Origin of the sequence: Mesorhizobium sp. B3-1-7, assembly GCF_006439385.1 — a bacterium.
Taxonomy (GTDB): Bacteria; Pseudomonadota; Alphaproteobacteria; order Rhizobiales; family Rhizobiaceae; genus Mesorhizobium.
Genome location: NZ_VFTL01000022.1, coordinates 55,170 through 110,516, shown reverse-complemented (window position 1 = coordinate 110,516; position 55,347 = coordinate 55,170). Strand labels below are relative to the sequence as shown.

The following is a 55,347-nucleotide window of genomic DNA, read 5'->3' as shown; positions in this document are numbered from 1 at the left end:
CCGCCACCTTCTTCTGGAACTCCTTGTAGAGCTCGGTGCGGGCTGACGTATCGAGCGTCTCCGAAGCCTTGGCGATCAGCGCGTCGAGGTCGGCATTCTTGTAGCCGCCCTGGTTGGAGAAGGGCACGCCGTCCGGGATGCCGCTCTGCACCAGGATGGTGGTGGAAATCGCCGGGTCGCCGCGGAACACCGGCGGACCGACGGCAAGGTCGAAGGCATGGTCGGTATAGACCGCCTTGATATGGGCCGCCGAGTCGTTGTTGACGATCTCGGCGTCGATGCCGATTGCCGCGAGCGCCTGGCGCAGATAGTCGCCGAACTGCTTCGTCTCGTTGAAGTAGGGCGCCGGCAGCAGCTTCAGCGCAAAGCGCTTGCCGTCGTCGGCGCGCTTGTAACCGGCTTCGTCCAGCAGCGCATTGGCCTTGGCGACGTCGAAGGGGTAGGTCGGGACGTCGGCGGTGTAGAATTGCGGATCGTTCTTCGGCACCGGGCCGGTCGCGGTCGCGGCGTAGCCGAGGAAGATCGTCTTGACGACGAAATCCTTGTCGATGGCATGCGCGATCGCCTGCCGCACTTTCAGATCTGCCAGCTCCTTGCGGCGGTGGTTGATCTCGACGACGAGCTGGTAAGTCAGCCCCTCATAGCCCTTGGTGATGACCTTGAGACCCGGCACCTTGGAAATGCGGTCGAGATCGGCGAGCGGCACGGCGGAGAAGGCGGCGAGCTGGATTTCTTCCGCCTCGAGCGCAGCGGCGGCCGAAGTGCGATCGGGGAGCACCTGGTAGACGATCTCGTCGAGATAGGGTTCGTCCTTGCCCCAATAGGCGTCGTTCCTGGCCAGACGGTAATATTGCCCGGCCTTGTATTCGGCGAACTTGAACGGGCCGGTGCCGATCGGCGCGTTGTTGGCCGGATTGTCCTCGATCTTGCCCACCTCATAAAGGTGCTTCGGCACGACGCTCGACAGCGCCGGCAGCGCGTTGCGGATCAGCTGGAACGGCGTCGGCTTGGCGAATTTGAAGATCGCGGTGAGATCGTCCGGCGTGTCGACCGCCTCCAGGTCCTTGAACACCGTGCGGCCGAGATTCTGCAGCGGCTTCCAGATCTGCAGCGCCGAGAAGGCGACGTCGGCGGAGGTGAACGGCTTGCCGTCATGCCATTTGACGCCATCGCGCAACTTGAAGGTCACCGACAGGCCGTCGGCGGCACCTTCCCAAGAAAGCGCCAAGCGCGGTTCGAGCCCGTCCTTGCCGTCGAAGGAGGCTTCGGCCAGCGTCTCGACGATCTTGCTCGAGATGAAGAAGACACCGTTGGAGGCGACGATCGCGGGATTGAGGTTGCGCGGCTCGGAATCGGCGGCGAGGATCAGCCGGCCGCCCTTCTTTGGCGTCTGCGCGAAGCCGATCGTCGGCAATGCGGTCGAGGCCAGAAGCAGCGCCGAGCCGGCCAGCAGGCCGCGGCGTGAAATCGTCAATTCGGACATCGCTCAAACTCCCCTCTTCGCGCCGTGGCAGGCGCGGCAATCCGGTGATTATGGCCCTTGGCAAAGGTTTCGCCAGAGACGGATTTGGCGCATCATGGCTTGGCTTTGAAATTTCCGTCCGCTGGACCAGCCGGCCGAAAGAGGCTCTCATGCTCTATCTGGTAGGACCACATTATAGAGAAGCAGGATCAGGATTCGGGCAGAAACCGCCTTTAGCGCGAAAGTGATCAATTCTGGCTGGACCAGAGTGGTCAAAATGATGCAGATTTGGCCGACAGCCATAAATCATGACGTTCGGCGCTCCTGCGGCCGATGAAAAACAGGGAGAGGCAGATGAACATCGCTCCGGGCAAAACCGAGGTCAGCAGCGTTCCGTTCGACCAGGCGCGTGTGGACCGGCTGATGGACGAGGCCGGCATCGACGTGCTCTTTGCCACCTCCAAGCACAACACCCAATATCTGCTCGGCGGCTACAAGTTCATCTTCTTCGCGGCGATGGATGCGATCGGCCACAGCCGCTATTTGCCGATCGTCCTTTACGAGAAGGGCGGGCCGGAACATGCCGCCTATATCGGCAACAAGATGGAAGGCGGCGAGCACCAGAACCATCCGTTCTGGACGCCGACCTTGCACGCGGCCTGCTGGGGCACGCTCGATGCCGCCAATCTGGCGGTGGAGCATCTGCGCCAGATCGGCAAGTCGGCGGCCCGCATCGGCATCGAACCGGGTTTCCTGCCCTCCGACGCCTATATGCTGATCCGCAAGGCGTTGCCGGATGCCAAGCTGGTCGATGCGACCGACATGTTGGAACGCATGCGCGCCATCAAGACCGAGGCGGAGCTGGAGCAACTGCGCATCGCCTCCGAGCTGATCACCGACTCCATGCTGGCAACGATTGCCTGGGCGCGGGAAGGCACGAGCAAGACCGACATCATCGAGCGGCTCAGGCGCGAGGAAACCAATCGCGGCGCGCATTTCGAATATTGCCTGCTGACGCTGGGCTCCAGCCACAACCGCGCCGCGTCCAGCCAGGCGTGGAAGAAGGGTGAGGTGATGTCGATCGATTCCGGCGGCAACTATCACGGCTATATCGGCGACCTGTGCCGCATGGGCGTGCTCGGCGAGCCGGATGCCGAGCTGGAGGATCTTCTGGCCGAAGTCGAAGCGGTGCAGCAGGCGGCCTTTTCCAAGGTCAAGGCGGGTATATTGGGCGGCGAGATGATCGCGCATGCGGAGAGCGTGCTGAAGGCCTCCAAGGTCGCGGCCTACACGGATTTCTTCGCCCACGGCATGGGGCTGATCACGCATGAGGCGCCGTTCCTGATGACCAATCATCCGGTCGCTTATGAAGGCACCTATGCGGCGAAGCCGCTTGAAAAGAACATGGTGCTGTCGGTCGAGACCACCATGCTCCATCCGTCGCGCGGCTTCATCAAGCTGGAGGATACGGTCGCCGTCACCGACGCCGGCTATGTGATGTTCGGCGACCGCGGGCGCGGATGGAACCGGGGCGGGGCTTCGTAGCCAAAGATCGGCGCTGCCCCTCATCCGCCCTTCGGGCACCTTCTCCCCGTGGAACGGGGAGAAGGAAAGTTCGTCACTCCCCCGCCGGCAGCAGCCTGAAATCAGGCAGGTCGCGCAGCGCCAGCTCGGGCCCCGCGGGCGAATAGACGACGAAGAGCTGCATCGGCTGGTCGCCGGTGTTGAGTGTCGAATGGAAGCGGCTTTCCGGCACGTAGATGGTGCAGCCGGGGCCGACTTTGGCTACCACCGGATTGCCGTTCTCGTCCTCGACCATCTGCTCGCCATTGCCGGAGATGACGAAGATGATTTCTTCGGCGCCTGGATGGTTGTGCCGGGTGTGACCCTTGCCCGGCGGCAGGTCGACGACGCCGCCGGAAAAGCGGGCGGCGCCGTTCACTTCCGGCGCCACGGTCAGCGACAGCTTGCCCCAGTCGAAGCCGAAGGCGCTGACATCCTTCGGGTAGACGAACACCTTGCTCTTATCGGCCATTGCCTCATCCCTTCCTTTTCGTTTTTGTCGGGGCATCGGATTTCCCCAAAACCGGCTTCCACTTTTGGGTCCGATGCCCCAGCGCGACCGCCTTGAAGTCCGCCGTCTGCCTGGCGATTGCTGCCTCGGCGGGCAGCCGCTCCATCGAGCTTGCGCCATAGAAGCCGTGCAGCCCCCCGCAGCGCTCGAGGATGTAGCGCGCGTCGTCGGGCATCGAGATCGGCCCGCCATGGCAAAGCAGGATGACGTCCTTGCGCACCGAGCGCGCGGCGTCGGCGATGGCGTCGATCTCCTTGACGCAGGCGTCGAGCGTTTTCGCCGAGGTGGCGCCGATCGAGCCGCCGGTCGTGACGCCCATATGGGCGACGACGATGTCGGCGCCGGCCCGCGTCATGGCGCGCGCTTCGTCCGGATTGAAAACGTAGGGCGTGGTCAGGAGATCGAGCTTGTGCGCCTCGGCGATCATGTCGACCTCGAGGCCGAAGCCCATGCCGGTCTCCTCGAAGCTTTGGCGCATGGTGCCGTCGAACAGGCCTACGGTCGGAAAATTCTGCACGCCGGAAAAACCCATCGTCTTCAGTTCGACCAAAAGCAGCGGCATGATGACGAAGGGGTCGGTGCCGTTGACTCCGGCCAGCACCGGCGTCTTCTTCACCACCGGCAGCACTTCATAGGCCATCTCCTTGACGATCTCGTTGGCGTTACCATAGGCAAGCAGGCCGGCGGCCGAGCCGCGCCCGGCCATGCGGTAGCGACCGGAATTGTAGATGATGATAAGGTCGATGCCGCCGGCTTCCTCGGCCTTGGCCGACAGGCCGGTGCCGGCGCCGCCTCCGACGATCGGCACGCCGTCGGCGATCATGTTGCGGAATTTTTCCAGGATCGTTTTGCGGGGAATGGCGGCCATGCTTGTCGTCTCTCAGTTTTGGGCGATGTCGAGGAACGCCTCGGCGGCGGCCTTGGCGAATGCGGGGTCATTGATGTGCAGCGGCAGGCGCGTCACGGTGCGGCCCGTGGTCGGCCGGATCGTGCGCTCGATGGCGTCGAACAGTGCCGCGTCGGCGTCCGGATCGAAGAAGGCGCCGCCTTCTGTATCCAGCGCCGACACGCCCTTTTCCGGGATCAGGAAACGGACCGGGCCTTCGCACCGGGCGAGGCGGCCGCCGATCCATTCACCGATCCTGCGGCATTCCTCGGCCGTGGTGCGCATCAGGGTGACGTTGGGGTTGTGCTCGTAAAACAAGCGTCCGCGATAACGATCGGGGATCGTGGCCGGCGCCCAGAAATTCACCATGTCGAGGGCGCCGACCGAGCCGACATAGGGCAGCTTCGCGCGGGCAATCGCGCCGAAGCGATCCTCGGTCGCGGGCAGCACGCCGCCGAACAGGAAGTCGCAGACTTCGGTCGTGGTGATGTCGAGGACGCCGGCCAGCAGACCGCTGTCGGCGAGCTTCTCCATCGAGCGGCCGCCGGTGCCGGTGGCGTGGAAGACCATGCAGTCATAGTCGGCGCGCAATCGGTCGACGATCGCGGTCACGCAGGGCGTGGTGACGCCGAACATGGTGAGCCCCAGCGCCGGCTTGCCGGCGGCGGCCGGGGCGGGCTTCGCGGCCATGCCGGCGATAGCCTGGGCGGCATTGTGCAGCACCGTGCGGGAGAGCCTGTTCAGTCCCGCCATGTCGGTCACCGACGGCATCATGACGATGTCGGAGACGTCGACGTAAGGCGCGGTATCGCCGGAGGCCAGCGTCGAAACCATGAGCTTCGGCAGGCCGAGCGGCAGCGCGCGCATGCCGGCGGTGACGATCGACGTGCCGCCGCCGCCGCCGATGCCGATGATGCCGGTGATGTCGTTGCGCGACCGGATGAAATTGACGAAGGCGGCGCCCATGCCGGCGACGGCGGCGCCGCGGTCATCGAGGCCGAGAACCGCATCGGCTCCCTTGGCATGATGCGCGGCGACCTCGCTTGCGGGGATGTCGACCGGGACAGTTGCGCCGCGCGTGCCGATATCGACACGCATGACCGCGCCGCCGGCCTTGGCGACGGCATCGGCCAGGAAGGCGAGTTCCTCACCCTTGGTGTCGGCGGTGCCGACCACATAGATGCGCCCCATCGGTGGTTCCCCGTCATCCGGCATGTCCGGGCATCGCCGTCCGCCTTCTTTTGCCCCACCCTTAAGCTCCTCGGCAAAAGCCTCGTCGCTGGTGGGGACCCCATTATCGCCTGGCGTTGCGCCATTGCAAATTTTTGAGACGCGCGTATCGTATTGATATGGATGTCTCACGTCAACAAGCCGCCGCCAACGATGATGCCGCCCAGGCGCCGGCCGTCGAGAAGGGGCCGCGCGCCCGCACAAGGCGACTGATGCTGGAGACGGCGACGAGGCTGATGCAGTCCGGCATGACCCCGTCGGTCAGCGAGGTCGCGGAGGCGGCGGAGGTGTCGCGCGCGACCGCCTACCGCTATTTCCCGAGCCAGGCGGCGCTGGTGCAGGCCGTGGTCGACGAAGGGCTCGGCCCGATCCTGACCTGGAAGTCGGCGTCCGACGATGCCGAGCGGCGCGTGGCGGATCTCTTCGCCACCGCGATGCCGCGCATCGAAGCCTTCGAGGCGACCTTCAAGGCGGCGCTGAAACTGTCCCTCGATCAATGGGCGCGGCGCGAGGCGGGCACGCTCGGATCGGAACCGGCCTTGAAGCGCGGCCATCGCGTCGACTTGCTGAAGGATGCGATCGCGCCGCTCAAGGGGCGCTTGAAGCCGCGCCAGCTCAAGCGCCTTGCCCAGGCGCTGTCGCTGGTGTTCGGCGTCGAGGTGATCACGGTGTTGAAGGATATATGGGGGCTGGACAGCGCCGAGATGATGTCGGTCGCGCAATGGGCGGCGGGCGCGCTGGTGCGTGCCGCGATGGCGGAATCGGAGGCGAAATCGGCGATGTCCAAGGCAACAACGGCCTAAATCTGGTTCGACCAGATTAAGGGGACAGTTTGGAATGTTAATTGTGATGGGCAGCCTATCGCAAGGGCTCTGCATATCAAGGAGTAGGAAAAGCAAAGGAAAACAGGCGGATATCGTAATGTTTCGCTTTTTCGGCTACTGCTGGCCGCTCAAGAAAGCGCTTGACGCCAAGCCGGAATTGGTAATACCAGATCAAGACAGATAAAGCGGATCAAAAAGTGAAGGCTGCGATCCATTTCCGGCAGGGCGACGAGGCCTGGAACCGGACAGGCGCCATCACAGGAGGAACTACCAGGGCAGGCTTTCGCTGCCAGCCCGCATGAGACGGTAGAATGCGCACAAGGGAGGAAAACTATGCGCAAGTTAGTGACCAGCGTGCTTGCTGGTGTCGGCCTGGCGCTTGCCTGCGGGACATCCGTGCACGCGCAGGAAAAGTCGCTCACCATCTTCTGGGCGGAATGGGATCCGGCCAACTACCTGCAGGAACTCGGCAACGAGTATGAGAAGGAAACCGGCGTCAAGATCACGGTCGAAACCACGCCGTGGTCCGACTTCCAGACCAAGGCATTCACCGAGTTCAACGCCCATGGCGACGCCTATGACCTCGTGGTGGGCGACTCGCAGTGGCTCGGCGCGGGCTCGACCGGCGGCCACTATGTCGACCTGACCGACTTCTTCAACAAGTACAACCTCAAAGAAGTCATGGCGCCGGCGACGGTCAAATACTACGCTGAATATCCCGGCAACAGCGGCAAGTACTGGGCAATCCCGCTCGAGGGCGACGCCGTCGGCTGGTCCTACCGCAAGGACTGGTTCGAGGACCCGAAGGAAAAGGAAGCCTTCAAGGCCAAGTATGGCTACGACCTCGACGTGCCGAAGGATTTCAAGGCGCTGCGCGACATCGCTGAATTCTTCTACCGGCCGGACCAGAAGAAATACGGCATCGCCATCTACACCGACAATTCCTATGACGCGATGGCGATGGGCTTCGAGAACGCCCTGTTCTCCTACGGCGGCGAGCTCGGCGACTACTCTACGTACAAGGTCGACGGTATCGTCAACTCCGACAAGGCCGTCGCGGCACTGGATGCCTACAAGGAACTCTACAAGTTCACGCCTCCGGGCTGGGCCAAGTCGTTCTTCGTCGAGGACAACCAGGCGATCACCGAGAACCTCGCGGCGATGAGCATGAACTACTTCGCCTTCTTCCCCTCGCTGATCAACGAGTCGTCAAACCCGAACGCCAAAAACACCGGTTTCTTCGCCAATCCTCCGGGACCGAATGGCGACCAGTTCGCGGCTCTCGGCGGCCAGGGCATCTCCATCGTCTCCTATTCGCAGAAGCAGGACGAGGCGATGAAGTTCCTGGAATGGTTCATCAAGGACGACACCCAAAAGAAATGGGCGGCTCTCGGCGGCTATACCTGCAGCGCCGCGGTGCTGAAATCGCCGGAATTCCAGAGTGCAACGCCGTACAACAAGGCCTTCTACGAGACCATGTTCAAGGTGAAGGACTTCTGGGCCGTGCCGGAATATGCCGAACTGCTGCAGCAGCTCAACCAGCGCGTCTATCCCTACATGATCGGCGGCTCGGGCACGGCCAAGGAAACGCTGGACGCGCTTGCCGCCGACTGGAACGCGACCTTCAAGAAATACGGCCGCGTGAAGTAACCGACATGCCTCACGGAGGAGGCTTCTCATGCCTCCTCCGTTTGCTTTTTTGAGAATCCGGAGCAGGGTTTTGGCGAGCACGATGATCACTACGCTGGACAGGTCCTCGCGGGCCGCAGCGCGCGGCCTCAGCGACATTTCGATCCGCAATCTCTTCATCATCCCGACGATCCTGTTCCTGATCGTCTTCAACATCTTTCCGTTGATCTATTCGCTCGGCTATTCCTTCACCGATTTCCGCGCGTCGACCAACGCGCCGGCTAATTTCGTCGGGCTGCAGAACTATCGCGATCTGCTCAACGACCCCTATGTCTGGTCGAACTTCGCCATCACCGCGAAATACGTGATTGTCTCGGTCGTCGGACAACTGCTTGTCGGCTTTGGCGTGGCGATGCTGCTCAACCGGGATATTCCGCTCAAGGGCCTTATCACTACGCTGCTGTTACTGCCGATGATGCTGTCGATGGCCGTCGTCGGCCTGTTCTGGAAACTGCTTTACGACCCTTCATGGGGCGTCATCAACTATGCGCTCGGGCTCGGCAATTTCGAGTGGCTGGCAGATCCGAAGATGGCGCTCTATGCAGTCGCCTTGACCGATATCTGGATGTGGTCGCCCTTCGTCATGCTGCTGTCGCTGGCCGGCCTCTCGGCGGTGCCGAAACATCTCTACGAGGCCGCGGCGATCGACCGCGCCGGCCCGTTCTACACCTTCTTCCGCATCACTCTGCCGCTGGTCGCGCCGATCCTGATGATCGCGGTCATTTTCCGCACCATGGAAGCGTTCAAGACCTTCGATCTCGCCTACATCCTGACCAGCCAGCCGACGGCCGAACTTATCTCGATCCGGCTCTACAAGATGGCTTTCCAGGAATGGCAGACGGGGCGCTCCTGCGCCATGGCCTACATCGTGCTGATCATGGTGCTGGCGATCACCAACATCTACGTCAAATACCTCAACAAAGTGAAGGAGCGCTGACAGATGGCCGCCGTCCGCACTTCTTCAGAAATCACCTTCAACCGCATCGCCATCGTCATCGTTCTGCTGGTGACGATCATTTTCCTGGCGCCAATCTACTGGATCGCCTCGACGGCATTCAAGCCGCGCGCCCTCGCCACCACCATCCCGCCGACGGTCATCTTCCAGCCGGAGATATCGCCGTTCGTGAAGCTGTTCACCAAGCGGTCCCAGATGCGCAATCCGCCGACGCCGGAAGAATATGCGGCCGCCCCATGGTGGGAGCGCGTCGTCTTCGACGGCGGCGAAAAGATCGTGCGCGACGGCAAGGGTGAGGTGCAGTGGTCGGGCTATCCGAGCCGCTTCCTGAACTCGCTGATCGTGGCGATCACCTCGACCGTGCTCGCAGTCGGCATGGGCACGTTCACAGCCTACGGCTTCTCGCGCTTCAAGGTGAAGGGAGAGGCGGACCTGCTCTTCTTCATCTTGTCGACGCGCATGCTGCCGCCGGTGGTGGTCGCGATCCCGATGTTCCTGATGTACCGGGCCGTGGGGCTGAACGATTCCCATCTCGGGCTGATCATCCTCTACACCGCCTTCAACCTGTCCTTCTCGGTCTGGCTGATGAAGGGGTTCATCGACGAGATCCCGAAGGAATATGAGGAGGCAGCGCTCGTCGACGGCTACACGCGCATGGAAGCCTTCTTCAAGATCGTGCTGCCGGAGGCCGCCACCGGCATCGCCGCAACCGCCGTGTTCTGCTTCATCACGGCGTGGAACGAGTATGCCTTCGCGCTGATCATGACCAACCGCCGCGCGCAGACCGCGCCGCCCTTCATCCCGAGCCAGGTCGGCTCCGGCCTGCCCGACTGGACGGTGATCGCCGCCGGCACGTTCCTGTTCCTGCTGCCGGTCGCGATCTTCACCTTCCTGCTCCGCAACCATCTGTTGCGCGGCATGTCCTTCGGAGCGATCCGCAAATGAGCTTTCGCGCGATCAACGAGAAGTATCTGGAGCCTGGATCGCAGATCCTGATGGTGCTGGGCATCGTCGCGCTGTGCCAGCCCTGGAACATGCCGCTCCACACTTACGGCGTGACGATCATCCTGATCGGCCTTATAGGCTTCAACGTCACCTCCAAGATCCCGCGCGAGGAGCAGGCCGGCACCGGACACGGAGCCGACCAGCAGGCGCGCAACGCGGGGGCACAGCATTGACCCAGATCGAGCTTCGCGGCGTCCAAAAATTCTTCGGCGCCGTCCAGGTCATCAAGGACCTGAACCTCAAGATCAACGACAACGAGTTCATCGTGCTGCTCGGACAGTCGGGCTGCGGCAAGACGACGACGCTGCGCGCCATCGCCGGGCTGGAGACAATCGACCAGGGCGACATATTGATCGACGGCAAGCCGGTGCAGCACCTCAAGGCTGCCGACCGCGACATCGCCATGGTGTTCCAATCGTTCTCGCTCTATCCGCATATGAACGTCTACGAGAACATCGCCTTTCCGCTGCGCGCGACGCGCAAGAGCAGGAGCGAGATCGACACCGAGGTGCGCTCGGTGGCCAAGACGCTCCAGATCAGCGATCTTCTCAACAAGAAGCCCTCGGCGCTGTCGGGCGGCGACATGCAGCGCGTGGCCATCGGCCGGGCACTGGTGCGGCGCCCGAAGGCGATGCTGATGGACGAGCCGATCGGCGCGCTCGATGCCAAGCTGCGCGAGGAAATGCGCGCCGAGATCAAGCGGCTGCATATCAAGCAAGGCTCGACCAGCATCTATGTCACGCACGACCAGATCGAGGCGATGAGCCTCGCCGACCGCATCGTCATCATGCATGAGGGCGTGCTGCAGCAGGTCGGCACGCCGGACGAGGTCTATTCGCATCCGGCCAATCTGTTCGTCGCGCAGTTCGTCGGCAGCCCGGTGATGAACGTGGCTGAGGCGACGGTCGCCGAGAATGCGTCGGCAGCTTCCGTCTCCGTCGGCGGCGCGGCCACCGGCTTCGAGTTTCCGCGCGCGCTGCTTTCCAAGCTCAACGGCCATGCCGGCGGCCAACTGACGCTCGGCATCCGGCCGGAAGGCGTGCTGGTGCGCCGCGAGGCGACGGACGGCTTCCTGCCAGTCGAAACGCAGATCGTCGAGCCGCTGGGATCCTTCGATATCGTCGATCTCAAGGTCGGCTCCAAGATGCTGCGCGCCCGCACCAAGAGCGGCTTCATCGGCGGTGCGGGCGAAAAGGTCTATGCGCGGATCGATCCTTCGCAGGCGCATTTCTTCGACGCCGCGAGCGGCAAGTCGCTCGGAGTGAGATTGTAATGGCCCATATCCAGCTGAAGAACATCTCCAAGACGTTCGGCACCCACACGGCTCTGTCCAATCTCGATCTCGACATCGCCGACGGCGAATTCTTCGTGCTGCTCGGCGAGACGGGCGCCGGCAAGACGACGACGCTGAGGATGGTCGCGGGCCTTGAGAAGCCGACCGAGGGCCAGGTCTTCATCGACGGCGTCGACGTCGCCGACTGGGGCGCTGCCGAACGCGACGTGGCGCTGGTGCTGCAGCAATATTCGCTCTATCCGCGCTACACCGTGCGGCAGAACCTCGAATTTCCGCTAAAGCCGAAGATCCGCCGGCTGCCGGATGCCGAGATCAAGGACCGCGTGGCGCGCGCGGCCCGCACGCTCAGGATCGAGCATCTTCTCGACCGCAAGACGGACCGGCTTTCCGGCGGCGAGATGCAGCGCGTCTCGATCGGCCGGGCGATCGTGCGCAAGCCGCGCGTGTTCCTGATGGACGAGCCGCTGTCGGCGCTCGACGCCAAGCTGCGCGAGGCGCTGCGCACGGAATTGAAGAACCTGCAGATGCAGCTCGGCGCCACATTCCTGTTCGTCACGCATGACCAGATCGAAGCCATGTCGATGGGCGACAAGGTCGGCGTGCTCAACCATGGCCGCATCGTCCAGACGGGCACGCCGCATGAGATCTACAACAATCCGCGCGACACCTATGTCGCGAGCTTCGTCGGTTCGCCGCCGATGAACCTCATCGACGGCAGACTGGTCAACGACCGCGCCGTGATGGCGCCGATGAATTTCGAGCTGCCGCTGACAGTTGGGGCCAAGACTTTTGGCGGGGGCAGGACGAGTGGCGCGACCGACGGTCGGCCACTCGTCTTCGGCATCCGTCCGGAGGACGTCTACCTGGAGAGCGGCGCGCCGGTCGAGGCGCACGTCCACGACGTCGAGAACCACGGTGTGGAGAAGATCCTGACGCTCAGGATCGGCGAAACGATGCTGCGGGCAACCGTGCCGGCCAGGACCGATGTCGCGATCGAACAGCCGGTGCGCTTTGCCTGGAACCCGGACAAGGTGGTGCTGTTCGACAAGGGCAGCGGCGTCAGCCTGCGGCACGCCGGCTGACGAGGCCGCCGGATTTCGCCAACCGAGGCTTGCGCTATTTCGGCAGATAGCGCGAAAGCCGGGCTTGGCAGGATGGCAAGTGCCGCAAGCGCAAGCGATGCAAGATGATTGGGCATGGTGGTTTCCTCCGCCAGCCAGCTTATGCCGCCTCGGCCGGCGGGGAATGACGCGGTGTCCAAAAGACTTGGCAATTCCTCCAGCCTGGCAACCGGCTGCTTGCGATCAGGATTGTTCGTCGGCGCCGGTGTGACGGAAATGACTTGGCGCCACGCCCATCACCCGCTTGAAGGCGCGGCTGAAGGAGGCTTCCGAATCGTAGCCCAGCCTCGACGCCGCCACCGAAACCCGCATGCCGTCGCGGGTGAGCCATTGCCGCGCCTGGTGCATGCGCACGCGCAGCACATATTTGGCCGGCGTCTCGCCGACCACGGTGGCGAAGCGCTGCGCAAAGGCGGAGCGTGAGGCGCCCATCATCCTGGCCAGCGCCTCGACCGTCCAGTCGCGCTCCGGCTGCAGGTGGATGGCGGCGAGCACCTTGCCGACATCCGGGTTGCGCACGGCGGCGATCCATCCGGTGGCGTCGCCGCAGCCATTCTCCACCCAGGAGCGGATGATGGTGGCCGCGAGCACGTCGGCCAGGCGGGCGAGGATGCCGCCCGAGCCGACGCGGTCCATCGTCACCTCGCCCGCCATCGCGTCGAGCAGATGCTGGATGCCGGGCGCGTTGGCCATCAGCTTATGCGCCTGCATCAGGTCGGGCATCATCTCCAGCAGCGGATGCGAGCCGTCGAGGTTGAAATGCATGCTGCCGCAAAACAGCAAGGTCTTGCAGCCGTCGCAGCCGTTCGAGACGTCGTAGATGTTCTCGCACACCGGCTCGATCGTGTAGCGGCCGATCGGCACCGGCGGCACGCCGGGCGCGCTCGCCAGCACATGCTCGTCGCCGCGCGGGATCAGCAGCGCGTCGCCCACCGAGAGCTTTATCCATTCCTTGGCCGGCGAGAACAGCCAGCAGCCTCGCTGGCCGATGAAATGGAAGCGCGCCGCCTTCTGCGCGGGGAAGGAAACGGCCCACGGTTCGCCAAGCACGCAGCGGCCGTAATCGACGCCGTCAAGGCGCAGGCCGCGCAACATGTCGGTCAGCGGGTCGCCGGAAGCCTGCAGAATGGTTTTGGACGAATTGTAATTCATTTCGGCGTTTCTAGCATGGAAACTCCAGCCAGTCACTCCCTATGTTGCGCTGCAGCCAAATGTTGCGCCGCAACCAAATCGAACTGACAGAGCCGCCCGCCGGCATGTAACGGGCGGAGTCCGATCTGGTCATCTCTTGCGTGGCGCCGCAAACAGATCGGAGATTTTGCCATGACCGAACCCGCAACGGGCGCCGTCGACGCCACTATTCTCGACGCGAGCGAGCCGGACGAACGAACCGAACCGGCCTGGGCGGCGGTGGTCTCGTTGGCGCTCGGCGTTTTCGGCCTGGTGACCGCCGAATTCCTGCCCGCCAGCCTGTTGACGCGGCTGGCGCAGGACCTCGGCGTCAGCGAAGGCGCCGCCGGCCAGGCGGTGACGGCGACGGCCGTCGTCGGCGCGATCGCGGCGCCGACCATGGCGATCGTCACCAAGCGGCTCGACCGCCGGCTGGTCATGTGGATCCTCTCCGCCCTTTTGATCGTCTCCAACCTCGTCGCCGCCTTCGCGTCCTCGCTCGCCATGCTGCTTCTTGCCCGCGTCGTGCTGGGCGTTGCGCTTGGCGGTTTCTGGTCGATGTCGGCGGCCATGGCGCTTCGGCTTGTGCCGATGCGGCTGATGCCGCGCGCCATGTCGATCATCCTGACCGGCGTCTCGGTCGCCACGGTCACGGCGGCTCCGGTCGGCGCCTATGTCGGCGATATCTGGGGCTGGCGCACCGCCTTCATGATCGCGGCGGTCGTCGGCGGGCTGGCGCTGCTGGTGCAACTCGCCACCCTGCCAAGCCTGCCGCCGACGGCGGTCGCGAGCTTCCGCACGCTGGCCGAGGTGCTGAAGCGGCCGATGATCCGCATCGCGCTGCTGGTCGTTCTCCTGGTCGCGTCCGGGCAGTTTGCCGGCTTCACCTATGTGCGGCCGTTCCTGGAGACGGTGCCGGCGATGCCGATCGAAACCATCTCGCTGGTGCTGCTCGCCTATGGCATCGGCGGCTTCTTCGGCAATTTCGCCGGCGCCTTCCTGGCCGAGCGCAACCTGAAGATGGCGGTCGGCCTGGCGCCGCTGCTGATCGCCTTGTCGGCGGCGGCGCTGCTCGTGCTCGGCGCCTCGCCGATAACGGCGGCGGTCGCGGTCACCGCCTGGGGCTTTGCCTTCGGCGCCGTTCCGGTCGGCCTGCAGACCTGGCTGGTGCGCGCCGCGCCTGACCAGGCCGAGAGCGGCGGCGGTCTGATGGTCGCGACCTTCCAGGTGGCGATCGCGCTTGGCGCCGTCGTCGGCGGTCTTCTGGTCGATCATGCCGGTGTCGCCACAGCCTTCGCCTATAGCGGCGTGGCGACCTTGCTCGCGGCGCTGGTGGCCTTCCTGATGGGACCGAAGCAGGCTGCCGAGTAGCTAAGACTGCTTGCCTTCTCAGGCATCGGCCCGGCGGCTCTCACGAGCGCCGGGCCGATAATTTCCAGCTTCAAGCCGAGCGACCGTCGAACTCGAACACTTCGATGGTCGCCAGGCCGACGTCTTCCAGGCAGTTGATGTTGACATAGGCGGATCGTTCGTTGCTCTCGCTGACATCCTCGGCAAACGGATGGATGCCGCAGGTGCGGCAGAAGCGGTGCGCGATCGCGCCCTTGCCGAATGTGTAGCGGCCGAGGTCGTCGCCCCAGGCGACCAGATTGAGCTTCTCATGCGGCACGGCCCACAACAGCGCGCCCTTGCGCCGGCAGATCGAGCAATTGCAGCGCACGGCCATGCCAAGCTCGCCCTCGACCTCGAACGCCACCTTGCCGCAGTGGCAGCTGCCTTTGTACAGCATCAGCATCTTCCCATCGCTGGCAGGGTGCAAAGGCACGCTTGCCGGGTTATCTCTTGGCTGGCCCAACATCAGGCCGTGCCTAAAAGACGTTGCAACTTTGCAGGGCCCGACATCGAAAATGCAATCCATCCGCGACCGTCTTGAAATCATCCTGTCACGTCTTGCCAATCGCGCGGCCGACGAGAAGGTCTATACGAAGCTCTACGCCGAGGCGGCGCGTGCAGCCGCCGATGCGGCCCATGCCCGCCGCAAGGCCGGTGTGAGCCTCGGACCGCTCGACGGGCGCATCGTCTCGATCAAGGACCTGTTCGATGTCGCAGGAGAGCCGACGACGGCCGGGTCGCTGATCCATGCCGAGGCGTCAGCCGCTGCGCGAGATGCGGCGATCGTGCGGAGGCTGCGCCAGGCGGGAGCCGTCATCCTCGGCAAGACCAACATGACCGAGTTCGCCTTCACCGCGATCGGCGACAATCCGCGTTACGGCACGCCGGGCAATGCCGCCGATGCAAGCCTGATCCCGGGCGGGTCGTCATCGGGGGCGGGCGTTGCGGTAGGCGAGGGCACGAGCGACATCTCGATCGGTTCGGACACCGGCGGCTCGGTGCGCATCCCGGCCTCGCTCAATGGCGTTGTCGGCTTCAAACCGACGGCGGGGCGCGTGCCATTGACCGGCGCCTTTCCGCTGTCGATGACGCTGGATTCGATCGGCCCGCTTGCCGGCAACGTCGCCGATTGCGCGATCACCGATGCGATCATGGCGGGACAAGAGCCAACGGCGCTTCGGCCGGTCCCACTCGCCGGCCTGCGCATCGGCATCCCGCGCGGCGTCTTGTTCGGCGAGATGCAAGCGGAGGTCGCCGAAGCTTTCGAGGCCTGCATCGACAGGATCGGACGAGCCGGCGCCCGCGCCGCCGATTTGTCCATCGACGATCTTATCGCCGAGATGCGCGCAGCAACCAGGCGCGGGACGATCGCGTCCATGGAAGGCGCGGAGGTGCATGCCGATTGGCTGGCGGGCGGCGCCTCTGTGCCGGTCGATCCGCATGTCACCGGGCCATTGGCGCGCGCGCTGGCTGTCCCTGCCTCGGCCTACATCCGGACGATCCGCCGGCGCGCCGAGCTTGTGGCGGTAATGGCGGAACGGCTGGAGACGGTCGATGTTCTGGCATTGCCGACCGTGCCGATGGTCGCGCCGTCCATCTCCGCCATGGCCGGCGACGAAGCTCTGCGCGACAAGACGGAAGGGCTGCTCCTGCGCAACACGCAGGTCGCCAACCAGTTTGACCTCTGCGCGATCTCGCTGCCCATGCCCGGCATGAAGCTGCCGGCTGGTTTGATGTTGGTGGGCAAGCACGGGCACGACAGTCATCTGCTGCGCATTGCCGCCGCGGTCGAGACTTTGCTTGGCCGTTGATAGGGCGCGGCGAACCGACGCAAATTCGGCGCCCGGGAATTCGCTGTCCCGCTGTCATCTCTGGCTGCATCGTCGCGATGGTCGCCGGGAACTAACCGTCGGCTGCAAAGCGCCGCCGGTAGTGCTCGACGACGTCCGGATTGCGCAGATTGACCGGCAATTTGCCGGCGAGCACCAGCAACGCCTCGCCGGCGGCGCCGACCCCCATGCGCATCATCGATTCCTCGGTGATGCCGGCCATATGCGGGGTGACAATGACATTGTCGAAGCCGAAATAAGAATGGTTGGGCGGCAGCGGCTGCGTGGAAAAAACGTCCAGCGCGGCGCCGCCGATGCGGCCCGCTCGCAACGCTTCGATCAGCGCCTCGTCGTCGACTACCGGGCCGCGCGAGACATTGATCAGCAGCGCGTTGGGCTTCATGCGGGCGATGCGCTCGCGGCTGATCAGGCCGCGCGTCTCCTCCGTCAGCGGGCAGCAGAGCACGATGATATCGCTCTGCTCGACCAGCGCGTCGATCGACAGGAAGCCGACACGTTCGGGCGCCGGACGCAGGCTTCGTGTGGTCGCCACGACATTGAGGTCGAAGCCATGCGCGGCGATATGGCCGACGGCCTGGCCGACCGCGCCGAGGCCGACGATGCCGATGGTCTTGCCGGCAAGCTCGCTGGTCGAATTGGCATGTTCGCGCCCAGCAAGCCAGCCCTTGGCGCGCAGGTCGCGGTCCATCGTTCGGAAGCGCCGCAGCAGCGCAAGGGCCACGAACATCACATGCTCGGCGACCGAGCGGGCATTGACGGCGGGCACATTCGCCACCAGCACGCCGGCGGCGGTCGCGGCCTCGACGGGGATCATGTCCAGCCCGGCGCCGTGGCGGATCGCGGCGCGCAGGTTCGAAGCACCCGCAAACAGCTCCGGCGGCAGCGGCGCGCGCACGATGACGATGTCGGCGTCGCTCGCTTCGGCGGTCAGAGTTTTGGGATCGAGCGCGGAAGCGACGGCCAGCCGCCCGGCGCCCGCCAGCATGGCCGTGGCGCGAGGATGCAGCGGATGCGTCGACAGGATCTTGCGCATGAGGTTTTGTTTTTCTCCGCATTTCTGCGAGGCCAAGCGATAACGCTTGGCTGCAAAATGCTCTAGGCCTTTTCGAGCACCGCGCTTTCTGGCTCCATTCCGCGGCCTTCGATGATCCCCTTCCAGTAGCTTTCGGCGCCCTGCAAATGGGCATTCATCAGGGCCTGGGCGAGGTTGCCGTCGCGGCGCAACAGCGCCTCGTAGATCTGGATGTGCTCGGCATGTGAGCGCACGCTGCGTTCGGGATCGTTGAAATAGATCGGCAGGCGCTGCTCGCCCATCAGGTAATAGACGCTGCAGATGTTGTGAAAGACGCTGTTCTTGGTCGCGCGCACGATCTCGAGGTGGAACTCGCGGTCCTCCTTGGCGAGGCCCTCGCCGGCGGCGATGCGCTCTTCCGAGGCCTTCAGGATCTCGCGCAGGCGTTCGAAGTTTTCTTCCGTTGCGCGCGAGCAGGCAAGCTCGGCCGCCTTGATCTCGTGGATCTTGCGCAACTCGACGGTCTCGTAGATCTGCACCGGATCGAGCGGCAGGCCGGCGCGGGCGAAAAGCGCCAGCGCTTCCACGCTCGCCTGCTTGGTGTCGATATAGATGCCGGACTTGGCGCGTCGCTCGACGATGCGCATGGCTTCCAGGATGGCCAGCGCTTCGCGGATCTGGCCGCGGCTGACGCCGAAATGTTCCGCCAGCTCGCGCTCCGAGGGCGTGCGGCCGGACTCCTTGTCCGAGTTGGCGAAGAGGTAGGCGGCAAGTTCCGCGAGAAGGTTCTTTTCTTTCATCGTCAAATACGTTGCGCGTGCGCCTCCAGGAATCGCTCGGAGATGGTGAAACCCAATCCAGGCTTTTCAGGGATCGCTACCATACCGTCCTTCGCTTCGACAGTCTCCTCGACAAGGTCGTGGATCATCGGGTTGGCGCCGAGCGAATATTCGATGATGAAGCTGGCGGGCGAGGCGGCACAGACATGCAGCCCGGCAAAGAAGCAGGGCGCGCCGGCCCACAGGTGCGGCGCGAAACGCAGGTTGAAGGCGCTGGCGATGGTGCCGATCTTCATCGCCTCGCTGATGCCGCCGCAAAACGCCGGATCCGGCTGGAAGATGTCGGCCGATCTCAGCACCGCCAGATCGCGGAAGGCGTAGCGCGTCGCCTCGCTTTCGCCTGTCGCGATCGGCGTCGCGCCCGAGGCGCGCACTTCGGCCATGCCCGGCTTGTCGTCGGCGATCACCGGTTCCTCGAACCAGGCAAGGTCGAGATCGGCGGTGAGCTTGATGAAGCGCTTGGCCTCGGCGACGGTGTAAGTGCCATGCGCGTCGACCATCAGATCGACATCGGGCCCGATCGCCTGCCTTGCGGCGCGCACGCGCGCGGCCGAGACATGCGGGGCGCCGTCCATGGCGCCGACGCGCATCTTCAGCGCCTTGAAGCCGCCCTTGGCGATATAGGATTTCAACTGCTCGCCGATGGCGTCGGCGGAGGCCCAGCCGCCCGAGGCATAGGCCTGCATCCGCTCGACCTTGCGACCGCCAAGCAGCCGCCATACCGGCTGCCCCAGCGATTTGCCGAGAATGTCCCAGAGCGCGATGTCGACGGCGCTGATCGCCGCGACGCTCATGCCGCGCCGCGCCAGCTGCGGCATGGCATGGCCGGCATGCGCCGCTGTCTCGTACCGCACACCGTTGTAGAGCATTTCCCAGATGATGCCGATGTCGGCCGGATCGCGGCCGATGAGCTGCGGGCCGATCTCGTGGTTGAGCATATGGACGAGCGCGCCATAGCTGCCGGCGCTGCCGGCGGCGTTCTTGCCCTCGCCCCAGCCGACCAGGCCGTCATCGGTCTCGATGCGCAAAATGGCGGCGTCGAACGTCGTCACCTGACCGAAGTCGCTGCGATGCTGCTTCGCGACTTCGATCGGGATACGAACCCACCAGGCCTGGACGCGTTTGATGCGCATGTTTTCCCTTCGGCCCCTCCGCCCGCCGGGTGGAAGGGATAGGTTTCAATCGGAGGCCTACTTGATCAGCGGCAGCAGCGTTTCGGCGGTGATGCGCATCTGGTCGGTGTAGAATTTTTCCGTGAGCACGCTGGAGCCGTGATCCTGGATGAACTTGAGCTGCTCGGGCGAGATGTCGACCGGATTGCGCTCGACCATCTCCGGATAGGGCGCCGCCGGCGTGCGGTCGACGGGCGCGACGAACTCGTTGGTCAGCGCGCCGTCATAGCCGACTTCCTTCAGCGTGCGCACGATCTTCGGCCAGTCGATCTGGCCAAGGCCGGCGGCGAAGCGGTTGTTGTCGGCGACATGGAAATCGAACAGGCGTTTGCCGACCTGGCGGATCGCGTCATAGACGTTAAATTCCTCCATATGGATATGGTAGGCGTCGAGGCAGACGCCGCATTCGGGACTCACCGCATCGGCGAGCGCCAGCGCCTGGGCGCCGCGGTTGAAGAGATAGGTCTCGAAGCGGTTGAGCGGCTCGACGGCGATCCTGACGCCGACCTTCTTGGCATGGGTGAAACACTCGCGCGTGGCGTCGACCACCCAGCCCCATTCCTCCGCCTCGGTGCCGTCCGGCACGACCTTGCCGACAGTCGCGGGCACCAGCGTGATGATCTCGCCGTCGAGCTCGCTCACCATGGTGAGCACGTCCTTGACATATTGGACCGAGCGCTCGCGCTGGCCCTGGTCCTTGGCGGCGAGGTTGCGCTCGCCTAGCATCAGCGTCACCGAACCCCAGCAGCGGATGCCGTGCTCCTTGAGAAGCGCACGCGTCTCCTTGGTCTTGTACTGCTCGGGCTCGCCGGAAATCTCGATCGATTCGTAGCCGAATTTCTTGATGCGCTTGAGCGTCACCTCCAGCGGCTCCGCCCGCATCCAATTGTGCGTCGAAAGATGCATGGTCTATCCTTCCCAGAATTCGCCTGTCACGTTTTACCCCGCGACGGCTCCGATAGAAGCGGTCGCACGTTTCCTCCCCAAGGCGTTGCCAGCATTTTTCCTGAAACTGGTTCGACCAATTGGGCCTTCCATGACCTCTACAGCAAATTTTCATGCACGGCAAGAAGTGGGTGGATGACACCAAATCAATCAGTCAATGGTCTGATTTTATAAGGTAATTTCGCTCATTTGTTCGAAATCCCGAGCTGTCCTCGTCGATTTGGACCGCTTGACCGAATTACGGGATTTGGTAATACCAGAATGGCGCGACGCATAGACGCCGACAGTATTGACCAAACAGGCTGGCCCTCACTTCAATCGGCGCTATGCTTGGTCGCGAAAACAATGAGGGAGGATGCCGATGCCGACGACGATGAAGGGCCCCGGCCTGTTTCTGGCGCAGTTCGCGGGCGATGCCGCGCCGTTCAATTCGCTGGCTTCGATCACCAAATGGGCGGCCGGGCTCGGCTACAAGGGCGTGCAGATCCCGACCTGGGACGGGCGCCTGTTCGACCTCAAGAAGGCGGCGTCGTCGAAGGCCTATTGTGACGAGGTGAAAGGCATCTGCGCCGATGCCGGCGTCGAGATCACGGAATTGTCGACGCATCTGCAGGGCCAACTGGTCGCCGTTCATCCAGCCTATGACGCGCAGTTCGACGGCTTTGCGCCGGCCGAGGTGCACAACAACCCCAAGGCGCGCCAAAAATGGGCGGTCGAGCAGATGAAGTTCGGCGCCAAGGCATCGAGGAATCTCGGGCTGAATGCTTCGGTGTCGTTCACCGGCTCGCTGGCTTTCCCCTACCTTTATCCGTTCCCGCAGCGGCCGGCCGGGCTGATCGAGGAGGCCTTCTCCGAACTCGGCAAGCGCTGGAAGCCGATCCTCGATGTCTACGAGGACAATGGCGTCGATGTCGGTTATGAAATCCACCCTTCCGAGGACGTGTTCGACGGCGCCACCTTCGAGATGTTCCTCGACGCGGTCGGCGGCCACAAGCGCTGCAACATCAATTACGATCCGTCGCATTTCCTGCTGCAGCAGCTCGATTATCTCGAGTTCATCGACATCTACCACGAGCGGATCAAGGCGTTCCACGTCAAGGACGCCGAGTTCAATCCGACCGGGCGGCAAGGCGTCTATTCCGGCTACCAGGGCTGGGTGAACCGGGCGGGCCGCTTCCGTTCGCTGGGAGACGGGCAGGTGGATTTCGGCGGCATCTTCTCGAAGCTTACCCAGTACAACTACGATTCCTGGGCGGTGCTGGAGTGGGAATGCTGCCTGAAACATCCCGAGGACGGGGCGGCCGAAGGCGCGCCCTTCATCCGGCATCACATCATCCGGGTCACGGAGAAAGCTTTCGACGATTTCGCCGGCGGCACCAGCGACAAGAAGCTGTTGCGGGCGATGATGGGGATTTGACCTACGAACTCTGCTTGAGGAGATTCGGCCACAGGTCCGGGTGGGTTGAATCCCAAGTCGCAGCGGACTCTATACCCCAACCCCGACGCTGCGCGTCGACCCTTCCCGCAAGGGGGAAGGGTGAGGAGCTAAAGAGAGGACAAGAAATGGTCGGCGCATCGAAGTCGGAAGCGGGAGGCGGCCCGATCCGCTATGGCATGGTTGGCGGCGGGCAGGGTGCCTTCATCGGCGCGGTGCATCGCATCGCGGCGCGCATGGACAACGACTTCGTACTGGTGGCCGGCGCGCTGTCGTCGGATCCGGTGCGGGCGAAGGCATCGGCCGAAGAACTCGGACTCGATCCCGCGCGCAGCTACAGCTCCTACGCCGAGATGGCGAAGGCCGAGGCCAAGCGCCCCGACGGCATCGAGGCGGTGGCGATCGTGACGCCCAACAATGTCCATGTGCCGGCGGCCAAGGCCTTCCTCGAGGCCGGCATCCATGTCATCTGTGACAAGCCGCTGGCGACCTCTCTGGCCGAGGCGAAGAAGCTTGCCGCCCTGGTCGAGAAGACCGGCAAGGTGTTCGTGCTCACGCACAACTACACCGCCTACCCGATGATCCGGCAGGCGCGCGAGATGGTGGCCAAGGGCCAACTCGGCGACATCCGCATCGTGCAGTCGGAATATCCGCAGGACTGGCTGACCGAGGACCTCGCCGCCACAGGCCAGAAGCAGGCCTCGTGGCGCTCCGACCCCAAGCAGGCAGGCGCCGGCGGCGCGCTGGGCGACATCGGCACGCATGCCTACAATCTCGCCCGCTTCGTGTCCGGGCTGGAGCTAGATTCACTTTCGGCCGATCTCGATGCGTTCGTGCCGGGGCGCCAGCTCGACGACAACGTCAACGTCATGCTGCGCTTCAAGCCGGTCGGCAACAAGCATCCGGCCAAGGGCATGATCTGGGCAAGCCAGGTGGCGCCCGGCCATGAGAATGGGCTGAAGCTGCGCATCTATGGCTCCAAGGGTGGGCTGGAATGGGTGCAGGCCGACCCGAACTATCTCTGGTACACGCCGTTCGGCCAGCCGAAGCAGTTGCTCACCCGGGCCGGCGCCGGCGCGATGCCGGTCGCGGCCCGCGTCAGCCGCGTGCCGTCCGGCCATCCGGAGGGCTATCTCGAAGGTTTTGCCAATATCTACCAGGAAGCGGCCCGCGCCATCCGTGCGGCACGCCGGAAGGGCGGCAAGCCAGGCAAGGACGTCGTCTTCCCGACGATCGCGGACGGCGTCGAAGGCATGGCCTTCATCGAGGCCTGCGTGAAGTCGTCGAAGAAGAATGGGGCGTGGACGAAGCTCTAGGGACGGCCGCGTCGTCCAAGGGAGTCCCCCTCACCCGGATTGCCAGCCGAATTACGAAGAGCAATTCGGGGCAATCCGACCTCTCCCCGAGGGGAGAGGAGACAAGCGACGCCGGCGCTGACCTCTTCTCCCCCTCGGGAGAAGGTGGCCGCGAAGCGGCCGGATGAGGGGGAGTGTGGCCGGCCAACGCAAAGGGTTGGCCGCAAGCGGGGAGGGGGCGTCGATGAAGATCGGCATGTGCATGTTCTTGTGGACGACCAGCGTCTCGAAGAAGCACGAGGCGCTGCTCAAGGACATCAAGGCGACCGGCTTCGACGGCGTCGAGATACCGGTCTTCGTCGGGGCGCCCGACGACTACAAGAAACTCGGCGAAATGCTCGACCGCATCGGCCTTGAGCGCACCGCGGTCTCGGCGATGGGCGATCCGGCGATGAACCTGATCTCGCCGGATGCCGCGACCCGCAAAGCTGGCATCGACTACATGAAATGGGCGGTCGACTGCAGCGCCGCGCTCGGAGCGGACACCCTCAGCGGGCCGCTGCATTCGACGCTGGGCGCCTTTTCCGGCAGCGGGCCGACCGCAGCCGAGAAGAAGCGCTCGGTCGCCTCGCAGCGCGCCATTGGCGACCATGCCGGCAAGAAGGGCGTGACCATCGGGCTCGAAGCGCTCAACCGCTTCGAATGCTACCTCGTCAACACCATGGCCGACCTGTCGGAGCATATCGACGCGATCGACCGGCCGCACATCAAGGCGATGTACGACACCTTTCATGCCAATATCGAGGAGGCCGACCCGATCGGCGCCTATACGAAGCATCGCCGAAACGTCGTCCATATCCACATTTCGGAGAATGACCGCGGCGTGCCTGGGCGCGGCAACATCCCCTGGAAGGAGACTTTCGCGGCGATCCGCCGGACCGGATACGACGACTGGCTGACCATCGAGTCGTTCGGACGCTCGCTGAAGGACCTGGCGGCGGCGACGAAGGTGTGGCGCGATTTCGCCGAGAGCCCGGAGGCGGTTTATCGCGAGGGGTATAAGCATATCAGGGACGGGTGGAAGAAGGCGGGCTAGGCGGTCTGATCGGGCGATCGTGATGCCTTGCCCATGCGTTCGCGACGATTGTGAGGTGGTTCCCCCACTCCGTCGCTGCTCCGCAGCGCCACCTCTCCCCCCTCCGGAGGGAGAGGAAAGGAGCCAAGGCTGGCGAGCTCGCGCCTTTCCTCTCCCCCGTCGATCGGGGGAGAGGTGTCGAGCGAAGCTCGACGGAGTGGGGGGTCGACCCTTGGCGCGGCACTATACGATGCCCGCGCTTCCGCGCCACAAGGCTACCCCCGCTCGGCCTGCAGCCTGTTGTAATCGTGCAGCGTGCGGCTCAGCCTTCGGCGCAGGAAATTCGAGATGTTGTCGAAGATGAAGACCACGAGCAGCGTCAGCAGCACCATGTAGAAGACGTTGGCCCAGTTCGAGTTGGTGCGCATCGCTTCCCATAGTTTCAGGCCGATGCCGCCGGCGCCGACGGCGCCGATGATGGTGGCGCCGCGGGTGTTGGATTCCCACTGGTAGAGCGTCTGGCTGATGAAGACCGGCACCACTTCCGGCATCACGCCGTAGCGCTGCACGAGCAGGCCGTTGGCGCCGGTCGAGAGCACGCCTTCGCGCGGCTTGTCGTCGATGTTCTCAAGCGCTTCGGAATAGGTTTTGCCCAATGTGCCGATCTCGGTGAAGAAGATCGCGGCACTGCCGGCCAGCGGTCCGGGGCCGAAGGCGCGGGTGAAGAACAGTGCCCAGATCAGCATGTCGACCGAGCGCATGAAGTCGAAGAAGCGTTTCAGCACCTGGCTGAGCAGGCCGCTCGGCGTGATGTTGCGGGCGGCGAAGAAGGCGAGCGGGAAGGCGACGATACCGCCGAGCAGCGTGCCGAGGAACGCCATGACGATGGTCTGCAGGAGTTTCGTCCAGACATCGCCGTGCTGCCACTGCGCGTTGTTCCAGATGTTGTCGGCGGCCAAGGCGAGGTTCGACGTGCCGGGCTGAAGCTCAGGCCCGGAGACGATCAGCGAGATGACCTCGCCGGCCGATTTGCCGAAGAAGGGCGAACGCGTGTCGAAGACGAAATTGGCCCAGCCGAGGAAGCGCTTGCGAACCTTGACGCGGTCGACGGTGACGCGCACCTCGCCGGCGAAGCCCATCTTGGCAACGATCTCGTCGTCATGGACGGTCACCCAGTCAGGTACCGAGCCAGTCACGACCGGCTTGCCGCCGGTCAGCGCTATCGGCACGGTCACGCCATTGGCCGTGATCGTCGCCCTGGTCTTGTCGAAGGCAACGGATTTCGCATCGCCGTCGATCCGGACCGTGAAGGTGCCGTCGGGGTTCCTGACCACCCAATCGGGATTGGGGTTCTCGCCGAGTGCCGAAAAGCGCGGATATTTCGGCGTGATCTGCGGCTGGTCGAGACGGAATTCCGGCTGCAAATCGTAGCTGATCCATTGCGACAGGAAGAGCGGCAGGCGTTCCCAGTGCGACTCGCGCAGCACCTGCGGCAGGCTGAAGAACCAGAGGGCATAGGCAAGATAGAATACCGTGCCGGCGATCAGCAGCAACGGCCAGAAACGCTTGTAGGCCGGACGATGGAACACCTGCGGGTAGCGGCTTTCGATGGCGCTTAGTTCGTCGGCGGTCATAGCCATATCAACCGCTCATCAGGAAAGCCTGCTCGCCGACAAGCTTGCGGCGCAGCCAGGCGGAGAACTGGTCGACGAGGAAGATGGTGATGAAGAGCAGGAGCACCAGCGCCAGCGTCTTGGCGCCGAAGCCGCGCGAGATCGAGAGCTTCAATTCCTCGCCGATACCGCCGCCGCCGACCGCGCCCATGATGGTCGAGATGCGCACGTTGATCTCGATCCTGAGCAGCGTGTAGGACATGAAGTTGGGCAGAACCTGCGGCAGGTCGGCGAAGCGCACGCGCTCGAACCAGTTGGCGCCGACGGCGCGCAGGCCCTCCTCCGGGCGCATGTCGATGTTCTCGTTGATCTCGTAGAACAGCTTGCCCAGCGCGCCGATCGAATGCAGGCCGATGGCGATGATGGCGGCGACCGGGCCGATCGAGACGATGGCCGCGAACAGGCCGGCAATGACGATCTCGGGGAAGGCACGCAGCAGTTCCATGAAGCGCTTGACGACGAGCCGCAGGATCGGGTTCGGCGTCAGGTTGCGCGCGGCGATGAAGGAGAAGGGAACGGCGAAGACGAAGCCGATGAAGGTCGAGACCAGCGCCACGTTCACCGTGGTCAGCATCAGCTCGAAATATTCGGGGATGTAGAAACCGCCCCAGACATAGACGCGACCGAGCGGGAAGTTGAATTCCTGCGTGCCCTTGTCGTTGGGCGAGGCGATGTCGAACAACGCCCGCCAGACGTCGTTCCAGTCCTTCGGGACCAGCCAGCTCAGGAAATCGAGGATATGCGGCAGCCGGTCGAAGAAGTGGCCGGCATTGGCCTCGTCGGCGAACCACATGGTGGCGCACATGGCGACAAGCAGCAGCCCCACGCCAAGCGCGGTGTAGAAGCGGCGCAACGAGGTCTGGCGCCGCCAGGCGTCGGCCTGCTGGCGGGTGGCGTCGGAATGGAGTGTCGCTGATGTCATGATCGGGACATGCAAAAAGGGCGGTGCTGGAGGCACACCGCCCTCTCTGATCTTGCCATTAGCCGCCGATGGCGGCTTTGCGGGCTTCGACGATGACGTTGTAGAATTCCGGCTTTACAGGCACGTAGCCGGTGAAGTCGCCACCCTCGACGCCTTCGAAGCAGGCCTTGTCCTTGGCCGGCAGGGCGGTGAAGAAGGCGGTGAGCTTGGCGGTCATGTCGTCGCCCAGCGCGGTGCGCACGACCAGCGGACCGTTCGGGATCAGACCCGAGCGCCACACTTCGACGAAGTCGTTCGGGTCGACGGCGCCCTTGGAGACTTCCTTGTGGAAGGTGCCGGAGGTGTAGCCGTTCTTGAAGTCGCCGATACCCGAGGAATCGTCCACCGCCACATCGACCTTGCCATCGCGCACGGCCAGCACGTTGTTCTCGTGGCCGCCGTTGAACTGGGTCGAGGCGAAGTAGGTCTCGTTGGAAGCGCCGGTGTCCTTCGGAATCTGGGTCAGCGGGATCAGGTAGCCCGAGGTCGAATCCGGATCGGCGTAGCCGAGCTTCTTGCCCTTTGCCGACTTGATGTCGGTGATGCCGGAAGTCTTGAGCGCCAGGCCGATCGAATAATAACCGGTGGACCCGTCGGTCTGCTTGGTCGTGAGGATCGGGGTGACAGCCTTCGGATCCTTGAGATAGACGCTGGCATAACCGGACGCGCCGAGTTCGGCGAAGTCGAGCGTGCCGCCGAGCAGGCCCTGGATGACGCCGTCATAGTCGGCGGCGGGGAACAGCGAGACCTTCTCGAAGCCGAATTCCGACTTCAGGTGGTCGGCGAGGCATTGGTAATTGCGCAGGCGGTCGGTCTCGTTCTCGCCGCCGAGGATGCCGACGCGGAATTCCTTGATATCAGCGGCATGCGCGGCGCTTGCCGCCATGGCAAGCAGCGAAACCGCCCCAAAAACCATCTTCCTGAACATTTCGATCTCTCTCCTGTTGTTCCGGCTGCGCCGGCTGCGTTCTGATTTTTCAAGTCTTGCCTTTGACGCTGGCGGGCGATCCGGGTTGCTCTGCTGAAATCCACGATTTGCCCGCACCGGCTGGGCCCGGGACGGTGGACTCAGTAGCCAGGGAAGGCTGGTTCGAGCGGTCCGGCGGATGCGGTCATCTTCGGCTTGATGGTCACGCTGGTCGACGTGATGGCTTCGGAGATCTCGGCGCCGCTGGCGTCGGCGCCATAGACCATGCGCACGGCGTCGCGGTCCAGGTCTTCCGGGGCGCCGTCGAAGACGACCTTGCCGGCGGCCATGCCGATGATGCGGGTGCAATAGGCGCGCGCGGTGTCCAGCGTGTGCAGGTTGGTGACGACGGTGATGCCTTCGCGCAGATTGATGTCGCGCAGCGAGTCCATCACCACCTTGGCGTTGAGCGGATCGAGCGAGGCGATCGGCTCGTCAGCCAGCAGCACTTTCGGCTGCTGCATCATGGCGCGGGCGATCGCGACACGCTGCTGCTGGCCGCCGGACAGCGTGCCGGCCGGCTGCAGCGCGGTGCGGGCGATGTCGAGGCGCTCGAGCGCGGCGACCGCCTCGGCGCATTCGGTGCGCGTGAACATGCCAAGCAGATTGGAAACCGTCGAGCGATGGTTGAGGCGGCCGAGCAGCACATTGGTCAAGACGTCCAGGCGCGGCACGAGGTTGAATTGCTGGAAGATCATGGCGCAGTCGCGCTGCCAGCGGCGCAACGGCGGACCCTGCAGGCTGGAGACCTCGGCGCCGTCAAAAAAAATCGACCCCCGGCTGGGATCGATGAGACGGTTGATCATGCGCAAAAGCGTCGACTTGCCGGCGCCCGAACGGCCGATAATGCCAACCATCTGGCCGCGCGGGATCGAGATGTTGATGTCGCTGACAGCGGTGTTCTTGCCAAATCGTCGGGTTACGCCGCGGATTTCAAGCGTGGCCGATGATGCTGACATACCAAAACTCCAGTCCGTCGCGCTTTTGCAGGTCTGTTAACCTTCGCTAGCGCAGGCCGATGAAGCTGGGGTGTCGGATTGATGTCAGTTTTGTTACGTCCCACAGGCTTGGAGATTCAACCAAGCACCAGCAATTCCTCGAAATGCTTCATGTCCTTGAAGCTGCAGAAGGCCGGGGGCCTGAGCTCGATCACCGGAGCCTCGCGCTCGAGGAATGACAGGCAGTCATAGAGCAATTCCTGCCAGGCAGCGGCTCGCTCATCGGCGAGGCGGCGGATCTGGTAGGCGAAGGTGATGTGGAAGGCATAAGTCTCGTGGTCCGGATGGCGGTAGCCGAACGGCACTGAAAGGGCATCGCGCCACGCTTTCAGGACGCGGCGGTCTTCCTCGGTGGCGCCGGCGACGGTGAGGCCGGTCGGCACGACTTCGACAATCTTGACCTTGAAGGGGCCGTGGCCCTCGAAGCCTTGCAGGCGACCGAGATAGAGCCGGGTCATGTCGTCGATGCCGGTGTCGAGCGCCACGTCCGATGGCCAGTAGGGAAGGCGGCGCCGGTATTCGATGATGCCCTGAAAGAGCGTCATGTGAAGGCTGGAGATCGGCGTGAAGGCGAGCCGATCGGCGTCGGGCATGGCCAGCATGCGCTTGCGCACCTCGATGATTGCAGCTTCGGAAGTAGAGCCGCCGACGAGGTGACTGACGACGGTGTTGCCGGGCTCGAGGAGGAAGTTGCCCGACGTGTCGTAACGAGTGCCGAGATGCACTGGCGCTATCGGATTGGTGCCTTCGAAAAATCCGGCGAGCGAAGGTCTGACTGTGGCGAGCATCGCGATCTCCTTGGGGGAGATGGCGTCCTGTCCGAGTCATGTGTCAACGGTGTGAATGGTGAAGAGAATTTCCCTGGCCGGGACCTTGTCTTCCGCCATTCGCCATTCACCGCACCTAGCCGCCATATTTCTCCAGGAACGCCTCGGCCTCCAGCTCGCGGAAATCGCCGAGCGCGGCGCGTAGCCTTGCGTGGTCCCAATCCCACCAGGCTAAAGCCTGGTAGCGCTCGGCGGTGCGGCGGTCGAAGCGCTCGCGGATCGGCTTTGCCGGTACGCCGCCGACAATGGTGTAGGGCGCGACATCTTTCGAGACGACGGCGCCGGCGCCGACTGCCGCGCCGTCGCCGACGGTCACGCCGGGCAGGACGGTCGAGCCATGGCCGAGCCAGGTGTCGTGGCCGATGGTGACGCGTCTGGCGCGGCGCTCGGCGAAGAACTCGCTCTCATGCTCGGCATCGTCCCAATAGTCCGAGGCGCGATAGGTGAAGTGATGCAGCGTCGGCCGCCATGTCGGATGATTGGTGGCGTTGAGGCGGACGCTCGCCGCGATGTTGGAGAACTTGCCGATGGTCGCGCACCACACGGCGCAGTCCTGCATCATGTAGGAATAGTCGCCGAGCTCGCATTCGGCGACGCGGCTGCGCTCGGCGATCTCGGTCCAGCGGCCGAGCGTCGAGTTTTCGACCTGCGCTGTCGGGTGGATCAGTGGCGTCTCCGAAAGCTTCATGCGGCGATCTTTCCGGCGGCGAAAGCGGTGACGTCGATGACGCGATCGGCCACCGCGTCGCGCACGTCGAGGTCGTGGAAGATGCCAAGCAGGGCAACGCCCGCCGCCTTCTTGGCGGCGATGAGCTCGACCACGACATCGCGGTTCTTCGCGTCGAGCGAGGCGGTGGGCTCGTCGAGCAGCAGGATCGGATGCTCGGTGATGAAGCCGCGCGCGATGTTGACGCGCTGCTGCTCGCCGCCGGAGAAGGTCGCCGGCGGCAGTGCCCAGAGCTTTTCCGGCAGGTTGAGCTGCGCCAACAGGGCGCGCGCTCTCGTCCGCGCGCTTTCCCTATCCTCGCCGCGCTCGACCAGCGGTTCGGCGACGACATCGAGCGCGGAGACGCGCGGCACGGTGCGCAGGAACTGGCTGACATAACCTATGGTGTGGCGGCGCACGGAAAGCACGGTGCGCGGGCTGGCGGAGGCGAGGTCGATCAAGCCGCCGCCATGCTGGACGATGATCTGGCCTTCATCCACGGCGTAGTTGCCATAGAGCATCTTCAGGATCGAGCTTTTTCCGGCACCGGAAGGGCCGCCGAGCACGGCGCATTCGCCGGCGCGGATCGAGAAGGAGACGCCTGCCACCACCGGCAGCGTGACGCCGTCGCGCAGATGCATGGTGAAGCTTTTTGCGACATCGGAAACAACGAGGGGCGTCGGCATCATCACACCTGCAGGATGGAAGAAACGAGAAGCTGGGTATACGGCGCGCGCGGGTCGTCGAGCACGCGGTCGGTGAGGCCGCTTTCGACCACGCGGCCGTCCTTCATCACCATCATGCGCTGCGACAGAAGCCGCGCCACGGCAAGGTCATGGGTGACGACGATGGCCGCCAGGCCGAGGTCGGTGACCAGTCCGCGCAACAGGTCGAGCAGGCGCGCCTGCACCGAGACGTCGAGGCCGCCGGTCGGCTCGTCCATGAAGACGAGCCGCGGCCCGGTGACCAGATTGCGGGCAATCTGCAGGCGCTGGCGCATGCCGCCGGAAAAGGCGCGCGGCTCATCGTCGATGCGGTCCTCGTCGATCTCGACGCGCGACAGCCAGTCGACGGCGGTGGCGCGGATCTTGCCGTAGTGGCGGTCGCCGACCGCCATCAGCCGCTCGCCGACATTGGCGCCGGCCGACACGGTCATGCGCAGCCCATCGGCCGGGTTCTGATGGACGAAACCCCAGTCGGTGCGCATCAGGAAGCGGCGCTCGGCCTCACTCATGCGGTAGAGCTCGCGCCATTGGCCATCGCGCATGCGGTAGCTCGCGGTGCCGGAAGAGGGCAGCAGCCTGGTCGACAGGCAGTTGAGCAGCGTCGTCTTGCCGGAGCCGGACTCGCCGACCACCGCCAGGACCTCGCCCGGCCAAAGGTCGAAGGTGACGTTCTCGCAGCCGACGCGCGAGCCGTAGAATTTGGACAGCGCCGAGACGCGCAGCAGCGGTTCGTCGGTCATTCTGCCGGCTCCGTTTTCTTTGAGACAAGATGTGTTTCGGCGGCAAGGTGGCCGTGATGACCATCGGCGCGGCGCTTCTCGCAGTGGTCGGTGTCCGAGCAGACGAACATGTGGCCGCCATGGTCATCGAGGATGACCTCGTCGAGATAGACATTCTCGGCGCCGCAGAGCGCGCAGGGCTGGTCGAAAGTCTGCACCTCGAAGGGATGGTCCTCGAAGTCCAGGCTGACGACTCCGGTGAAGGGCGGCACCGCATAGATGCGCTTCTCGCGGCCGGCGCCGAACAACTGCAGGGCTGGCGAGCGGTGCATCTTCGGATTGTCGAATTTGGGCGTCGGCGAGGGGTCCATCACATAACGGCCCTCGACCTTGACCGGGTACGCATAGGTGGTGGCGATGCGGCCGTGCTTGGCGATGTCCTCGTAGAGCTTCACATGCATGAGGCCGTATTCCTCCAGCGCATGCATTTTTCGCGTTTCGGTCTCGCGCGGCTCGAGGAAGCGCAGCGGCTCGGGGATCGGCACCTGGAAGACCAGCACCTGGCCGGCCGTCAGCGGCTGCTCGGGAATGCGGTGGCGGGTCTGGATGATGCTGGCCTCGGCCGTCTCGGTGGTGACGGCGACCTTGGCGACCTTCTTGAAGAAGGCGCGGATCGAAACGGCGTTGGTGGTGTCGTCGGCGCCCTGGTCGATGACCTTCAACACGTCATCCGGGCCGATGATCGAGGCGGTGACCTGCACGCCGCCGGTGCCCCAGCCATAAGGCATCGGCATCTCGCGCGAGGCGAAGGGCACCTGGTAACCGGGAATGGCGATGCCCTTCAAAATGGCGCGGCGGATCATCCGCTTGGTCTGCTCGTCGAGATAGGCGAAGTTGTAGGTGGCGATGTCGGTCATGGCGATCACATCCGCTTCGTGCTATGGATTTGACGCTCAAGACGCGGAAGCAGATCCACATGGACTCTACCGGTTGGATGCATCTTGGCGTGCTGTTGCTGGTCTTCGCCGGCGTTGCGGCTTTTGCGCTTCGGAAGATGTTTCTCCCCGCGCCAAAGGAGCCCCCGCACGGCGAGACCGTTGCCGGCGCCAGTGGCTACGGCTCGGGCGGCGGCTCGTTCGATGGCGGCGGACATTCCGGTAGCGGGCACTGAACTCATTCCGCCGCCTCCCGCTTTTCCTCGGCGGCCTTGTCCTCGTTTTCCCGCGCCTCGTATTCGGCGCGCATGCGGCGAACCAGGCCGAGCTCGGCCTGGAAGTCGACATAATGCGGCAGCTTCAGGTGCTCGACGAAGCCTGTGGCCTGCACATTGTCGGAATGTGAGATGACGAATTCCTCGTCCTGCGCGGCGGCGACGACGTCCTCGCCAAGCTCGCTCGCGCGCAGCGCCCGGTCGCACAGCGCCATGGCCATCGCCTTGCGCTCGCTCTGGCCGAAGACCAGGCCGTAGCCGCGGGTGAACTGCGGCGGCGCCTTGGCCGAGCCCTTGAACTGGTTGACCATCTGGCATTCGGTGACGCGGATGGAGCCGAGCGGCACGGCAAAGGGCAGTTCCGGCACGTTGAGTTCAAGCTCGACCTCGCCGATGCGCACCTCGCCCACGAAGGGATGGTTGCGGGCGTAGCCGCGCTGCGTCGAATAGCCGAGCGCCAGGAGAAAACCCTCGTCGCCGCGTGACAGTGCCTGCAAGCGGATGTCGCGCGCCATCGGGAATTGCAGCGGCTCGCGCGTGATATCGCCAGGCACGTGGTCAAGCGGCATGTCGCCATCGGCCTCGATCAGGCCTTCATGGGCGAGGATCGCCGAAACGCGCGGCATGGCCTCCGGCTCGACCGGACGCTGCGCCGGCGTCTCGACCTCGGCGCCGGCGGCAAGCTCGGGATCGAGCAGGCGGTGGGTGTAGTCGAAAGTCGGACCAAGCACCTGGCCGCCGGGCAGGTCCTTGTAGGTTGCCGACACGCGCCGCTCGAGCTGCATCGTGCCGGTATCGACGGGGTTGGTGTAGCCGAAGCGCGGCAGCGTGGTGCGATAGGCGCGCACCAGGAAGATCGCCTCGATCATATCGCCGCGCGCCTGGACTACGGCGAGAGCCGCCAGCTCGCGATCATAGAGCGAGCCTTCGCTCATCACCCGGTCGACGCCGAGCGCCAGCTGCTCGACGATCTGGTCGAGGCGCAGCGCCGGCACCGAGCGGTCGCCGCGGCGGCGGTCGGCCAGCAGCCGATGGGCGTTGGCAATTGCGGCCTCGCCGCCTTTCACCGCGACATACATGTCATGCCTCCATCGACTTGATGCGGTTGGTGCGCGGCAGGCAGGCGAGGCTGCCGGGCGCCGCCAGGATGATGTCGACGCCGCGCGGGAAACGCTGGTTGTTCTGCTTCCACTGCTCGACGAAATGGCGCGGCATGCCCGGAGGCGCGATCATCGACGTCTTTTCGATCCCAGGACCGTCGAGCAGCAGCGAAGGGCCCGAAGCGAGGTCGTCGACCATGAGGATCAGCGTCGTCGAGCGATCGGGATATTCTTGCGTGCCCTGCGCAAAACCGTCGAGCGCCGCCATCTCCCTGGGATTGGCGATCAAGGCGAAATGCGCGTCGGCCGGGGTGTTGGCCAAGGGCGCGCCGGTGTGGAAGCCGAGCCAGGCCTTGACCGAGGCGTGCGCCTGCAGCGGCGGATCGAGCCAGACTGGCGTGTCGTTGTCGCAGAGCGCCAGCGCGACCGCGCCTGCCGTCGCCGACAATGGCGCTGGCGGGCGGGCGAGTTGCGGCAGGTCCTGGACGGTGCCGGGGCGCGCCATCGCGTCCATGATGGCGCGGAAGACGGTCTGCGCGTCGAAAACCGGCTCGGTGAAGCCGCCGTCGATCGATTGCGTGGCGATGTCCATCAGTCCTCTCCGCGCACCATGGTGAAGAAATCCACTTTCGTTGCCGCCGTCTCGACGCGCCGCGTCTCGCGCGCCGCATCGAGCGCCGCGCGCAAGGGCGCGACCAGCTTCGTCTCGACCGCCTCGCGATGCGCCGGGTCCTGCCAGAGCGCGTCGGCGATCGCCGCGAGCTTTGCCTTGCCCTTGTCGCGGCCGAGCGCATAGGAGTGGCCAACCTTGCCGGATGGCAGCCGCACCGTGGCGCGGGTGACCGTCGCCTCGCCGACATTGAACGGCGCGCCGCCGCCGCCGATCCGCCCGCGCACCGTCACCAATCCGGTCTCCGGGCCGCGCAAAAGCTCTGCCTCGGAAGGCAGGCCCGCTTCATTCCACAGACGGGAGATCTCATCGGCCGCGGCATGCGCCAGCGTCGCCATCAAGGCCTTCCGCCCGGCCTGCTCGCGCGCTTCCTGTCCTCGCATGGCATCGATCCTTACATGCATAAAATTTGTCTATTGATATAGACAACTATACAAATTATACTCATCTCGTAACGAGAGTCCATGACGGGTGGATGACAACCCGGGAAAAATGCTTGGGGGCGATGGGTGACTGGACTGGCGGCTAGTATCGAAAGGCGTAATGGCGTGTCGCTGTGGCGGCAGATCGCCGATCGGATCCTGCAGGCGATCGCCAATGGCGATTTCGCGGAGAACGCGGCGCTGCCGCCCGAAGTCGCGCTGGCGGAACGTTACGGCGTCAACCGCCACACAGTGCGCAGCGCCATTGCCGCACTTGTGCAGGAAGGCGTGCTGAAGGCCGAGCAGGGACGCGGCACCTTCGTCTTGTCGCGCAAACGGCTGTCCTATCCGATCGGCGCGCGCACGCGCTTCTCGACCGGACTGCAAGGGCAGACGAGCGAGCGGCATATCGCGCTGTTGTCGTCATCGACGGAGCCGGCCAGCCGGCGCATCGCCGAGGCGCTAGGTCTCGCCAAGGGTGCTGCCGTTATCCGCCTTGAGACGCGCGGCGAGGCCGACGGTCATCCGGTGTCGCGCGCGACGACCTGGTTCGACGCCAAGCGCTTCGCTGGCATCGAGGCCTCTATGGCGGAAACGGGGTCGATCACTGCCTCGCTGAAGCGTTTCGGCATCAACGATTATCTGCGGCACTCGACAGTGCTGTCAGCGCGGCACGCCGACGCCGACGACCTTGCAGCACTCGATTTGCAGCCCGGCGCCATCGTACTGGTCACCGTCGCGGTGAACGTCACGCTCGATGGCCAGCCGATCCAGTTCGCGGAGTCGCGCTTTCCGGCGGAGCGGGTGGAGCTGAGGCTCTCGGCATCGTAGGAGATGCTGGCCTTGTCTCAGACCCGTGATTGATCTGCCTCACGCTGATGTCAGCCCAGCTCGGCCGCTTAATTGTCAGAGTCTTCGCGTTTGAGGAGCGCCTTCCCCCACTCCGTCGCCGCTTCGCGGCGCCACCTCTCCCCCCTCCGGAGGGAGAGGAAGGGAGCCAGCCGGCATAAGCTCGCACCTTTCCTCTTCCCCCGTCGATCGGGGGAGAGGTGTCGAGCGAAGCTCGACGGAGCGGGGGTCGACCTACGCGGCGGCGTCAATTCGGGTCAGGTTCACCGGCTGCCGTTTATGACCCGACCTCGATGACCGCCTTGATCAGCCCTGATTTCTCATGCGTCCATCGCGCCAGATCGCGCGGCGTCCTGGCAAGCGTGGTGCGATGGGTGACGAGCTTGTTCAGCGGCACGGCGCCGTTGCGGATCGAGGCCGCAACATGGTCGAAGTCGGCCTTCAGCGCATTGCGGCTGCCGACCAGCGTCATCTCGCGCTTGTGGAATTCGGGATCGGAGAAGGCGATGTCGTCCTTGACGACGCTGACCAGCACCAGCGTGCCGCCATGCGCGACATGGGCGAAGGCGGACTGCACCGACGGCGTGTTGCCCGTCGCGTCGAATACGAGGTCGAAACCCTCGCCGGAGGTTGCTTGCCGGACCAGTTCGGCAGCCGTCGCCTTCGAGCCGTCCAGCGGGGTAAAGCCGAGTTCCTTTTCGGCGAAGCCGAGGCGCTCGGCGCTCATGTCGAGCAAGCTGACATCCAGCCCGGCGATGCGCGCGAAGATCGCCGCGCCGAGGCCGATCGGCCCGGCGCCGATAACCAGCGTGCGCGCGCCGGGAGGCCCGAGCGAACGGCGCACCGCATGCGCGCCGATGGCCAGGAATTCCACCGCCGCGGCGTCGGCCAGCGACAGGCCGTTTGCCGGGTAGAGGTTCTCAACCGGCACCAGGATCTCGTCGCACATGGCGCCGTCGCGGTGGACGCCGAGCACTTCGATCTTCACGCAGCAATTCGGTTTGCCGTGCCGGCAGGCGATGCATTTGCCGCATGAAAGATAGGGGTTGATGACGACCGGCTCGCCGACGGCGAGATCGACGCCTTCGCCCTTTTCGACGATGGTGCCGGAGACCTCATGGCCCATGATGCGCGGATAGGCCAGAAACGGGTGCTTGCCTTCGAAGATGTGGTAGTCGGTGCCGCAGATGCCGACATGGCTGACGGCAACCCGCGCCCAACCGGGCGGGGGCGCGCCAGGGTCGGCGCGGTCTTCGAGGACAAGCTCGCCGGGTGAGCGGCAGACAACGGCTTTCATTTCGCAAATCCAATATTCAAAAAAGAACGCCGGCCTCGTACGAACGAGGCCGGCGGAAGTCAGGGAGGATTCATTTGCCGCGACGGCGCAGGCCGTCGAAGTAGACGATGACGATGATCAGCACGCCGGTGATGATGCGCTGCCAGAACGAGTTGACGTTGAGCAGATTGGCGCCGTTGTTGATGGTGGCGAGGATGAAGGCGCCAAGCAGCGGTCCGTGCACCGAGCCGACCGCCCCGAACAACGAGGTGCCGCCGATGACGGAAGAGGCGATCGCCTGCAGTTCCCAGCCTTCGGCCTGGGTCGGATTGCCGATGCCGATGCGGGCGGCAAGCAGCACGCCGACGAAGGCCGCGCACAGGCCGGACAGCGTGTAGGCCATGTAGATGGTGCGCTGGACGTTGACGCCGGACAGGCGCGAGGCCTCGGCATTGGAGCCGACGGAGAAGAGGTAGCGGCCCCAGCGGCTGTGGTGCAGGAAGATGTAGGCGGGCACGCCGACAAGGATCACCATCCAGAACAGATTGGGAATGCCGATAAAGGAATTTCTGGAGAAGGCGGTGAAGCTGTCGCTGTTGATGTTGATCGAATTGCCGTTGGTCATCAGCAGGCCGATGCCGCGCAGCGAGGTCAGCGTCGCCAGCGTGATGATGAAGGGCGGCAGGCCCATCCTGACGATGCCGAAGCCATGAAACATGCCGATGGCGACACCGACCAGCAAGGTGGCCAGAATGGCCAGCCAGATCGGGACGCCGGCGTTGATCAGCATGGCGACGACCACTGTGCCGAAGCCGACCACGGCGCCAACGGAAAGGTCGATGCCGCCGGTGATGATGACGAAGGTCTGGCCGACCGCCATGATGGCGATCATGGAACCCTGGCGCAGCAGATTGGCGATGTTGTTGCCCGAAGCGAAGCTCGGCGTCGCCACCGACAGGACGATCCAGAGCAGCACCAGCAGCGCCAGCAGCGTCAGGCCGAACAGGACATTGTAGTTGCGCTTCGGCTTTTCGGCGGAGATCGCCTCGGTGCTCATGTCTGTCCTCCCAATTTCTCTTGTTTCTCGGCGAGCGCCTGGGTGAGAATGTCCTCGTGATCGGCGGTGCGGAAGCCATGCGTGGCGACCAGCTTGCCGCGCCGGAACACATGCAGCGTGTCGGCCAGCTCGTAGACCTCAGGCAGGTAGGACGAGATCAGGATGATGCCCGCGCCCTTGGACAGCAGCTCGCCGAACAGGCGGTAGATCTCGGCCTTGGTGCCGACATCGACACCGACGGTCGGCTCGTCGAAGATGAACAGCTTGGCGCCGTGCGCCAGCCATTTGCCGATGACGATCTTCTGCTGATTGCCGCCCGACAGGCTGGAGGCCAGCGCGCCGCGCGTCGGCGTCTTGATCCTGAGGCCGGCTATCTGGCGATCAGCCTCGGCCTTCTCCTTGGCGCCGGAAATCAAAAGGTTGCTGGAGATGCGTTTGTAGATCGGCAGGTTGAGGTTCATGCCGACCGGCAAATTGAGGCAGAGGCCCTGATCGCGGCGGCTTTCCGGCGCCAGCGCCATGCCGAGCCGGATCGCGTCGTGCTCGGAATTGACCTGGACCTCCTTGCCCTCCCACAGGATCTGGCCGGCCGACTTCCTGTGGCGGCCGTACAGCGTGGTGACGAACTCGCTGCGGCCGGCGCCGATCAGGCCGTAGAGGCCGACGATCTCGCCGGCGCGTACGGTCATCGAGATATTCTCGAAGCCCTTGCCGGACAGGTTCCATGCTTCGACGATGGTCGCGCCCGGCGTGAAATGCTCCTTGTGGTAAACCTGCTCAATCGAGCGATTGATCATCATCTTGACCAGTTCGGCGTCGTTGGTCTCGGCGATGTTGCGGGTGCCGACCAGCGTGCCGTCGCGCAGCACCGAGACGCGGTCGGCGAGCTCGAACACTTCCTCCATGCGATGGCTGATGTAGATGATGGTGACGCCTTCGCCCTTCAGCCGTCGGATCAGCGTGAACAACTGGTCGGCTTCCTTGCGGGTGAGGTAGGCGGTGGGTTCGTCGAAGATCAGGAATTTGGTGCCGCGCACGGTGGCGCGGGCGGCGGCGATCAATTGCTGCTGACCAATGGTGAGGTCGCCGAGCACGACATGCGCCGGCAGGTCGAAGCCGAGATCGTCGATGATCTTCTGCGCTTCCCTGACCATGGCGCGCTGCTGGAGGATGCCGAAGCGCGAATCCTCTTCGCCAAGGAACATGTTGGCGGCGACCGTCAGGTGACGGCAAAGCACGACCTCCTGGTGCACGGCGTTGATGCCGAGCGCCATCGCCTCATGCGGGGTCGCCAGGGCTGCCGGTTTGCCTTCCCAGATGACATCGCCCGAGGTGCGCGGCATGACGCCGGTGAGAAGCTTTATGAGGGTCGACTTGCCGGCGCCGTTCTCGCCGACGATGGCGTGGATCTCGCCCGCCTTGAACGCGAGATGCACGGGCTTCAGCGCATGCGTGCCGGGATAGCGCTTCTCCAGGCCGTGGAGCTCGAGGATCGTCCGGCCCGGCGCCAGCGTGGGGGCGGGGTGCAGGTCCTGCGCCGTCGACGTCATGACAATCCTCCCAGATTGATCCTAACCGTTGGATACACAGCGATGCGTCTGGCGCGCATCTTGAGGACTGAGCCTAAAGCAAGCCGGCGAATTGCCAAGCCGCTGTCACGGCTGTTTCCGGGGCGCCGAGGCCCCGGAAACGTCTGCAAGCGACGTTGCTCAGTTGAGCTTCGGGTTGAGCAGCGCGTCGATCTTGGGATCCTTCATGTTGGCCTTGGTCACCAGATTGGCGCCGGTGTCGACATTGGCCTCGACCTTCTCGCCCTTGGAAGCGGCCAAAGCGGTCTTGATGCCGTCATAGCCCATCCGGTACGGATCCTGGACGACCAGCGCGGAAATGACGCCGTCATTGAGGAACTTGATCAGCTTCTCGTCGCTGTCGAAGCCGACCAACGCCAGCTTGCCGCCAAGGTTGTTCTCGGCGACAGCCTGACCGACGCCCTGCGCCATTATCAGGTTGGACGCGAAGATGCCCTTGAGGTTCGGATTGGCGGTTATCAGGTCGGTGGCGATGTTGAGGCCGGTGGTGGCCTGGCCGTCGGCGTATTTGTCGGCGACCAGCTTCAGGCCCGGATATTTTGCCTTGAGCTGTTCGGTGAAGCCCTGCTTGCGCTGTTCGAGCGAACCGGCGCCGGGGGCGTTGGTGATCAGCGCGACGTCGCCCTCGATCTTGCCGCCATTGGCGGCGGCGATGGCGGCGGCGAGACCGTCCGCGGCGACGCGGCCGCCCTGGACGTTGTCGGTGGTCAGGAAGGAGGTGAAGGCCTTGGAGTCGGCGCCCGAGTCGATGCCGATGATCTTGACCTTGGAGGCAGCTTCATCGATCGGCTTGCCAAGCGCCTTGAATTCGGTCGGGGCGATCACGATTGCCGCCGGGTTGCTGGCGACGGCGTTCTCGAGGATCGAGACCTGGCCGTTGACGTCGGTTTCAGCCTGGGCGCCGAGCTCCGGCACGTTGATGCCGAGGTCCTTGCCGGCCTTGCGCGCACCGGCCAGCACGATCTGCCAGTAGAAGGAAGTGGTGTCCTTGACGATGATCGGAATGGTCACGTCGGCCGCCGAGGCGGGCGCGGAATGCATCGCGCCGGCAAGCATCGACGCGGCGGCCAAGGCCACGAAAGCACGGCGGTTGAGAAGGCTGGTCACGAATTTCATTAGGTTCCTCCCTAAGGTCGCCTGGTGAAGGTTGCGGAAGCTCCGTCTGGATAGGCGCGGCCCGAACAGAACTTTATCAATAAAAAACAGATGCCTTTTTTTGATAATGCATCGCCATGGTCGATGCAAGCGGTGTCTGGTGCCGTTTGTGCGATGCCGGGTGAGCATTGTCCGGCCCCTCCCTGGCAGCACATGGGCGCTTCCGTTCCTCCCTGTGGATATGGAACGATAATTTCACGGTGCTGTCAATGTGGAATATTCATTCCATCGTGAGGTCGCGCGATTGTGAAGGCCGACTTCCTTGCTGGCAGCGCTTCCTTAAAGCGTCGCGCCGAGATGCCAGGGCACGAATTCGTTGTCGCCGTAGCCGAACGCCTCGCTCTTGGTCTTGCGGCCGGACGCCGTCTCGATGATCATCTCGAAGATCTCGCGGCCCATGCCGGCGATTGTCTTCTCGCCCGAGGCGATGACGCCGCAATTGACGTCCATGTCCTCTTCCATCTGGTGATACATGGTCGAATTGGTGGCGACCTTGATCGACGGCGTCGGCCGGCAGCCGAAGCAGGAGCCGCGGCCGGTGGTGAAGACGATGACATTGGCGCCGCCCGCGACTTGGCCGGTGGCCGAGACCGGGTCGTAGCCGGGCGTGTCCATGAACATCAGGCCGCTGCCCGAAACCTTCTCGGCATAGCCGAAGACGCCGTTGAGCGGTGTCTGACCACCCTTGGCGACGGCGCCCAGCGATTTCTCGAGGATCGTGGTCAAGCCGCCGCGCTTGTTGCCGGGGGAGGGGTTGTTGTCGATCGAGGCGCCGTGCTTGGCGGTATGGTCCTCCCACCATTTCACATAGCCGTCGAGCTTGGCGGCGATCTCGGGCGAGGCGGCGCGATAGGCAAGCAGATGCTCGGCGCCGTAGATTTCGGTCGTCTCCGACAGGATGCCGATGCCGCCGCAACCGGCCAGGATATCGACGGCGGCGCCCAGCGCTGGATTTGCCGTGATGCCGGACATGCCGTCCGAGCCGCCGCATTGCAGGCCGACGACGATCTCCGAGACCGGGATCGGCTCGCGCTGCAAGTGGCCGATCTCATCGGCGATCTCGGCCAGCACGCCCATCGCCCTTTCGACCGATTTACGGGAACCGCCGGCTTCCTGGATGTTGAAATGGCGCTTTCCGGCGGCCACGCCCTTCTGGCCGTAAAGCGTGAGCTGGTTGACCTCGCAGCCCAGCCCCACCATCAGGATGCCGCCGAAATTCGGGTGGCGCGCATAGCCGGCCAAAGTGCGGTGCAGGACCATCATGCCGTCGCCGGTAGCGCTCATGCCGCAGCCCTGGCCGTGGACGATCGGCACGAAGCCGTCGATGCCGGGATATTTCGGCAGAAGCGTGCGATTGGCCTCGTCGGCGATGGCGTGGCAGACGGTCGACGAGCAATTGACGCTGGCGATGATGCCGATGAAGTTGCGCGTGCCGGCTCGCCCGTCGGCGCGGCGGTAGCCCATGAAGGTGCGCTTACGGTCGGCCTCGGTGGCGTGCTCGGCCTCGCTCGGCGGCACCACCGGCAAGCGGCCGCTCTCGAAGACCAGATTGTGCGAGTGGACATGCTCGCCAGCCGCGATGGCTTGCGTGGCGCGGCCGATCGCCTGCGCGTATTTCACCACCGCTTCGCCCGCGGCGATCGGCTTGATCGCCACCTTGTGGCCGGGCTCGATCACGGCGGTCGCGGCGGCGCCGCCCGGCAATGGCGTTCCGATTTCGATGCGTCCGTTGGCGACGGCGACATTATCGGAGGGCGAGAGAAGGATGGTGTTTGCAATGGTCACGTGCGGCTGTCCTGGGTGATCCTGGGAATGCGGGCGGATTGACTTGCGCCCGTTTAAAGGTAATGTCTTTTATCGGGAAAAAACAATTCTGCGTCAATTGTTTTCTCACCCTGGGTGGCGCGCGTCTTTTGGACGCCCGCGCCACCCGTTTGGCAAGCCGGCGAAAAACGTTCCGCTTTTCGGAGGCTTGCGCTAGAGCCGGATGGTTTCAGGTCCGTTTGGTCTGAAAATCTGAATCCGGCTCTAAATCAAAGAGATAGAGCATGATGTCGCCCGAAAACCGCTTCACACTTTTCGGCATCATGCTCTAGAGCAGTTCCAGGAAAAGTGCGTAGCGGTTTTCCGTCCGGAATTGCGCAGAAACAAGGATTTAGAGCAGTTCGGCGATTACGGGAAACGCTGAACTGCTCTAGGAACACCCATCATATCGCGCTTCCGGCAGGCCGCGGCAAGCGTTGGGGGATACGGGGCATGTCGAAGAGCAACAATGTCTACAAGGACGCCTTCAACCGCTGCCTCAGGCTGCTCGACGAGACCAAGAGCCTGCCGTCGGAGCCTGAGCTCGGCACGCTGCTCGGCGTCAGCCGCACCACGGTGCGCAGCATTCTTGCGCGCATGGAAGAAACCGGGCTGATCGCCTGGAACAAACGCAACAAGACGGTGCTCAGGGCGCCGCGGCCGGAGGATTTCTTCCCCGAGGAAGAGACCGATTCGCTCGCCGAGATCATCGAGCGCTCCTTCATGCGGCGCCTGCTTGCGGAAGGCGCGGAAGCCGGCATGCAGATCAACGAGCTGGAGCTGGCGCGCGAGATCGGCGTCGGCACCACCAGCGTGCGCGAATTCCTGATCCGCTTCTCGCGCTTCGGGCTGATCGAGAAGCGGCGCAACAGCCATTGGGTGCTGAAGGGTTTCACGCGCGCCTTCGCGCTGGAGCTGACCGAGATCCGCGAGATGTTCGAGTTGCGTTCGGCGGCGGCTTTCGCCGCGCTGCCAGAGGATAGCGCGGTCTGGGCCGATCTCGATCGGCTGGAGGTCGAGCATCGCCAGCTCGCCAGCGAGATCGCCACGCGCTTCAACGAATTCTCCGAACTCGACGAGCGCTTCCACCGGCTGATCCACCGCGCGTCGCACAACCGCTTCATCGTCGACTTCTACGATGTCATCGCGATGATCTTCCACTACCACTATCAGTGGAACAAGGCCGAGGAGCGCCAGCGCAACGAGGTCGCGGTCCAGGAGCATCTTGCCTATATCGCGGCGCTGAAATCGCGTGATCCCGGCAAGGTAGACGCCGCCTGCCGCAAGCACCTGAAGTCGGCGCGCCAGACGCTGCTGAGCTCGATTCCCGAAGGACGCCAGGCGCAGCCCGCCTAGGGTCTGTCGATATTCAGGTGATGCCGTCCTGGCCTGGAATCTCAACAGACCCTAATGCATGTCGCCCAGAAGCGCGCAGCGGTTTTGGGATAACGACAATGCATAAAAACAAGCGCGTCGCGCCGCGTTGCCGCAGCGCGGTTTTGCCGATTTTCCAGCCGCATCCTCCGTGTTATTTCCTTATTGGTCGCAATCCCGGACGGAAAACCGTTTCACACTTTTCCTGGAATTGCTCTAGTGTCGATCAAGTTTCCGGGAGAGGCTTTCCGTTGGATATCCGGCTGAAACGATGGAGCATGCCGGCCGCGTTCGTCGCGGCGCTGCTCCTGTTGCTTCAGTCCTCTCTCGGCGCTTTCGCGTTCGGCGCGCCTTCGCAGCTCGACGTCTTCGGCAACGTCATCTGCACGCATGAAGGCGCGGTAAAGCTCCCCGGCGGCGATCCGCACCAGCAGCGTATGCCGGCCTGCTGCTCGCTCGGCTGCAGCATGGTTTCGCCGGCGCATCTGCCGCCGCCGGAAGCAGGCGCGCTTCACAGGGCGACGGCGTTCGAGACGGTCGCTTTTGCGGTTCCGGCCTTCCAGCATCTCGACTTTGCCCGCGATCGCTCGCCGGCCAATCCACGCGCGCCGCCGGCAATGGTCTGATCCGCGGAAACTTTTCGCGGGCCTATTCATCCAATGATCAGACTGTTCGCGGCCGCAAAGCGGCGCGATCCTCACATTCATGGAGCAACCATGTCCAATCTTCTTCCCAGGGCTCGGACCTATGCCCTTCGCGGCGCGCCGCCGTTCCACCTCCAGCAGCGCGTTGGCCTTGCCGTGCTCAGCCTTCTTCTTCTCTTGGCCTGCATTCCCGCAGCCCTCGCGCATGAATTCAAGGTCGGCGATCTCGAGATCGAGCACCCCTGGTCGCGAGCGACGCCGCCCGGCGCCAAGGTGGCCGGCGGCTACTTCACCGTGATCAACAAGGGCAGTGCGCCGGACCGGCTGCTGTCGATTTCCTCCGACATCTCCGACAAGGCCGAACTGCATGAGATGGGCGTCAAGGACGGCGTCATGACCATGCGGCCGGTCGAGGGCGGGCTGGAGATCCCGGCCGGCGGCAAGGTCGCGTTGAAGCCGGGCGCCTACCACCTGATGTTCACCGGGCTGAAGCGGCAGCCGAAGCAGGGCGAGAAATTCCCGGCGACGCTGACCTTCGAGAAGGCCGGCAGCGTCAATGTCGAGTTTGCCGTCGAAGGCATGGGCGAGACGGGCAGTGGCGATATGGACATGGATCACGCCGAGTAATCCGCCAATTCGAAATCAGAGGGACAATTCATGAAGACATATCTTTTTGCCGGCGCGCTGTTCGCGCTCGGGACCAATGCCGCGCTCGCCCACATCACGCTCGAAACGCAGGAAGCGGCTGTCGGCTCCACCTACAAGGCGGTCTTGCGGGTGCCGCATGGCTGCGAGGGCAAGGCGACGACCGCCGTGCGCGTGCAGATCCCCGAAGGCGTCATTGCGGTGAAGCCGATGCCCAAGCCCGGCTGGACGCTGCAGACCAAGAAGGGCAAGTACGAGAAATCCTACCAGCTCTATGGCGAGACGCTGACCACCGGCGTCAAGGAAGTGGACTGGAGCGGCGGCAATTTGCCCGACGAGTTCTATGACGAGTTCGTTTTCCGCGCCTCGCTGGCGGCCGATCTGCCGGCCGGCCAGATGCTCTATTTCCCGGTGGTGCAGGAATGCGGCGACGCCACCAACCGCTGGATCGAGATCCCCGCGGCGGGCCAGGATGAGGACGCCTTGGAAACTCCGGCGCCCGGCATCAAACTGCTGCCGAAGAAATGATCCCTGTTGGCGCGCGCCATCGGGGCGCGCCACCATTTCCTGTTATGACGGCATGAGCGCAGCACAGCCTTCCTCGACGAACCGCATGCATACCGGCCCGCTTGCCTGGTTGGCTGCGGCGCTCATGGCGATGGCGGTGTTGGCGCTGCCCAGTCGTGCCTTCGCGCATGCGGCGTTGGTTGCGACCGATCCGTCCGACGGCGCCGTGCTGACGCAAAGCCCCGCGCAATTTTCGCTGAGCTTCAGCGAGCCCGTCTCGCCACTGGTTCTGACGCTTGTGCGGCCGGACGGCTCGCAGCTTGCACTGACATCCTTCCGTCTCAACGACCAGACGGTCGAGATCGACAATCCCGAAACGCTCAAACCCGGCACGCATGTGCTGAGTTGGCGGGTGGTGTCGGTCGACGGTCATCCTGTCGGTGGCTCGGCGCTGTTTTCCATAGGCGCGCCAAGCGCCGCGCCGGTGGCGGGCGAAGCCGTCGACTGGACGCTGCGCGCGGCGATCTGGGCGGCCAGGCTGTTTGTCTATGTCGGCCTCTTTCTCGGCGTCGGCGGCGCGTTCGCGCTCGCCTGGCTGGCCGAGGACCGGCGCCGCGGCCAACGCTTTGTCGCCTCGGCACTGCTTTTCGGCCTGGTCGGCGCGCCGTTGTCGCTCGGCCTGCAGGGATTGGATGGGCTTGGCGCCCCACTCGCCCGGTTTGCGACACCAGCCGTCTGGAAGACCGCGCTGGGGACGAGCTTCGTCTGGACGGTGCTGATCGGCTTGATCGCGCTTGGTCTCGCGCTGCTTTCGCTTTCCGGACCTTCGGCTCTTCGCAAGCTGTCGGCAGGCGCGGCGCTGCTCTGCGTCGGCGGCGCCCTTGCCGCGAGCGGCCACGCAAGTGCGGCCGAACCGCAATGGCTGACGCGGCCGCTGGTGTTCCTGCATGGCGCGGCTATCGCGTTCTGGGCCGGTTCGCTGACGCCGCTCGGCCTGGCATTGCGGCGGCAGCCGGCGGAAGCGAAAGTCTTTCTGCGCCGCTTCTCCCGCGCGATCCTGCCGGTCGTCATCCTGCTTGCCGCAAGCGGTATCGTGCTGGCGATCATCCAGGTGCAGCAGCCGGCAGCATTGATCGACACGTCCTATGGCCGGCTGCTGCTCTTGAAGCTGGCTCTGCTGCTCTTCCTGTTCACGCTTGCAGCGGTCAATCGCTGGACGCTGACGGCGCCCGCCGAGGCCGGCGACACTGAGGTGCAGCGGCGGTTGGCGCGCTCCATCCGCATCGAGGTGGTCATCGTGCTTGCCATCTTCGGCGTCGCCGCCGGCTGGCGCTTCACCCCACCGCCGCGCGCGCTGGCGATCGCCGCCGCGCAGCCGGTGTCGATCCACATCCACACGCCGAAGGCAATGGCCGATCTCAGCATCACGCCCGGCCATGCCGGCGAGGTCGCCGCTTCGATGATGATCATGACCGGCGATCTCGGACCGCTGGACGCCAAGGCGGTGACGCTGGTGCTGTCGAAGCCGGATTCCGGTATCGAGCCGATCAAGCGACCGGCGACCAAGCCGGGCGACGGCACCTGGCGTATCGACAATCTCGTCATCCCGCTGTCCGGTCGCTGGAATGCGCGGCTCGACATCCTCGTGTCGGACTTCGAGGTGGTGAAGATCGAGGCTCCCATAGAGATCAGGGCGCAATAGCCAACCCAAAGACACAATTCGGCGAGACGGTTGACGCCGCCGCCAAGGCCCGTCATTCATCTGGCAAAGGCGTTCTCCAGGACGCAGCCTTCAACAAGCATCCGAACGCAGGGAAGAAACGATGGAAAAAGCCGAAATCGGCCTGATCGGCCTTGGCACGATGGGCTCCAACCTGGCGCTCAACATCGCCGAGCACGGGCACCGCATCGCCGTCTTCAACCGCACGCCGTCGCGCACCGACGCCTTTATCGAGAGCGCCGGTTCGCTGAAGGACATGGTCGTTCCCTGCTACAGCCTGGAGGAACTCGCCGCGGCGATCCGGCCGCCGCGGCCAATCATCATCATGGTGCTGGCGGGCAAGCCGGTCGACGAGCAGATCGCGGCGCTGCGCGGCGTGCTGTCGGCCAACGACATCGTGATCGATGCCGGCAACGCCAATTTCCGCGACACGATGCGCCGCTTCTCGGAATTGTCCGGCTCGGGCCTGACCTTCATCGGCATGGGCGTTTCGGGCGGCGAGGAGGGCGCGCGCCACGGACCGTCGATCATGGTCGGCGGCACCGAGGAGTCCTGGAAACGCGTCGAGAAGGTGCTGACCGCGATCTCGGCCAAGTTCAAGGACGAGCCCTGCGCAGCCTGGCTCGGCACCGACGGCGCCGGCCATTTCGTGAAAACCATCCACAACGGCATCGAATATGCCGACATGCAGATGATCGCCGAGATCTACGGCATCCTGCGCGACGGGCTCGACATGGCGCCCAAGGAGATCGGCAAGGTCTTCGACGGCTGGAACAAGGGTCGGCTCAACTCCTACCTGATCGAGATCACCGCCAAGGTGCTGGCCGCCGACGACCCCAAGACCGGCAAGCCGGTGGTCGATATCATCCTCGATCGCGCCGGACAGAAGGGCACCGGCAAATGGTCGGTCATCGAAGCGCAGCAACTCGGCATTCCGGCGACGGCGATCGAGGCGGCGGTCGCAGCGCGTGTTCTGTCGTCGATCAAGGATGAGCGGCAGGCAGCCGAGAAGGCCTATGGCGATATCGGTGTCGAGAAGATTGCCGGCGACAAGGCGGGGTTGCTCAAGGATCTCGAGCTGGCGCTGTTCGCCGGCAAGATCGCGGCTTACGCGCAAGGCTTCGCGGTGATGAGCGGCGCCTCGAAGGAATTCAACTGGAACCTGCCGATGCCGACCATCGCCAAGATCTGGCGCGCCGGCTGCATCATCCGCTCGCAGATGCTGGACACGATGGCCGAGGCGTTCGGTTCGGGCAGCGCTTCCACCAACCTGCTGATGGCGCCGGCCTTCATCGCCTTGATGAAGGAGGCGCATCCGTCGCTCAGGCGCATCGTGGCGCGTGCCTCCGAGGCCGGGTCGCCGGTGCCGGCACTGTCGTCGGCGCTTGCCTATTTCGACAGCTACCGGCAGGGGCGCGGCACGTCGAACCTGATCCAGGCGCAGCGCGATTTCTTCGGCGCGCACGGCTTCGAGCGTATCGGCGAGCAGGGGGCGTTTCATGGCCCGTGGGGCAGCGGCGCGGGGCATTAACCCCGATAGGGCAGAACCTCGCTCGGGGTACTGAGTGACTGCAACGAGCCGGGGTCGGCGCCGCCGATCCAGCCGAGCACCGCGCGGGCGAGCTCGGAGCCGGCCAGCCGGAAGTTTTCGTTGACGACCAGCAGTTCGTGCCGGAACAGATGCAGCAGCTCCGACGACTGTTTCGACACCACGTCGACGTCGCGGCCGAGTTTCAGCCCGGCGTCCTCGATGCCGGCCACGATGGCGAGCGTCGCTGCGGCGGCGCTGCTGACGAAGCCGTCCGGCCGGTCCTTGCGACGCATCAATTGCGCTGTGCGCATCCTGATCTGTTCGATCGACTGGTCGATGGAGACGGTGTTGAACGGCACCTCGCTAACGCCCACCTCGCTCAGCGCATCGGCAAAGCCGTTCACCGTATGGCCGTAATAGGTGAGGCCGACCGGCGGCGTCACAAGGGCAAGCCGGTTGCGGCCCCGGCCGGCGAGATAGCGCACGGCTTCGCCGGCAAAGGCGTAATTGTCGAAGTCGTGATAGGGATGCACCAGCCCCATGTCGGTGCGGCCATGCGTGGCGAAGGGAATGCCGCGCTCCAGCATGTAGCGCGCCCGCGGATCGTTGGGCTGGGTGCGCGAGATGATGACGCCGTCGGCAGAGCCCGTCTCGACCAGATAGCGCACCGGATCCAGCGGATCCTGCGAGCGCGAATAGGGCGTGACGATCAGGTGGTAGGGCGTGTCGGCGATCACCTCGGTGACGCCGTAGATGATGTCGGAGACGAAGCTCATCAGCTCGTGCTCGGTGTTCAGCACAAGCGAGATGACGTTGGTCTTGCCTGTTCTCAGCCTGACGCCGGCGCGGTTCGGGCGGTAGCCGATCTGCTTGGCGACGAGCTGGACGCGACGCCTGGTCTCGGCGCCGATCTCGGGTGCATCCTTCAGCGCGCGCGAGACCGTCGTGACGCCGAGCCCGGTCATGAAGGCAAGCGTCTTCAGCGTCGGCCGTTCCTTGCCCGACGCGGCGTCGTCGCCCTTCTTCGTTATCCGTCTATCCATTCGTCCCGCCCGTCAGGCGCATAGCAGCCGCAGGGCCGACCGGCAATCGTGCGGCGGTGACATTTGCGCGACCTTCAGCTTGTGGCTCGGTTCAATATACTGAAACGTTACAGATTGCCAATCTTCGTGATCGACCGGCAAGGTCGTGCCACTTTGCGTCGCGGGTGCGGCGATGAACCGAAAGTCGCTGGAATCACAAGGAAATATCGATCCAGGCCTACTTTTGCCACCAATCGACTGTTCCGGCGCCGGCATTGCCGCTTCGGAAGAAAGATTTTGTTCGTGCCTCGAAAAAATCCTGGTTGGCTTCAAGGCGAGGGGTTGCCTATGCGGATCATTTGCCGTATCGAAAATCTGTAACGTTTCAGATTCTGGGAGGAAGCCGAAATGCGATACAAATTCCTGACTGCCGCCTTTGCCGCGACGGTTGCGCTCAACTTCGCCGGTCCGGCGGCCGCGACCGACCTGGAAGTCACCCATTGGTGGACTTCCGGCGGCGAGGCGGCGGCGGTGGCCGAGCTTGCCAAGGCGTTCGACGCGACAGGCAATCACTGGGTCGACGGCGCCATTGCAGGCTCCGGCGGCACGGCCCGGCCGATCATGATCAGCCGCATCACCGGCGGCGACCCGATGGGCGCCACCCAGTTCAACCACGGCCGCCAGGCGGAAGAGCTGGTGCAGGCCGGGCTGATGCGCGACCTCACCGATATCGCCACCAAGGACAAGTGGACGGAAATCGTGCGGCCGAAGAGCCTGCTCGATAGCTGCACCATCGACGGCAAGATCTATTGCGTGCCGGTCAACATCCATTCCTGGCAGTGGCTGTGGCTGTCCAACGAGGCCTTCCAGAAGGCCGGCCTGCCGCTGCCGAAGGACTGGAATGAATTCGTGGCGGATGCGCCGGCGCTGGAAAAGGCCGGCATCATTCCGCTCGCGGTCGGCGGACAGGCCTGGCAGGCCTCCGGCGCCTTCGACGTGCTGATGGCCGCTGTCGGCGGCACCGACACGTTCCTCAAGGTCTACAAGGACAAGGACGCCACCTTCGCGGCCGGCCCGGAGATCGCCAAGGTGTTCAAGGCGGCGGACGACGCCCGCAAGATGGCCAAGAACACCAATGTGCAGGACTGGAACCAGGCGACCAATCTGGTCATCACCGGCAAGGCCGGCGGCCAGATCATGGGCGACTGGGCGCAGGGCGAGTTCCAGGTCGCCGGCAAGACCGCCGGCAAGGACTATACCTGCCTGCCTGGCCTCGGCCTGAACGAAGTCATCGCCACCGGCGGCGACGCCTTCTACTTCCCGCTGCTCAAGGACGAGGCAAAGGCGAAGGCGCAGGTGGTGCTTGCCGAGACCTTGCTCGATCCGAAGACCCAGGTCGCCTTCAACCTCAAGAAGGGTTCGCTGCCGGTGCGCGGCGACGTCGATCTCAATACGGCGAACGACTGCATGAAGAAGGGCCTCGCCATCCTCGCCAAGGGCGCCGTCATGCCGTGGACGGACCAGCTGCTTTCGCAGGACACCCAGAAGCAGAAGGAGGACCTGTTCTCCGAGTTCTTCGCCAAGCCCGACATGACAATCGAAGAGGCGCAGAAGCGCTTCGCCGAGATCATCGGTTCGGCGGACTGACGACCGGCGCCCCCGCCGGCTTCCGACCCCAGCCTATCGGGGTCGGGAGCTCGATGTCCTCATTGCCCGGCCGGCCGAGATGAGCAGCAGCGAACGCCCGAGTAAGCTTTTCCGCAACCTGAACGCCAAGGTCGCATCGATCCCGATGGTGCTCACCGCGCTAGTGGTGTTCGTCGGCGGCACGGCGTGGACGGTGCTCTACTCCTTCACCAATTCGAAGCTGTTGCCGCGGCTCAATTTCGTCGGGCTCGACCAGTATCACCGGCTTTGGTCGACTTCGCGCTGGCTGGTGTCGATCGAGAACCTTTTGATCTACGGCGTGATCTCGTTGGTGTTCTCGCTGGTCATCGGCTTCCTGCTTGCCGCCCTTCTCGACCAGAAGATCCGCTTCGAGGACACGTTCCGCACCATCTTCCTCTATCCCTTCGCGCTGTCCTTCATCGTCACCGGGCTGGTATGGCAGTGGCTGCTCAATCCGGATTTCGGCGTCCAACGCGTCGTGCGCGACCTCGGCTGGACGAGTTTCAGCTTCGATCCGCTCTACAATTCCAGCATCGTCATCTACGGCATTTCGATCGCGGCGCTCTGGCAAGGCACGGGCTTGATCATGTGCCTGATGCTCGCCGGACTGCGCGGCATCGACGAGGACATCTGGAAGGCGGCGAGGGTGGACGGCATTCCGGCCTGGAAGACCTATCTCTTCATCGTCATCCCGATGATGCGGCCGGTCTTCATCACCACGCTGGTGATCATCGCCGCCGGCATCGTCAAGGTCTATGACCTGGTCGTGGCGCAGACCAGCGGCGGCCCCGGCATCGCCTCCGAAGTGCCGGCGAAATATGTCTACGACTACATGTTCTTCGCCCAGAATCTCGGCCAGGGTTTCGCCGCCTCGACCATGATGCTGTTGTCGGTGGTGATCGTCATCGTGCCATGGGCCTATCTCGAATTCGGAGGCAAGAAGCGTGGCTGACGTCGCCTCCCCGTCCACCGGTGCCGAAGCGCTCGGGCGCAATGCCACCGGCCCGAGCGGGCCCAAGCCGCGGCACGTGCTATCGCGCCGCAATATCTTCCTTTACGGCACGCTGATCGTCGTGGCGCTCTATTACCTTTTGCCGCTCTACGTGATGATCGTCACGTCGCTGAAGGGCATGCCGGAAATCCGCCTCGGCAACATCTTCTCGCCGCCGGTGGAAATCACCTTCGAACCCTGGGTGAAAGCCTGGGCGACAGCGTGCACCGGGCTCAACTGCGACGGGCTTTCGCGCGGTTTCTGGAATTCGGTGCGCATCACCGTGCCGTCGGTGATCCTGTCGATCGCGATCGCCTCGGTGAACGGCTATGCCCTGGCCAACTGGCGCTTCAAGGGCGCCGACACCTTCTTCATCATCCTGATCGTCGGCGCCTTCATCCCCTACCAGGTGATGATCTATCCGATCGTCATCATCCTGCGCGAGATCGGCATCTACGGCACGCTGACCGGCCTGGTGATCGTGCATTCGATCTTCGGCATGCCGATCCTGACGCTGCTTTTCCGCAACTATTTCACCTCGATGCCGGAGGAGCTGTTCCGCGCCGCGCGTGTCGACGGCGCCGGTTTCTGGGGCATCTACCTGCGCATCATGCTGCCGATGTCGCTGCCGATCTTCGTCGTCGCCATCATCCTGCAGGTGACCGGCATCTGGAACGACTTCCTGTTCGGCGTCGTCTACACGCGCCCGGACACCTATCCGATGACGGTGCAGCTCAACAACATCGTCAACTCGGTGCAGGGCGTGAAGGAATACAACGTCAACATGGCAGCGACCATCCTGACCGGTCTGGTTCCGCTCGTCGTCTACTTCATTTCCGGCAAGCTCTTCGTGCGCGGCATCGCCGCCGGCGCGGTGAAAGGATGATGATGGCCGCTGAAATCGCCAGTCCCAGCGTTTCGATCCAGGACCTTTCGCTCAATTTCGGCGCCGTCTCGGTGCTGCAGACGCTCAACCTGGATGTCGCCGACGGCGAATTCATCGTGCTGCTCGGGCCGTCCGGCTGCGGCAAGTCGACCTTGCTCAACTGCATCGCCGGGCTGCTCGACATCTCGGACGGGCGCATCTTCATCAAGGGCAAGAACGTCACATGGGAAGAGCCGAAGGACCGCGGCATCGGCATGGTGTTCCAGTCCTACGCGCTCTATCCGCAGATGACCGTTGAGAGGAACCTTTCCTTCGGCCTGCGCGTCGCCGGCGTGGCGAAGGACGAGATCGCCAAGCGCATCGCGCGCGCCGCCGAGATCCTGCAGATCGAGCCGCTGCTGCAGCGCAAGCCTTCGGCGCTGTCCGGCGGCCAGCGCCAGCGCGTGGCGATAGGGCGCGCGCTGGTGCGCGACGTCGACGTCTTCCTGTTCGACGAGCCGCTCTCCAATCTCGATGCCAAGCTGCGTTCGGAGTTGCGCGTCGAGATCAAGCTTTTGCACCGCCGCTTGCAGAACACGATGATCTACGTCACCCACGACCAGATCGAGGCGATGACGCTGGCCGACCGGATCGCGGTGATGAAGGGCGGCGTGATCCAGCAGCTCGACGCGCCGCAGACGATCTACAACCGCCCCGTCAACCGCTTCGTTGCCGGCTTCCTCGGCTCGCCGGCGATGAATTTCATCGACGGCAGGCTGGAGAAGGACGGCGGCAACTGGCACTATGCCGTCGAGGATCTGCGCATTCCGCTTGCGACCTATTCCTTCGAGAAGGAGCCGGCGCCGGGCCCTGCTGTGTTCGGCATCCGGCCCGAGCATGTCGCCTTCAACAGCGGCACGGGCTGGCCTTTCACCGCGACGGCCAATG

At 64.3% G+C, this 55,347-nt stretch carries 53 protein-coding genes (2 of these 53 running past the window's edge); 25 read left to right on the top strand and 28 right to left on the bottom strand.

The window, feature by feature from the left end; genetic code table 11:
- A protein-coding gene (locus FJ417_RS19340) for an ABC transporter substrate-binding protein (protein WP_140784576.1) crosses the window boundary here: on the bottom strand, positions 1-1,483 show its 5' portion. It extends 128 nt beyond the left edge of the window; the window shows 1,483 of its 1,611 coding nt (coding positions 1-1,483); it begins with the start codon at positions 1,481-1,483; its stop codon lies beyond the left edge, outside the window.
- Positions 1,484-1,816: 333 nt separating this feature from the next.
- On the opposite strand from FJ417_RS19340, the gene FJ417_RS19335 reads away from it, so the two are divergent.
- A complete protein-coding gene (locus tag FJ417_RS19335) occupies positions 1,817-3,007 on the top strand; it encodes a Xaa-Pro peptidase family protein (protein ID WP_140784575.1) in 1,191 nt (396 codons plus the stop codon).
- Positions 3,008-3,080: 73 nt separating this feature from the next.
- On the opposite strand, the gene FJ417_RS19330 is transcribed toward FJ417_RS19335, so the two are convergent.
- Genes FJ417_RS19330 through FJ417_RS19320 form a run of 3 tightly spaced genes read right to left on the bottom strand, consistent with a single transcriptional unit; the run spans position 3,081 to position 5,613 of the window.
- Positions 3,081-3,497 (bottom strand): cupin domain-containing protein, encoded by a 417-nt coding sequence (locus FJ417_RS19330; RefSeq protein ID WP_140644648.1) that lies wholly within the window; start codon positions 3,495-3,497, stop codon positions 3,081-3,083.
- 4 nt (positions 3,498-3,501) lie between these two features.
- Complete coding sequence (locus FJ417_RS19325; RefSeq protein ID WP_246687493.1) at positions 3,502-4,404, bottom strand: phosphoenolpyruvate hydrolase family protein; 903 nt, start codon at positions 4,402-4,404, stop codon at positions 3,502-3,504.
- Positions 4,405-4,416: 12 nt separating this feature from the next.
- On the bottom strand, positions 4,417-5,613 hold the full coding sequence (locus FJ417_RS19320; RefSeq protein ID WP_140784574.1) for a Tm-1-like ATP-binding domain-containing protein: 1,197 nt from the start codon (positions 5,611-5,613) through the stop codon (positions 4,417-4,419).
- 158 nt (positions 5,614-5,771) lie between these two features.
- Between FJ417_RS19320 and FJ417_RS19315 the strand changes: the two genes are divergently transcribed.
- The 7 genes from FJ417_RS19315 (at position 5,772) to FJ417_RS19285 (ending at position 12,501) form a co-directional block, all read left to right on the top strand.
- Positions 5,772-6,455 (top strand): TetR/AcrR family transcriptional regulator, encoded by a 684-nt coding sequence (locus FJ417_RS19315; RefSeq protein ID WP_140784573.1) that lies wholly within the window; start codon positions 5,772-5,774, stop codon positions 6,453-6,455.
- A 354-nt stretch (positions 6,456-6,809) separates the two neighbouring features.
- The gene (locus tag FJ417_RS19310; protein WP_140644645.1) at positions 6,810-8,126 is read left to right on the top strand and encodes an ABC transporter substrate-binding protein; all 1,317 of its coding nucleotides are present in this window, start codon (positions 6,810-6,812) and stop codon (positions 8,124-8,126) included.
- 70 nt (positions 8,127-8,196) lie between these two features.
- Entirely contained in the window at positions 8,197-9,102 is a 906-nt protein-coding gene (locus tag FJ417_RS19305) for a sugar ABC transporter permease (protein WP_140644644.1), read from the top strand.
- A gap of 3 nt (positions 9,103-9,105) precedes the next feature.
- Positions 9,106-10,065 (top strand): carbohydrate ABC transporter permease, encoded by a 960-nt coding sequence (locus tag FJ417_RS19300; protein WP_140644643.1) that lies wholly within the window; start codon positions 9,106-9,108, stop codon positions 10,063-10,065.
- Positions 10,062-10,298 (top strand): hypothetical protein, encoded by a 237-nt coding sequence (locus FJ417_RS19295; RefSeq protein WP_140644642.1) that lies wholly within the window; start codon positions 10,062-10,064, stop codon positions 10,296-10,298. Before FJ417_RS19300 ends, FJ417_RS19295 begins: the two co-directional genes overlap by 4 nt.
- The gene (locus FJ417_RS19290; protein ID WP_140784572.1) at positions 10,295-11,398 is read left to right on the top strand and encodes an ABC transporter ATP-binding protein; all 1,104 of its coding nucleotides are present in this window, start codon (positions 10,295-10,297) and stop codon (positions 11,396-11,398) included. The genes FJ417_RS19295 and FJ417_RS19290 overlap by 4 nt, the downstream gene beginning before the upstream one ends.
- Positions 11,398-12,501 (top strand): ABC transporter ATP-binding protein, encoded by a 1,104-nt coding sequence (locus FJ417_RS19285; protein WP_140784571.1) that lies wholly within the window; start codon positions 11,398-11,400, stop codon positions 12,499-12,501. Before FJ417_RS19290 ends, FJ417_RS19285 begins: the two co-directional genes overlap by 1 nt.
- A 222-nt stretch (positions 12,502-12,723) precedes the next feature.
- Here the strand turns inward: FJ417_RS19285 and FJ417_RS19280 are convergent, their stop codons facing one another.
- The gene (locus tag FJ417_RS19280) at positions 12,724-13,692 is read right to left on the bottom strand and encodes an AraC family transcriptional regulator (RefSeq protein WP_140644639.1); all 969 of its coding nucleotides are present in this window, start codon (positions 13,690-13,692) and stop codon (positions 12,724-12,726) included.
- Positions 13,693-13,863: 171 nt separating this feature from the next.
- Here FJ417_RS19280 and FJ417_RS19275 point away from each other — a divergent pair, with 171 nt between their 5' ends.
- Positions 13,864-15,081 (top strand): MFS transporter, encoded by a 1,218-nt coding sequence (locus tag FJ417_RS19275; protein WP_140784570.1) that lies wholly within the window; start codon positions 13,864-13,866, stop codon positions 15,079-15,081.
- A gap of 70 nt (positions 15,082-15,151) precedes the next feature.
- Here FJ417_RS19275 and FJ417_RS19270 read toward each other — a convergent pair whose 3' ends face one another.
- Entirely contained in the window at positions 15,152-15,499 is a 348-nt protein-coding gene (locus FJ417_RS19270) for a GFA family protein (protein ID WP_140784569.1), read from the bottom strand.
- A 118-nt stretch (positions 15,500-15,617) separates the two neighbouring features.
- Here FJ417_RS19270 and FJ417_RS19265 point away from each other — a divergent pair, with 118 nt between their 5' ends.
- On the top strand, positions 15,618-16,913 hold the full coding sequence (locus tag FJ417_RS19265) for an amidase (RefSeq protein ID WP_140784568.1): 1,296 nt from the start codon (positions 15,618-15,620) through the stop codon (positions 16,911-16,913).
- Positions 16,914-17,004: 91 nt separating this feature from the next.
- Here the strand turns inward: FJ417_RS19265 and FJ417_RS19260 are convergent, their stop codons facing one another.
- The 4 genes from FJ417_RS19260 to FJ417_RS19245 all read right to left on the bottom strand — a co-directional run bounded on the left by FJ417_RS19260 (position 17,005) and on the right by FJ417_RS19245 (position 20,881).
- A complete protein-coding gene (locus FJ417_RS19260; protein WP_140784567.1) occupies positions 17,005-17,985 on the bottom strand; it encodes a hydroxyacid dehydrogenase in 981 nt (326 codons plus the stop codon).
- Positions 17,986-18,047: 62 nt separating this feature from the next.
- The gene (locus FJ417_RS19255; RefSeq protein ID WP_140784566.1) at positions 18,048-18,764 is read right to left on the bottom strand and encodes a FadR/GntR family transcriptional regulator; all 717 of its coding nucleotides are present in this window, start codon (positions 18,762-18,764) and stop codon (positions 18,048-18,050) included.
- A 2-nt stretch (positions 18,765-18,766) separates the two neighbouring features.
- Complete coding sequence (locus FJ417_RS19250) at positions 18,767-19,936, bottom strand: mandelate racemase/muconate lactonizing enzyme family protein (protein WP_140784565.1); 1,170 nt, start codon at positions 19,934-19,936, stop codon at positions 18,767-18,769.
- Between the two features lie 57 nt (positions 19,937-19,993).
- The gene (locus FJ417_RS19245) at positions 19,994-20,881 is read right to left on the bottom strand and encodes a sugar phosphate isomerase/epimerase (RefSeq protein WP_140644632.1); all 888 of its coding nucleotides are present in this window, start codon (positions 20,879-20,881) and stop codon (positions 19,994-19,996) included.
- A 400-nt stretch (positions 20,882-21,281) separates the two neighbouring features.
- Between FJ417_RS19245 and FJ417_RS19240 the strand changes: the two genes are divergently transcribed.
- From FJ417_RS19240 to FJ417_RS19230, 3 genes are all read left to right on the top strand, one after another.
- The gene (locus tag FJ417_RS19240) at positions 21,282-22,337 is read left to right on the top strand and encodes a sugar phosphate isomerase/epimerase (protein WP_140784564.1); all 1,056 of its coding nucleotides are present in this window, start codon (positions 21,282-21,284) and stop codon (positions 22,335-22,337) included.
- A 146-nt stretch (positions 22,338-22,483) separates the two neighbouring features.
- Entirely contained in the window at positions 22,484-23,671 is a 1,188-nt protein-coding gene (locus FJ417_RS19235) for a Gfo/Idh/MocA family oxidoreductase (RefSeq protein WP_140784563.1), read from the top strand.
- A 223-nt stretch (positions 23,672-23,894) separates the two neighbouring features.
- A complete protein-coding gene (locus FJ417_RS19230) occupies positions 23,895-24,746 on the top strand; it encodes a sugar phosphate isomerase/epimerase (RefSeq protein ID WP_140784562.1) in 852 nt (283 codons plus the stop codon).
- Between the two features lie 254 nt (positions 24,747-25,000).
- Here the strand turns inward: FJ417_RS19230 and phnE (FJ417_RS19220) are convergent, their stop codons facing one another.
- The 9 genes from phnE (FJ417_RS19220) to FJ417_RS19180 all read right to left on the bottom strand — a co-directional run bounded on the left by phnE (FJ417_RS19220) (position 25,001) and on the right by FJ417_RS19180 (position 33,218).
- Positions 25,001-26,365 (bottom strand): phosphonate ABC transporter, permease protein PhnE, encoded by a 1,365-nt coding sequence (phnE, locus tag FJ417_RS19220; protein ID WP_140784561.1) that lies wholly within the window; start codon positions 26,363-26,365, stop codon positions 25,001-25,003.
- Between the two features lies 1 nt (position 26,366).
- The gene (phnE, locus tag FJ417_RS19215; protein WP_140784560.1) at positions 26,367-27,320 is read right to left on the bottom strand and encodes a phosphonate ABC transporter, permease protein PhnE; all 954 of its coding nucleotides are present in this window, start codon (positions 27,318-27,320) and stop codon (positions 26,367-26,369) included.
- Between the two features lie 58 nt (positions 27,321-27,378).
- A complete protein-coding gene (gene phnD, locus FJ417_RS19210; RefSeq protein ID WP_140644626.1) occupies positions 27,379-28,287 on the bottom strand; it encodes a phosphonate ABC transporter substrate-binding protein in 909 nt (302 codons plus the stop codon).
- Positions 28,288-28,427: 140 nt separating this feature from the next.
- Positions 28,428-29,285 (bottom strand): phosphonate ABC transporter ATP-binding protein, encoded by an 858-nt coding sequence (gene phnC, locus FJ417_RS19205; RefSeq protein WP_140644625.1) that lies wholly within the window; start codon positions 29,283-29,285, stop codon positions 28,428-28,430.
- A gap of 116 nt (positions 29,286-29,401) precedes the next feature.
- Positions 29,402-30,112 carry a DUF1868 domain-containing protein gene (locus FJ417_RS19200; protein ID WP_140784559.1) on the bottom strand — a complete coding sequence of 237 codons (711 nt, stop codon included), beginning with the start codon at positions 30,110-30,112 and terminating at the stop codon, positions 29,402-29,404.
- 115 nt (positions 30,113-30,227) lie between these two features.
- Positions 30,228-30,839 carry a DapH/DapD/GlmU-related protein gene (locus tag FJ417_RS19195; RefSeq protein ID WP_140784558.1) on the bottom strand — a complete coding sequence of 204 codons (612 nt, stop codon included), beginning with the start codon at positions 30,837-30,839 and terminating at the stop codon, positions 30,228-30,230.
- Positions 30,836-31,543 (bottom strand): phosphonate C-P lyase system protein PhnL, encoded by a 708-nt coding sequence (gene phnL, locus FJ417_RS19190; RefSeq protein WP_140654423.1) that lies wholly within the window; start codon positions 31,541-31,543, stop codon positions 30,836-30,838. The genes FJ417_RS19195 and phnL overlap by 4 nt, the downstream gene beginning before the upstream one ends.
- Positions 31,544-31,545: 2 nt before the next feature.
- Positions 31,546-32,322: a phosphonate C-P lyase system protein PhnK gene (gene phnK / locus FJ417_RS19185; RefSeq protein ID WP_140544515.1), complete on the bottom strand. Its 777-nt coding sequence runs from the start codon at positions 32,320-32,322 to the stop codon at positions 31,546-31,548.
- Complete coding sequence (locus FJ417_RS19180) at positions 32,319-33,218, bottom strand: alpha-D-ribose 1-methylphosphonate 5-phosphate C-P-lyase PhnJ (RefSeq protein WP_140784557.1); 900 nt, start codon at positions 33,216-33,218, stop codon at positions 32,319-32,321. Before FJ417_RS19180 ends, phnK begins: the two co-directional genes overlap by 4 nt.
- 59 nt (positions 33,219-33,277) lie before the next feature.
- Here FJ417_RS19180 and FJ417_RS19175 point away from each other — a divergent pair, with 59 nt between their 5' ends.
- Positions 33,278-33,472 carry a hypothetical protein gene (locus FJ417_RS19175; RefSeq protein ID WP_140654426.1) on the top strand — a complete coding sequence of 65 codons (195 nt, stop codon included), beginning with the start codon at positions 33,278-33,280 and terminating at the stop codon, positions 33,470-33,472.
- Between the two features lie 2 nt (positions 33,473-33,474).
- On the opposite strand, the gene FJ417_RS19170 is transcribed toward FJ417_RS19175, so the two are convergent.
- The 3 genes from FJ417_RS19170 to phnG are packed head-to-tail and all read right to left on the bottom strand — an operon-like array spanning position 33,475 to position 35,664.
- On the bottom strand, positions 33,475-34,590 hold the full coding sequence (locus tag FJ417_RS19170; RefSeq protein ID WP_140784556.1) for a carbon-phosphorus lyase complex subunit PhnI: 1,116 nt from the start codon (positions 34,588-34,590) through the stop codon (positions 33,475-33,477).
- Position 34,591: 1 nt separating this feature from the next.
- Entirely contained in the window at positions 34,592-35,203 is a 612-nt protein-coding gene (phnH, locus tag FJ417_RS19165; protein WP_140784555.1) for a phosphonate C-P lyase system protein PhnH, read from the bottom strand.
- Positions 35,203-35,664, bottom strand: coding sequence for a phosphonate C-P lyase system protein PhnG (phnG, locus tag FJ417_RS19160; protein WP_140709566.1), 462 nt, complete (start codon positions 35,662-35,664; stop codon positions 35,203-35,205). The genes phnH and phnG overlap by 1 nt, the downstream gene beginning before the upstream one ends.
- 135 nt (positions 35,665-35,799) lie before the next feature.
- Here phnG and phnF point away from each other — a divergent pair, with 135 nt between their 5' ends.
- Complete coding sequence (gene phnF / locus FJ417_RS19155) at positions 35,800-36,534, top strand: phosphonate metabolism transcriptional regulator PhnF (RefSeq protein ID WP_181183261.1); 735 nt, start codon at positions 35,800-35,802, stop codon at positions 36,532-36,534.
- 295 nt (positions 36,535-36,829) lie between these two features.
- Here the strand turns inward: phnF and FJ417_RS19150 are convergent, their stop codons facing one another.
- From FJ417_RS19150 to FJ417_RS19130, 5 genes are all read right to left on the bottom strand, one after another.
- Positions 36,830-37,849: a zinc-binding alcohol dehydrogenase family protein gene (locus tag FJ417_RS19150; RefSeq protein WP_140784553.1), complete on the bottom strand. Its 1,020-nt coding sequence runs from the start codon at positions 37,847-37,849 to the stop codon at positions 36,830-36,832.
- Between the two features lie 70 nt (positions 37,850-37,919).
- Complete coding sequence (locus FJ417_RS19145) at positions 37,920-38,885, bottom strand: ABC transporter permease (protein ID WP_140644615.1); 966 nt, start codon at positions 38,883-38,885, stop codon at positions 37,920-37,922.
- The gene (locus FJ417_RS19140) at positions 38,882-40,435 is read right to left on the bottom strand and encodes a sugar ABC transporter ATP-binding protein (RefSeq protein ID WP_140784552.1); all 1,554 of its coding nucleotides are present in this window, start codon (positions 40,433-40,435) and stop codon (positions 38,882-38,884) included. Before FJ417_RS19140 ends, FJ417_RS19145 begins: the two co-directional genes overlap by 4 nt.
- 159 nt (positions 40,436-40,594) lie before the next feature.
- Complete coding sequence (locus FJ417_RS19135) at positions 40,595-41,590, bottom strand: ABC transporter substrate-binding protein (protein WP_140784551.1); 996 nt, start codon at positions 41,588-41,590, stop codon at positions 40,595-40,597.
- 318 nt (positions 41,591-41,908) lie between these two features.
- The gene (locus FJ417_RS19130; protein WP_140784550.1) at positions 41,909-43,414 is read right to left on the bottom strand and encodes an altronate dehydratase family protein; all 1,506 of its coding nucleotides are present in this window, start codon (positions 43,412-43,414) and stop codon (positions 41,909-41,911) included.
- A gap of 471 nt (positions 43,415-43,885) precedes the next feature.
- Here FJ417_RS19130 and FJ417_RS19125 point away from each other — a divergent pair, with 471 nt between their 5' ends.
- The 6 genes from FJ417_RS19125 (at position 43,886) to gndA (ending at position 49,853) form a co-directional block, all read left to right on the top strand.
- The gene (locus tag FJ417_RS19125) at positions 43,886-44,788 is read left to right on the top strand and encodes a GntR family transcriptional regulator (protein WP_140644611.1); all 903 of its coding nucleotides are present in this window, start codon (positions 43,886-43,888) and stop codon (positions 44,786-44,788) included.
- Positions 44,789-45,084: 296 nt separating this feature from the next.
- Entirely contained in the window at positions 45,085-45,432 is a 348-nt protein-coding gene (locus FJ417_RS19120; protein WP_140784549.1) for a hypothetical protein, read from the top strand.
- Between the two features lie 90 nt (positions 45,433-45,522).
- A complete protein-coding gene (locus tag FJ417_RS19115) occupies positions 45,523-46,077 on the top strand; it encodes a copper chaperone PCu(A)C (RefSeq protein WP_140784548.1) in 555 nt (184 codons plus the stop codon).
- A 30-nt stretch (positions 46,078-46,107) separates the two neighbouring features.
- Positions 46,108-46,623: a YcnI family protein gene (locus tag FJ417_RS19110; protein ID WP_140784547.1), complete on the top strand. Its 516-nt coding sequence runs from the start codon at positions 46,108-46,110 to the stop codon at positions 46,621-46,623.
- 85 nt (positions 46,624-46,708) lie between these two features.
- Entirely contained in the window at positions 46,709-48,304 is a 1,596-nt protein-coding gene (locus tag FJ417_RS19105) for a copper resistance CopC/CopD family protein (protein WP_246687494.1), read from the top strand.
- A gap of 121 nt (positions 48,305-48,425) precedes the next feature.
- Complete coding sequence (gene gndA / locus FJ417_RS19100) at positions 48,426-49,853, top strand: NADP-dependent phosphogluconate dehydrogenase (RefSeq protein ID WP_140784545.1); 1,428 nt, start codon at positions 48,426-48,428, stop codon at positions 49,851-49,853.
- Here gndA and FJ417_RS19095 read toward each other — a convergent pair.
- Positions 49,850-50,896, bottom strand: coding sequence for a LacI family transcriptional regulator (locus FJ417_RS19095; RefSeq protein WP_140644605.1), 1,047 nt, complete (start codon positions 50,894-50,896; stop codon positions 49,850-49,852). The two genes, gndA and FJ417_RS19095, sit on opposite strands and share 4 nt — an antisense overlap.
- A 387-nt stretch (positions 50,897-51,283) precedes the next feature.
- Here FJ417_RS19095 and FJ417_RS19090 point away from each other — a divergent pair, with 387 nt between their 5' ends.
- The 4 genes from FJ417_RS19090 to ugpC all read left to right on the top strand — a co-directional run.
- Positions 51,284-52,522, top strand: coding sequence for an ABC transporter substrate-binding protein (locus FJ417_RS19090; RefSeq protein ID WP_140654454.1), 1,239 nt, complete (start codon positions 51,284-51,286; stop codon positions 52,520-52,522).
- Positions 52,523-52,601: 79 nt separating this feature from the next.
- On the top strand, positions 52,602-53,495 hold the full coding sequence (locus tag FJ417_RS19085; RefSeq protein ID WP_140644603.1) for a sugar ABC transporter permease: 894 nt from the start codon (positions 52,602-52,604) through the stop codon (positions 53,493-53,495).
- Entirely contained in the window at positions 53,488-54,420 is a 933-nt protein-coding gene (locus FJ417_RS19080; RefSeq protein ID WP_140784544.1) for a carbohydrate ABC transporter permease, read from the top strand. Before FJ417_RS19085 ends, FJ417_RS19080 begins: the two co-directional genes overlap by 8 nt.
- Positions 54,421-54,422: 2 nt before the next feature.
- Positions 54,423-55,347, top strand: the 5' portion of a protein-coding gene (gene ugpC, locus FJ417_RS19075; RefSeq protein ID WP_140784582.1) for a sn-glycerol-3-phosphate ABC transporter ATP-binding protein UgpC. It continues 176 nt past the right edge of the window; the window shows 925 of its 1,101 coding nt (coding positions 1-925); its start codon is at positions 54,423-54,425; its stop codon lies beyond the right edge, outside the window.

Excerpts from the sequence above, each read along its gene's own strand:
- FJ417_RS19335 (WP_140784575.1), top strand. The coding sequence starts at position 1,817 with ATGAACATCGCTCCGGGCAAAACCGAGGTCAGCAGCGTTCCGTTCGAC.
- FJ417_RS19330 (WP_140644648.1), bottom strand. The coding sequence starts at position 3,497 with ATGGCCGATAAGAGCAAGGTGTTCGTCTACCCGAAGGATGTCAGCGCC.
- FJ417_RS19325 (WP_246687493.1), bottom strand. The coding sequence starts at position 4,404 with ATGGCCGCCATTCCCCGCAAAACGATCCTGGAAAAATTCCGCAACATG.
- FJ417_RS19320 (WP_140784574.1), bottom strand. The coding sequence starts at position 5,613 with ATGGGGCGCATCTATGTGGTCGGCACCGCCGACACCAAGGGTGAGGAA.
- FJ417_RS19315 (WP_140784573.1), top strand. The coding sequence starts at position 5,772 with ATGGATGTCTCACGTCAACAAGCCGCCGCCAACGATGATGCCGCCCAG.
- FJ417_RS19310 (WP_140644645.1), top strand. The coding sequence starts at position 6,810 with ATGCGCAAGTTAGTGACCAGCGTGCTTGCTGGTGTCGGCCTGGCGCTT.
- FJ417_RS19300 (WP_140644643.1), top strand. The coding sequence starts at position 9,106 with ATGGCCGCCGTCCGCACTTCTTCAGAAATCACCTTCAACCGCATCGCC.
- FJ417_RS19295 (WP_140644642.1), top strand. The coding sequence starts at position 10,062 with ATGAGCTTTCGCGCGATCAACGAGAAGTATCTGGAGCCTGGATCGCAG.
- FJ417_RS19285 (WP_140784571.1), top strand. The coding sequence starts at position 11,398 with ATGGCCCATATCCAGCTGAAGAACATCTCCAAGACGTTCGGCACCCAC.
- FJ417_RS19280 (WP_140644639.1), bottom strand. The coding sequence starts at position 13,692 with ATGAATTACAATTCGTCCAAAACCATTCTGCAGGCTTCCGGCGACCCG.
- FJ417_RS19275 (WP_140784570.1), top strand. The coding sequence starts at position 13,864 with ATGACCGAACCCGCAACGGGCGCCGTCGACGCCACTATTCTCGACGCG.
- FJ417_RS19270 (WP_140784569.1), bottom strand. The coding sequence starts at position 15,499 with ATGCTGTACAAAGGCAGCTGCCACTGCGGCAAGGTGGCGTTCGAGGTC.
- FJ417_RS19265 (WP_140784568.1), top strand. The coding sequence starts at position 15,618 with ATGCAATCCATCCGCGACCGTCTTGAAATCATCCTGTCACGTCTTGCC.
- FJ417_RS19260 (WP_140784567.1), bottom strand. The coding sequence starts at position 17,985 with ATGCGCAAGATCCTGTCGACGCATCCGCTGCATCCTCGCGCCACGGCC.
- FJ417_RS19255 (WP_140784566.1), bottom strand. The coding sequence starts at position 18,764 with ATGAAAGAAAAGAACCTTCTCGCGGAACTTGCCGCCTACCTCTTCGCC.
- FJ417_RS19250 (WP_140784565.1), bottom strand. The coding sequence starts at position 19,936 with ATGCGCATCAAACGCGTCCAGGCCTGGTGGGTTCGTATCCCGATCGAA.
- FJ417_RS19245 (WP_140644632.1), bottom strand. The coding sequence starts at position 20,881 with ATGCATCTTTCGACGCACAATTGGATGCGGGCGGAGCCGCTGGAGGTG.
- FJ417_RS19240 (WP_140784564.1), top strand. The coding sequence starts at position 21,282 with ATGCCGACGACGATGAAGGGCCCCGGCCTGTTTCTGGCGCAGTTCGCG.
- FJ417_RS19235 (WP_140784563.1), top strand. The coding sequence starts at position 22,484 with ATGGTCGGCGCATCGAAGTCGGAAGCGGGAGGCGGCCCGATCCGCTAT.
- FJ417_RS19230 (WP_140784562.1), top strand. The coding sequence starts at position 23,895 with ATGAAGATCGGCATGTGCATGTTCTTGTGGACGACCAGCGTCTCGAAG.
- phnE (WP_140784561.1), bottom strand. The coding sequence starts at position 26,365 with ATGGCTATGACCGCCGACGAACTAAGCGCCATCGAAAGCCGCTACCCG.
- phnE (WP_140784560.1), bottom strand. The coding sequence starts at position 27,320 with ATGACATCAGCGACACTCCATTCCGACGCCACCCGCCAGCAGGCCGAC.
- phnD (WP_140644626.1), bottom strand. The coding sequence starts at position 28,287 with ATGTTCAGGAAGATGGTTTTTGGGGCGGTTTCGCTGCTTGCCATGGCG.
- phnC (WP_140644625.1), bottom strand. The coding sequence starts at position 29,285 with ATGTCAGCATCATCGGCCACGCTTGAAATCCGCGGCGTAACCCGACGA.
- FJ417_RS19200 (WP_140784559.1), bottom strand. The coding sequence starts at position 30,112 with ATGCTCGCCACAGTCAGACCTTCGCTCGCCGGATTTTTCGAAGGCACC.
- FJ417_RS19195 (WP_140784558.1), bottom strand. The coding sequence starts at position 30,839 with ATGAAGCTTTCGGAGACGCCACTGATCCACCCGACAGCGCAGGTCGAA.
- phnL (WP_140654423.1), bottom strand. The coding sequence starts at position 31,543 with ATGCCGACGCCCCTCGTTGTTTCCGATGTCGCAAAAAGCTTCACCATG.
- phnK (WP_140544515.1), bottom strand. The coding sequence starts at position 32,322 with ATGACCGACGAACCGCTGCTGCGCGTCTCGGCGCTGTCCAAATTCTAC.
- FJ417_RS19180 (WP_140784557.1), bottom strand. The coding sequence starts at position 33,218 with ATGACCGACATCGCCACCTACAACTTCGCCTATCTCGACGAGCAGACC.
- FJ417_RS19175 (WP_140654426.1), top strand. The coding sequence starts at position 33,278 with ATGGACTCTACCGGTTGGATGCATCTTGGCGTGCTGTTGCTGGTCTTC.
- FJ417_RS19170 (WP_140784556.1), bottom strand. The coding sequence starts at position 34,590 with ATGTATGTCGCGGTGAAAGGCGGCGAGGCCGCAATTGCCAACGCCCAT.
- phnH (WP_140784555.1), bottom strand. The coding sequence starts at position 35,203 with ATGGACATCGCCACGCAATCGATCGACGGCGGCTTCACCGAGCCGGTT.
- phnG (WP_140709566.1), bottom strand. The coding sequence starts at position 35,664 with ATGCGAGGACAGGAAGCGCGCGAGCAGGCCGGGCGGAAGGCCTTGATG.
- FJ417_RS19150 (WP_140784553.1), bottom strand. The coding sequence starts at position 37,849 with ATGAAAGCCGTTGTCTGCCGCTCACCCGGCGAGCTTGTCCTCGAAGAC.
- FJ417_RS19145 (WP_140644615.1), bottom strand. The coding sequence starts at position 38,885 with ATGAGCACCGAGGCGATCTCCGCCGAAAAGCCGAAGCGCAACTACAAT.
- FJ417_RS19140 (WP_140784552.1), bottom strand. The coding sequence starts at position 40,435 with ATGACGTCGACGGCGCAGGACCTGCACCCCGCCCCCACGCTGGCGCCG.
- FJ417_RS19135 (WP_140784551.1), bottom strand. The coding sequence starts at position 41,590 with ATGAAATTCGTGACCAGCCTTCTCAACCGCCGTGCTTTCGTGGCCTTG.
- FJ417_RS19125 (WP_140644611.1), top strand. The coding sequence starts at position 43,886 with ATGTCGAAGAGCAACAATGTCTACAAGGACGCCTTCAACCGCTGCCTC.
- FJ417_RS19120 (WP_140784549.1), top strand. The coding sequence starts at position 45,085 with ATGCCGGCCGCGTTCGTCGCGGCGCTGCTCCTGTTGCTTCAGTCCTCT.
- FJ417_RS19115 (WP_140784548.1), top strand. The coding sequence starts at position 45,523 with ATGTCCAATCTTCTTCCCAGGGCTCGGACCTATGCCCTTCGCGGCGCG.
- FJ417_RS19110 (WP_140784547.1), top strand. The coding sequence starts at position 46,108 with ATGAAGACATATCTTTTTGCCGGCGCGCTGTTCGCGCTCGGGACCAAT.
- FJ417_RS19105 (WP_246687494.1), top strand. The coding sequence starts at position 46,709 with ATGCATACCGGCCCGCTTGCCTGGTTGGCTGCGGCGCTCATGGCGATG.
- gndA (WP_140784545.1), top strand. The coding sequence starts at position 48,426 with ATGGAAAAAGCCGAAATCGGCCTGATCGGCCTTGGCACGATGGGCTCC.
- FJ417_RS19095 (WP_140644605.1), bottom strand. The coding sequence starts at position 50,896 with ATGGATAGACGGATAACGAAGAAGGGCGACGACGCCGCGTCGGGCAAG.
- FJ417_RS19090 (WP_140654454.1), top strand. The coding sequence starts at position 51,284 with ATGCGATACAAATTCCTGACTGCCGCCTTTGCCGCGACGGTTGCGCTC.
- FJ417_RS19085 (WP_140644603.1), top strand. The coding sequence starts at position 52,602 with ATGAGCAGCAGCGAACGCCCGAGTAAGCTTTTCCGCAACCTGAACGCC.